This is a genomic window from Vallitalea okinawensis, assembly GCF_002964605.1.
Taxonomy (GTDB): domain Bacteria; phylum Bacillota; class Clostridia; order Lachnospirales; family PQDH01; genus Vallitalea_A; species Vallitalea_A okinawensis.
On the sequence record NZ_PQDH01000001.1, the window covers coordinates 980,416 to 1,038,086 of the forward strand.

A 57,671-nucleotide genomic window follows, 5' to 3' on the forward strand; every position below is an offset into this window, starting at 1 on the left:
TTATATGATGTTCATCATCATAAGGGATAGAAAGAATCCACTGAAAGAAGAAATATATTCCTTTACAAAATATTATAAGAAAAGCATGTCAGTCAATAACCTATAAGTATAATTCTACATATATATGTGTATAGTAATTGTACAATAATTTCCTAACTTCGTGAAATTAAGCCACATCTCATTACCATATTAATGTTTAAAACTGCCGTTGCTTAGAGTACTGTTTTAAGTATTTGGTAGCGGCAGTTTCTATTTATCCTTTTATAATATCAACTACTACTATATTTGCATTATAATTTTCATATTTAAGAACCTGGTCGCATATTTCATGAGTCGATCATGACTCAAAACTTTAACTTCCATTTATAACAAGCATCACCACTAACTCTATAAGCCTCTTTTATTTCCTCATATTCGTTTGCAAATTGTTTTAAGCGATAGTGATCATTTCCTTTTATATACAATGTTACAAATGCTATAATAAGTCCTTGTTTATTGGCATCTACTTTGATTGTATATGATTTAATAAGTTTTCTTTTAATAATCTTAGTATTTTAAAATCGATTTCATGTGATAATAACTATCTAGTTTACTTGATAACAAAATAATGTTGCTGAATCAAATTAATCTATCGTATAATGGTTCCAGGTGGTGTGTATAATGAAAGTGAAATTGATTTGTAATGAAAAATCAAGAGCTGTGTTGACAGAAACGTTGAAACAACATCAAATAACTATAGATGAACAGGCGAATCTTATTCTAAGTGAGAGGGATATGTATCATAGAGAATACTTTTCTGGTAAAGTTCATGACAGTATTTCGGTAATAAAAAGATCTGAGATAGTCTTTTTCGAAGCGATTGGTAATGATGTTTTTTGTATAACTAGAGAGGGTCGTTACAAAGTGGAAAAGAAACTTTATGAGTTAGAGAGTATGTTATTTCAACATTCCTTTATTCGTGTCAACAAGTCTTATATCATCAATATTTTAAAGATTGAAGAAATCATACCATGGATTGGGTCAAAGTATATTTTAAAGATGATTAATGGTGACGAAATTGATGTAACTAGAACATATTATCGTGGCTTTAAAGCCATGCTAGGCTTATAGGAGGACAATATGAGAAAAGAAATGTTATTCAAGTACCTATTGGTTGGTATTTTTATATACTTAATTAATCTTTTTTATTTAATGCCTCATCGACTCCCTAGATTTTTATCAATCATCATTTTTGTTATTCTTCTAGGTACAGTAATTGAAAGATTATACTATTACATGTTAACGAGAAAAAAGATTAGACTATTTGGACGTTTGTTGATTACAATTCCAGTTAGTGTACTATTTATGTTATTGCTTAGATACATTACTGGACAGTTTAATGGCTATCATTTATACGTAGTTGCGTTAACGATTATTAGTGGAATAATCTTGGATCAAGTTAATTATCAAGTCTATAAACATAATCATGATCAAGTAAACAAACAGTTGGATATTATAAAGATGAACACAACTCATCTAGAGTAAATGCATCTCAAATGGTGTATATGGCAACTTATAAAGATTTAAGTACAAAACCTCCTAACTCAACTAGAATTGAGTTAGGAGGTTTTGTATGAAAGAATTATTAAATGTAATGGAGGTTAGATATGTTATTAAGTGATGTTGCAAATTTATTATTTGCAAGTTTATTAATTACAGGATTGTATTTGGTAATAAAATTCATTAACATGCCAAATCAGATTGCTCAAAAGAGAAACCATTCAAGAAGTGGATTAATTAAGGTTCTTAGTTGGTGTGGATTAATTTCTTTTGGATTATTGTGGGTAGTTGCTTTAATGGTTGTCTTGATGCCATATGACGATTCATTAAAGAGAATAGTAAAAAATTTAAAAAAACATCCAGTGAGTATGATTTTTCATACTGTTGTAATCGGGATATTTGTATTTTCAACATTCGGTGTTATGCAATTTGTTATTCCTCCGCAGCAAACGGTAGATGCAACATTATTGGAGGAAGCTTCATATCAAGAGGCTAAATTACTGGGTAGAATTGAAAATGATACTATAGTTGAAGCAAGTGGTATTAGCCGTTCACATCGCAGAGATGATTTATTCTGGGTTCATAATGACAGTAATAATGAAGAATTACTATATGCAGTTGGACTTGATGGTGAAGATATGGGTTCATTTAGAATTGATGGCGTAACCATGAATGACTGGGAAGCAATGGCATCATATGAGATTGATGATATACCATACATTGTTATTGCAGATGTTGGTGACAATGAGGGGGGGAGACAATACTATAATTTGTATGGAGTTGTTGAACCAGAAGTTGTGCCAGGGCAAGGTGAGACAAACATTGATCTTGCTTGGCATATGAGGTTTCAATATGAAGATGGTCCTAGAAATTGTGAGTCGATGGCGATTGATGAAACAAGTAATGAAATTCTTTTCATAAGTAAATATGATGTACCACATCGACTATATAGTATTCCATTACCAGAAGTATCTAGTGAGGTAACTGATGATCTTGTTGAAGCAAAATTTGTAACAGAAATTACGACAGTCCCTCAACCAGATATATTTGAGACGATTACTCATTATCCAAAAGGTGTAAACAATGGTAAAACAACATCCTTTGATATATCCGCAGATGGTAAAAAAGCAATTGTCCTAACTTACACAAATGCTTATATCTATGAGCGAGACGTAAATGAAGATTGGTCAAATGCATTTAGTAGATTACCAAAGAAAGTTGCTATTCCTGTACGAAGTGAAGCAGCTGGATTTTTAAATGATAATCAAACATTTTTCATAATTCCAGAACATGGTGATGTACCGTTATATCGATTTGATGCTATGAATTAAGCCAATATTGACCGAAAATCAAAGGATCTTGAAGACGCTGGTATTCAAGATTCTTTGATTATTCTTTAATGTAAGACTTTATTAAATTTCGTCAGATTTAAAATTATAGGGTGAAATATAGATATTCTTCTTTTTATCCATTGAAGCAAAGAATATCTCGCCATAGTCATTATAGCCTTCCTTCTTCACTAATTTAAGCATTTCATCTTTGTTTATGCCAATAACTTTTAAATTTTTATTTTCTAATTTACCGTCTAGAATAACGGTATAGGTTAGTTCCTCTTGTTCAATTTGACAGTCTGTATCTTTTTTCACTAGAGGTTGAGCAAAACTTTTTTTTAATATAGACAGTTCCCCATCGGGTTCTAAGATAGCGTATCTCACTTCATTAATATCAAAAACATTATTTTGTCTTAATAGAGTAAGGACTTCATCAATGGAGTACTTAATGCTCTTTATATTCTCATAAACCATCTTACCGTCTTGAACAACAATAATTGGTTGAAATGATGTTAATTTTCTAAAAGTCTTTGATTTCAAATAAAAAACGTTCATAATTCTTTGGAATAAAAAAGTCATAACAATAGCAAAAATAATATGGAAATGAGGAAGGTCGGGTTCAGCAATATCAGCCCCAGTAATTGATCCTATTACTATAATTGTCAATAAATCAAAAACAGGTAGTTCACCAATAGTACGCCTCCCTGAAATAATAAGTGCAGAAATTAATAATACAAGCATTATTGTTACTACTCTAAATCCAATTGTAATGTATATATCCATATTAACTGCTCCTCTTTTGTAGCATGATTATTTATAAATCTTATTTTCTACTAATCTAAATGAAAATACTCCTCCAAAGGATAGTTTTATTAAATTACTCTACGCCCTATTTGAGGTAGGATGTTTTAATTGACACACTCATACCTTTTTCATATAATCATAATAATAAGGAGTGTTAAAAATGAATAATAAGATTAAAGCTTTTAAAAGAAATAAAACTCTACGCAAAGTCTGTAGATACTACAATGGCGATAGTTGTGTAGGGGTATATAGTAGTAATATCGCCTTTTAATTAGATAACATATAAACAGACTTTGTTTCCTTAATAATCCAATACAATTTTAAGGAGCGGAGTTTTAAATGAATTATATCAATGCAAAAAAGATCTTACCCGATCATTTAATCAAAGAAATTCAAGGATATATTCAAGGAGGCTATGTCTATATACCTTCTCAAGCCGAAAAGCGAAAGGGTTGGGGAGAAAAGTCAGGTAGCCGAGAATATCTCAATAATCGAAATGAAGCTATTCGTAATAAGTATAGCAATGGAAATACAATAGCGAACCTGTCTAAAGAGTATTTTCTATCAGTGGATAGTATTAAAAAAATAATATATACCAAAAGTGAATAAGTTTATAGGGCAACTACCTCCTAGATATTAAATCCTCTCTAGGGGAATTGCCCTTGTTTATATCTTTCAGAAAATAAACTTCTTAATAGATCATTTTTATTTTGTCATTAACTTTTCCTATTTTAGGAATTGATCCACTTTTATGGTCTTCAAAGAACTCTGCTATTTATCACCTTTATTCTAGTAGATAATATTTCTGAAGAAGAAGTTTTTGATCATTCAATATCAAAAATTGCATTTATTTTAAAACCTTATGAGATCAACTGAATACTAGCTAAAGATCTTTAATCTAAAGCATAGGTGCTCCTCTTGAAAATGATAATCTTCTAGAGGGAGTGCCTTTTTTATTTATAAAGAACTATACCGTAGCATTCTTTACCTTTAAATTATGGATATAGATTATTAGAATTATATTTATAGATTACTTACTTTAATTGATGGAGGTTAAAATGAATCAACTCAATGAAAAATTAAGATTTTTAGAATCAAAAAACGTTTTTTTAATTCCAATAGAAGAACAGCATTTAGACCTATATTATGAATTATTAGGTCAGGCTAGCTTTGACAATTGTAAATATACTGGTAGTAAAATACCTATTACCAAAGTTGGGGTAACTAATTATATCAGCGATATTTGCAGTGATCATTCAAGAGTTGACTTCTTTATCGTGAATAAGGAAAATGATGAGATTGTTGGTGAGGTTGTTATTAATAATATAGACTCGAAAAACAGATGTGCCAGCACAAGAATCGCAATCTTTCAAGAAAAAAACTATAATAAAAAATTTGGTACAGAAGCCCTGTTATTAGCACTTGATTTCGGGTTTGGTATGTACAATCTACATAGGATTGAATTACAGGTTTATTCTTTTAACGAAAGAGCTATTCATGTCTATGAAAGCATAGGTTTTAAAAAAGAGGGGGTTCTAAGAGACTATCTCTATTTTGATCATCAATATCATGATGCTATTGTTATGAGCATTATAGAAAATGAATTTAAAAAAAGGGAGTATTAATTACTCCCAACTTTCCAATAATCTCTTTCCTTCTTCTAATCCAATACGATAACCTTGCTCTAGTAACTTCCTATCTTTAGTAAATCGTGATACTGCAAAATCAGAGCTTGGATAGATATCGTATACCTTAACATTCTCTGGTGGTGAAGCAATAAACTCAATTGCTTTCTGGTAGCGCTCTTTTCTTTGGTCTATAGCTAGCTTAACGTTAGGCATTTTTCTAAAGACCCATTTAGTGACCTTACTCGCTGGTTTCATCTTATAATGAGGTGGTTTGGAGCGTATGACAATTATCTTTGTTGCACCTCTTTTATGAGCTTCTATCACTGGGATAGGTTCAGCTAATCCACCATCAATATATCTCACACCATTAAAGCAAAGATCATTTCTGTAGACTATAGGCATAGCACTTGAAGCTTTTAAATATCCTTCAAGATTGTCTTTATCAGGTATAACGTATTTAATTGTACCAGTATCACAATCAGTGATCCCAATCAAATATTCTGGATCATCCTTAAAGATCCGATTTAAATCTAATCGACATTCTTCAATTGTACGTTCCCAAAGCCAATCTAAGTCAAGAAAATGTCCGCCTTTTAGAAATTTACTTATACTCATACAATTTTTGTTGGCAGTATAATTCATGAAGATATTGTAATTTCTCCCATGCATATTTGCTAAGTAAGATGAAAGATTTAATGCACCTGCTGAAACACCTATATACATATCAAAGGGATCAAAATTATTTTCTAGAAAACTGTCTAAAACCCCTGCTGCAAATATACCTCGCATGGCACCGCCTTCTACAATGAGTGCTGTTTTTTCTCCTTGCATAATTAACCTCTCTCCATCTCTGATTTAAAAATAATAATGCATCTACTTAACTATTATGAGCTGACACTTGTCTAAATATTTCCAAAAAAATAATAACATATATTTCTATTCTCATCAATCTTTATAAGTAATTAGGAAAAATCATTGACAAATATGACACGTGTCATTATAATGATAATATAAAATGACACGTGTCATAAAGAGGTGAAGACATCAATGAGAGATAGTAAACTTGAAATTCGACATATGGAAAGAATTAAACAATATCCTGATCAAATTGTTAATGAACATGAATACGCAGTAGAACAAGGTTTTTCATATTTCAATTCTGAATCTTATAGAAATAATTGCCAAGGTACCCCCGCTCAAGGACCAAGGGGTAACATAAAGAAAGATGGAATCGTATCTGGATTAAAAACATTAAAAGAAATGGCTCCCAACATAATTGGTATCATGTCAGGAATGAAGAAAAACTTTAGTGATGCTGAGAACTATGTGAAAGAACTTGAGTCATTAGGTTCTGTTTCACCTACAGGTCAAGATCATATGAAGAATTTTCCTAATAACGCCATCTGGAATAAAATTAAAGATTATGCGTGGGAGAATCATCAAGTTGTTATTGGTTTTACAGAAGTACCTTCTGAATATATCTTTAAAGGTAAAGCCCTATTATTTAGATATGCTCTTGTTTGTATTCAAGAGATGAATGAAGACTTAATAAATAAAGCACCTAAAATTGAAGCTAATTATGAGGTCATGCGTGTTTATAATACTCTAGGAAAAGCAACTAATGATCTAGCGAATTGGTTAAAAAAAGAGTTTAACATCAAATGCATTGCCAGTCATCCAATGGGAGGTATTGTAGATACAACACCTCTTGCAGAAAAAGCCGGATTGGGTAGAATAGGTCATAGTGGTCTATTGATAACACCACAATTTGGAACTAGGCTGAGGATTTCAACTGTCTTTATCGATACCCCACTCTTTCCTTTTACCGATAATCATCATCATGATTGGGTACAAAATTTTTGTGATCAATGTCATCAGTGTGAAAGGAAGTGTCCTGCTGGTGCTATTTATAGTGATAAGAAGACATATATAAAGCACGCTAGTGATGTACCTGATCGTATTGCCTGTATTGATCGTGAAAAATGCTATCCATATTTCTGTAAAACTGGTGGATGTGGGGTTTGCATAAAAGTTTGTCCTTTCTCCAACAGCAAAATAGGTTATAATAAGTTAAAGGAGAAGTTTACTAAAGCTAAAACTTCTAAATAAGGTTTAAGGAGATAAGTATGCCAAGCGAAACTTTTTTTAAACTCGATAGCGCCAAACAAAAGCGGGTCTACGAGGCAGGTATTGAAGAATTTTGCCGTGTTCCATTTGAAGAGGTATCTATAAGAAATATTGTTAATTCTGCCTCAATTGCCAGGGGGAGCTTTTATCAATATTTTGAGGATAAAGAAGATTTATTCTTATATATTGTAAGCAATATAAGAAGAGCTGAAATGAAGCGTATACAATCAGCACCTATGAATATTTTTGAATTCATTAGTACTATTGCAAAAAAACAATTAGATGTAATTGACGTTCATCCTGATGATTTATCAGATAAAGCAAAAATTCTCCATAATACTGCTAAAAGCCCAATTGCATTAATGCTTCTTGATAAGCAAGTAGAAAATGATTTAAAAACTAATCCTCTAGTTAAAGAGTTATTAGAAAAATCTAATCTAGCAAATATTTCAGAAGAACAAAGGAATGCTTTTATGGATCTAATGTCGCATACAATGAAAACAGCCATTATTGAAGTGTTGAATCAATCTAAAACAGTAGATGAATCATTAAATAACTTTAATATAAAGTTAGAGATTATAAAGAGTGGTATCTTTAATCAATGATATTTAAAAGAGCTATTAGTTTAACTCTTTAGACTAATAGCTCTTTTAATTGAGCCTTTCTATAATCCTCGTATGGCTATTACATTTTTATTCATACTATGGCGAATTAGATGACGATACATGAATTTCTTTATAAAGCTCATATTTTGCTGATGTTCTGTAAAAAATGTATCTGGGTCATCAAAAATACCAAAGTCCCTATTAATACCTTCTTTTTGAATATAGGTATCATTTTCATCCCAAAATATCTGTGGATTGGTGAAATTATCTGTAGCAACCCCAAAACCGCAAAAACCACCAGAGCAATTCTTAAATTTTCTTTGAAGTGACGATAAATATGGAATATCCAAGATAAAGCCTTCTATATTAAACCACTGATCATTAAAATAAACTTCAACCCAACTATGGATGATTTCCTTTGGTGCAATAGCATACCATATACCAGTAATAGCCCCTTTTTGGAGTTCCTTATTGATAGTAAAACCATGTAAACGACAAGGAATTCCTACAGCCCTTAACAACGCCATAAAGAGTATCCCCTTTGTATTGCATTGACCATATCCATCCCTTAATACTTGTGAAGAAGGAATATTATCGTCCTCATTATAACCGAACTTGATAGAATCTCTAACGTAAACGTAAATATTTTTAATCTTCATTTTGTTAGTCTGGTGACGCCATCCCCGTTCTTCAATAAGTTCTAAAATAGTACTGCTATTATAATCTAATAACTCAGTTTCTTTTAAATATCGATTCATGAAATAACCCTCCTCTAACTTAGGCTAATCTCATGTTATCATTAATCCTCTATAAAAACTTGAACGGAACTGCTACTCTTAAATAAATCAGATAAGGTCAATCCAAACATCTCCTTGCAAGTTCTACTTATATGTGATGAGTCAGAAAAACCAGCTTCGTGGGCTGAAAATGTAAAATCATTATTGCTTGCTATGATTTTGATGCCATCCATCATCTTCTTCCAGAGTAGATAACGCTTTATGGTTATTCCAATCTGTTCTTTAAACAAATGTTGTAAACGACTTTCTGACAAAGAAGCATAATTGGCTAGTTCTTTTATAGTTAAATCACTGTGTCGATTTTTTTCAATGTACTCTATAATTGACATGATTCGTTCATCCATCTCACTTACCGGTACTGATGCATGGTTTATATATTTAAATATTAAATCGAGGACGTCCTTTATATGAATAGTTACTAAGGAAACATACTGTTTTAATTCTCTATAGAATACCTCAGGGAATATTGAATCATAATCTAAAATGTTATCTTTACTCGATATAACATCCTTGATCATTTCACCATAACGTGATTCTGGCTCCACTAATAATAAAACTTGTTGATCTTCATTACCTATTAATCGATGTTCAATATCAGAATTAATCATGATTGCTCTCGATCGTATCAGTTCATTTTCTATGTGCAATTCAAAGCTTCTATTTATACCAAAAGCGACTTGTATAGCATGATGCTGATGAGGTGTTGTATCAAAAATACTCCCTATAAAAAGAGCTGCACCATTAGTCATGATTAGTTTTGAACCAGAAGATACTTTCTTTGCCGCCATGCCTTCACTCCTCGCTAATACCTATTTTTCTTTTATTATAGCATAGAAGTTGAGTACTCATTTACATGATAATCCGTATAAGATATAATATAATTATAAAGAATATTTAGAATATACGTTCAAAAGCATAAGAGAAATTGAAAGGGGAAATCCTATGAAAATTGCTACCTATCTACGCATGAAAGGTCGTTGTAATGAAGCACTTGATCTGTATAAGGATATTTTTAATGGTGAAGAACTTTTTAGGTATGTCCACGATGAAAATACCACAGAGAATGAAAGTATGATCGGAAAGATCTTTCACGCTGAAATGAAAATCCAAGACTTTTACATCTATATGTCTGACACGCAAGAAGACTTGGATTATAATAAACAAGCTTATAATATAACTGTGGAAGTGGATACACTGGAAGAAGCCCACAGAATCTTTGATCGCTTGAAAGAAGGTGGTCGTGTTCATACGCCCATAACAAAGATGGCTTATGGACCTTATATAGGTAATTTATTTGATAAGTTCGGGATTAATTGGGATATTGTTTATTGTTAAGCAAGCATGTTGATTACAAGATATATGGAAGTAATACTGAATTAACACTCAGTGTTACTTCCATTTTCATTCATAATAAAACAGTTATTCATTCGTTTAGCTCTTGTTCTTTTTTCTCTATGCCAGCTAGAAAATGCTCATAAACACTATGCTCTTTAGAACTTTCGATAAAGACTGCTTTAACGCACTTTTCATAAAACTTAGCTGGTCCAATTCCTCCGATAATGGCGTATATATAGCCTTCAGCTTTCATTGCATTTAATGAGCGCAATAATAAAGCTTTGCCTATACCTTTACCTTGACATTCTTCTATCACCCTAGTTGGTCCAAAAAAATCTGGAGCAGTTGCATTATAACAAGCATAGCCGAGGATTTTACTTCCTTTCGCTGCTATAAAACAGGATATCGGTCGGTTTGAGAAACATACATCGCATTCTCCAGCAGCATTAGGACTAGAATTCTCTCTTACCCAATCTATGATTCGATGTTTATCAGGTGCTAAAGCTCTAAAGATCTCTATCCCCTCTTTTTTTAGCCTGTCAACTTCTTCTTGGTAATCTTCTATCTGTAATAAATTAACTAACATATCTGCCATGATCTCATCTCCTTTCACTATTCGATTTCTAAATTCTCTATTGCCATTAATGCTGCACCTGCAACGCTATCATGCTCTGCTTCTTTTAACTTCATATGAGGCATTTTTATTCTTAAATTCTCTTTCAGTTGTTCTTGTATGCAGTGATAGTGTTTTAAAATGCCACCTAAAAAAGCTAGCTCTCCTGTCTCCATTTGGAGTTCTCTAGCAACAGTTACCACAAGCTTTGTTAATTCTCGTGCCGCTTTATTGCATATAGCCACTGCTTGTGGATCATTCATTTCAATAGCAGGTATTAATAGTGGTGCAAGACCAGCAATGTCTTTTTTGCTTTTTGCCTCTTTATAAGTGAAATGGATAATATCTTCTATCGTTTCCCCATGAATAGCATGGAGAACTGCATTCAAAAGTATAGATTCCTGACTTCTTTTATCGTAACTTCTAACTGCAGCTGTCAATATATCACGACCAATTGCATACCCGCTACCCTCATCATCAATGAGATGACCCCATCCTCCAGAACGAAAAGTCTTACCCTTATGATTTTTGCCAAAACATATGGATCCTGTACCGCTTATGAGTACCATTCCTTCTGGTCTTCCCATAGCTCCATACAATGCTGCCTCTTGATCGCCGACGATCAGTAACTTACTTTTAAAGCCAGTATTTCGTACCTCATTTTCTATAACTGATATTGCCTCTTTGTTACTAACACCAGCCGTTGATATGCATAGACTCCTAAAAGAATCTAATGACCCCGCTATACGCTCCATATCATGGATCAATGTTTGCACTGTATTTCTTATGTCTTCTTTCTTTTGACTGTTATAATTTAAAGGTCCTGCTAACCCATTATGAATGATGTTACCTTGTAGATCTCTTATCTGGATGGCAGTTTTAGTTCCACCACCATCCCATCCCGCTACATATTGTTTCATACACTTACCTCACATTTAGTCTTTTCTATTGAATCAACTTAATATTAAAGCTGCACCGGTAAAACACCCTGTGGAATTAAAGTTTTTCCCAATATTTCTGTTATGACCCTAAGACTATCAACAGTATATTCATAAATTGCAATGCCATAGACACTTTCAGGTAATTCACTTAAATCATAAGGATTTCTTAAAGCCAGGACAATAACATTTTTATTCTTCTCGGCTGCTTTTCTGACAAGTTCTAACTGCCCTTTATATAGATGCCCATTATATGTACCAATCATAATGGAACTATGATGATCAGCTCCCTTTAAGACCTCATCAATTTCTTCCTGTGTTGGTTCTGGTGATGTAATGATTCCTTTGCCTCCAAACTTCTTTGCCATGTATTCTGCAAAGTTAAAGCTGTCTCCATTGTTATTGGATACATTGGTAGCTCTGAATGGTATACTTCCTAGAAACAGTGGATTGCTGCCTAGTTCTGGTAATGTTTTAGATGGCATCTTAACAGGTGTGATGGATTGTTGAAGTAATTGATAAGCAAGTTCTTTACCTTTATCCACATCAAATCCAATTTCTGTGTCAAAGTGATCTGCGTAATACTCCTTCCAAGCAAAAATCTTCCCTATGGATGCATCCATTTCTTCCATGGAAAGTTCTCCGCATTCTAGTGCATTTACAAGCACATCAGAAGCTTCTCGTGCCAACTCTGCTGTATGTGAAATAAAAACCAAATCAACACCTGCCATGATAGCACGTTTCACCCCTTCTACTGTTCCATAGTATTTTTTGATTGCCTGCATTTCCATACAATCACTGACCACTAAGCCTTTATAGCCCATTTTTTCTTTTAATAAGCCTGTTATGATTTCACGGGACATGGTTGCTGGTATCTGCTCTTTCTCTATCTCTGGAAATAATATATGAGCTGACATAATAGCTGGAATGTTAGCTTCGATGACTTTTTGAAAAGGTACTAATTCACATTTCTCTAACTCTTCTAGGGTCTTATTAATCTGAGGTAGCCCAAGGTGTGAATCTACATTGGTATCCCCATGGCCTGGGAAATGTTTAGCAGACGCCAATACACCACCCTCCAATAAACCTCTAGTCGTAGCTACTGTGTATTCTGCTACATTTTCTGGACAATCACCATAACTCCTAACGCCTATAACTGGATTATCCCTATTGGAATTAATATCAACTACTGGTGCTAAATTAAAATTGACTCCTAATGATTTTAATTGACCGCCAGTAATTTTGCCAGCTTCATAAGCATTTTTGGGATTTCCAATGGCTGCTATAGCCATTGCCCCCGGCATATTAACAGCATCCTCTGCCAACCTAGTCACCATACCCCCTTCTTGATCAATTGTTATAAAAGCTCCTCTCCCAGTATGTTTTTTAACTAACCTTTGAAGGTTTTCACATAGTTCTTTCAGTTGGTTGTTACTTTCAATGTTATTTTTGAAGAGTATAATATTAGCAATTTTATACTTACTAATTAATTCCTCTGTTACATGATCAATAGTGGTCCCCGATATCCCAACTACAAGACGTTGCCCTACCTTCTCCCTTAATGTTAAGTTCATACCTTCCATCTCTCCTATTCATATAAATGGTATTTTTCTTTACGCTTTCTAAATGCTATTAAATCCTTATCATTTTTTTCAAGAATATCTTCACTGGTCCAATCATTTTTCTCAAAATAATCATTTCCAGACAAAAGGCTAATAAAGGGCTTACTGTTTTCCTTAAAAGGTGGTAATAATGCAAAAGAATCCGGATACATCTTCTTTAAACTCTCGATTATCACAAGACCTGTTTTATAACCTTCAAACTCTTTATAATCAGTCATATGTATGTGAACACCTTGGCAAAAAACACCTTTATGTTTGGAGCTAGTTGGCGTAAAATAAACTGGTGTAAATCCCACTCCATTTAAATTCTTTTCTCTCAGATGTTTAACCAACTTTTCAGCATTGATGTAGGGTGCTCCAAGTATTTCAAAGGGACATGATGTACCTCTTCCTTCTGAAACATTGGTTCCCTCCAACAAACAAGTACCTACATACAAGAGAGCTGTTTCAAAGCGAGGTATGCCAAGACTAGGCATTACCCATGTTTGATCTGTCTCGTGAAAAAGCATTTCTCTTCTCCACTCCCTACATGGAATCACAGTTAGATGACAGCCTATGTTTTGTTCTTCATTGACCATGTTGGCTAGTTCTCCAACTGTCAAACCATACCTTGTGGCTAATGGATAAGTCCCTACAAAACTTTTGAACTGGTTTTTAAGAACATTCCCCTCTAACTTAACACCACCTAAAGGATTTGGTCTATCTAGGATAATGACCTCTTTTCCATGGGTAGCACAATCCTCTAAAGCATATATTAATGTGGAGATGAAGGTATAATACCTTACCCCTAAATCTTGTATGTCATAGACAACAGCATCTACCTCATTCAACATTCCTTCTGTTAGTCTTTTAGAATCTTTTCGATACAAGCTATATACTGTTACTCCTGTCGCATCATCTATGTATGTATCAACAAACTGTCCCGCCCCTCTATCACCCCGAACACCATGTTCAGGAGCAAATAGAGCATTTAATCGATAGTTCTCATGTAAAATCTCTATGGTTGATAGGAGTTCATTATTTACACCAGAAATTGAAGTAATTAGCCCTAGTCTTTTATTTTTAAAAAGATGATCATACTCTCTTATACGGTCAATTCCTTTTAATATCATAATATATTGACATCTCCTCATTTTTATTGTTAAATAGTAACATATGATTCATTAATTTTCGTAATAATATTTCAGAAGGGGTTTTACAAATATGAAAAATCTTCATTCACTCCTGGGCAAGAAAACACGGATTGCTATTGGTTTAATGAGCGGAACCTGTACCGATGGTATTGATGCTGCACTTGTTCAATTAGATGGTTTTGCAACAGATACCAAGGTTAAATTATTAGAATTCATCACCATACCATATGCTAATGATCTAAAAGTAGAATTATTAAATATTGCTTCTGGCTCTTTTGGTGGAAGTTATGCAATCTCAAAGACTAATTTTTTATTAGGACAACTATCAGCAGAAGCTTGTTTAGCTGTCTGCGAGAAGGCCCATATTCCTCCATCAGCTATTGACTTTATCGGTAGTCATGGACATACTATTTACCATCAACCCAATTCAGAAGAATATTTTTCTCATTCTGTTACTTCTACTTTACAGATCGGTGAATCCGCAGTTATTAGCGAAGTCATTGGCTGCCCTGTTGTAGCAGATTTTCGTGTTCGTGATATGGCTGCCGGTGGTTATGGTGCTCCTCTTGTTCCCTATACAGAATATCTCCTTTACAGTGTACCAGGAAAAAACATTGCTTTACAAAATATCGGTGGGATAGGTAACATCACCTATTTACCTCATGATTGTGATATGAGCAATATTCTTGCCTTTGACACTGGACCAGGTAATATGATCATCGATTCCCTTATAGCTCTACATACATCTAATGAAAAAAACTATGATGAAGGTGGTCAAATAGCAGCAAGTGGCCATGTCCATCCTGAGCTGTTAAACTGGCTCCTTGATGACCCATACATCCATAGCAAGCCTCCTAAGACAACAGGGAGAGAATATTATGGTGCACAATTTGTTGCCCAACTTCATAGAAAAGCACAGGATTATCATCTTTCATTTTCTGATTTAGTCGCCACTACAACCATGTTCACCGCCAAAGCTATTGAAATCAATGTAACAAAATATCTTCCATCACTACCTGAAAATTTAATCGTTGGAGGTGGTGGTAGCCATAATAAGACTCTTCTGAGGTATATAAAATCATGTCTACCTAATTGTCATGTGATTACTAATGAGGATATTGGTCTTGACAGTAATGCCAAGGAAGCTATTGCTTTTGCAGTGCTGGCCAACGAAACAATACAAGGTATAAATAATAATGTCCCAACTGCTACTGGTGCTAGACACGGGGTGGTTATGGGCAAGATCTCTTTTTAATACGAATGAAAGTAGGTAATAATAATGACTAATATTGAAGTAAAAACCCGTAGCATCATGGATTCTTTAAATAATTCTGAAAGAAAGGTTGCCACATACTTTTTAAATAATATAGAAAGTATCTTCTCAAGTCCTATCGCACAATTGGCCAAAGAGTCTGGTGTCAGTCAGGTAACCTGGATTCGTTTTTGCAAAGCCATTGGATTTGATGGCTTAAAGGATTTAAAACGGAACTTATTTCAAGAACTCAATAATACCAGTGAAGAAACTGCAGCCCCTCATGATTTTTCCGATATCAAGCAGTACAGTACAATTGAACAGATGTGCAATACCATAAAAAGCACCACTATTCAAGCTGTTGAAGATACGATGACATTAATAGATACAGAATCCCTCTCTAAAATAGTGGAGCTCATATCTAATGCCAAATGTGTTAAGTTATTTGGAGCAGGTGCTTCAGCTCTGGTTGCCAATGATTTCTATAATAAACTTTTACGTATTAATAAGAATGCATGTTTTAGTTATGATACCCATACCCAATTAACTTATGGAGCTAATACTGGTCCAGATGAGATCTCTCTTATATTCTCATACTCTGGAAACACGAAGGAAATGCTCGAAATATTATCAATGGCCAAAAAATCTAAATGTCCTACAGTAGCTATTACAAAGTATACCAAAAGCCCTTTAATTGCTGATTCAGACTATGCTATATACCTTTCAGCTCCAGAAATCGACCACCGAAGCGGAGCTATGAGCAGTCGAGTTGCACAATTAACTGTGGTAGATTTACTTTTTACATGCTTAGCCAATAAAAACTATAATGATGTAGAAAAATACCTTGAAGAAAGTTATGAAGTATGCCGTAAGCATAAGATGTAATTTTTAATGATTAAAAGCCTTTAGCATATTTAAAGGCTTTTAATATCAATCAGTTTATCTCATCTTCAATAATACCTGAAATGTGTCCCTCTGCCCTTTTCAAAGCGTCTTCTGCTTGTTCTGCTGTCATATGACACATGATCATGACAATAGCTGTTTTGGCTGAATAGCCACATTCTTTTAATACTTCTCTTGCCTCCAAATCATCAGCACCAGTTGTACTTCTTACAATGGAAACAGTGCGCTCGATTAGCTTTTCATTACTTGCTTTTACGTCTACCATTAAATTGCCATATACCTTCCCTAGCTTAATCATAACAGATGTACTTAACATATTTAAAACCATCTTTTGTGCTGTTCCACTTTTTAACCGTGTAGATCCCGTTATAACCTCAGCTCCGGGTAATGGGGTAATTGAAACATCTGTAATAATTCCTAATTTTGCTTCCTTAGAGCATGTCAAACCAATGGTTTTTGCTCCAATTCTGTTGGCATAGGTAACTGCTCCAATGACATAGGGTGTTCTACCACTTGCTGCGATTCCTACTAACACATCTTTATCACTAAAGCTAATGGCCTGTAAATCCTTTATACCTAGTTCATAATCGTCCTCAGCGCCTTCTACCGCCTGCATAATAGCACCTGGACCCCCAGCTATCAATGCTTGAACTAATTCTGGCTCTGTTCCAAAAGTAGGTGGACATTCTGCAGCGTCTAAAATCCCCAATCGTCCAGAAGTTCCGCAACCACAATAGATTAATCTGCCACCATTCACTATTTTCTCATAGATAACATCTACTGCTTCCACTATATGGTCTAATTCCTTTTGAACAGCAAAAGCTACTTTCATATCTTCCTCATTCATCAACTGTAAGATTTCTTTCGTTGTCAGGCGATCTATATTTTTAGTCCGTTCATTTTTTTGTTCAGTTTCTATTGTATTTAGCTTAACCATTGTCTTCACCTCATCTTGTTAACCTTTCACTGAGCCTACAGTAAGACCCTTAACAAAATATTTTTGTAAGAAAGGATATAAAATTATAATTGGTAATGTGGATGTTATAATAACTGCTGATTTTATTGAGATTGCAATAGTGGCTTTATCTGCCGAACCTGCTGCATCTCCAATCATTGAGGTTCCATTAACAATATTTCTTAAAAAGAGCATCACAGGAAACTGACTTGTATTCAGATAAATCAATCCATTAAACCAGTCATTCCAGAAAAATACAGCTGTATATAACCCTATGGTTGCTAAAGCAGGTTTTGAAAGTGGAACAACTATTTTTCCTAATATTTTAAAGTATCCTAATCCATCAATAAGGGCAGCTTCTTCAATCTCTGTAGGAATCGATTTGAAAAAATTAATGAGTATAATAAGATTAAACTGATTTATTGCAAATGGAAGTAACATAGCAAATCGTGTTCCAGTAAGGCCTAAATTTGAAATCAATAAATAGTTAGGTATTAATCCACCTGAAAAAAACATTGAAAATACTACCATTTTCATAGCAACTTTTTGTCCAGCCAACACTGTCTTAGAAAGAGGATATGCAAACAAAGATGTCATTATTAAAGAGATTAATGTTCCTCCAACAGTATAAAAAATAGTATTTCCGTAAGCCTTAAAAAAGTTCGGATATGTAAAAATCTGCTTATAGGCTTCAAAATTAAGTCCTATAGGAAAAAATGAAACTTTATTATTTATAATTGCATTGGGATCTGAAAGAGAAACTGCCAACATATAAATAAACGGCATTAAGCACAATAGCAGTACAAGTATCATGACGACATAAATAATGGAGTCAAATATAATATTACCTTTAGTATGATATCTTTTCATAAAGCACCTCCTAGTAAATGCCGTCACCAGTAAGTTTCTTACTGATGGCATTTGATGATGAAACCAATATTATACCAATTATACCGCTAAACAATCCTATGGCAGTTGCATATGAATAATTTTGATTAGCAAGTCCGGTGCGATAAACCAAAGTATCAATAATATCACTAACCTGTGAATTTGATGGTGTGTACATTAGTAGTACCTTTTCAAACCCTAGACTTAGCATTCTTCCAACATTTAATATCAACAAGACCATAATCGTTGGCATAATGGATGGTATGGTTACATAGAAAATTTGCTGTATCCGATTAGCTCCATCAATGCGAGCTGCTTCAAATAGGTCTGCACTAATACCTGTAATAGCCGCAAGGTAGATGATTGCTGTCCAACCTGTAAATTGCCAAGTATCCGTTAATATATAGAGCCATCTAAAATACTGAGGTTCATTCATAAAATAGATCGGTTCTATGCCAAAGGTATTCTGCAAAAACATATTCAACAGTCCTGAACTTGGTGATAGCATTTCACTTAAAATCGCAATAACGACTACTGTTGATATAAATCTAGGCATATATGAAACAGTTTGAACCACTTTTTTGAAACGTACATGGTGCACTTCATTTAATAAAATGGCAAAAATAATTGGGATAGGAAAATTAATTATCAAGTTTCCTAATGAAATCGTTAGTGTATTACGAAAAGCTCTCCAAAAGGCAGGATCTTGCATAAACATTTTAAAGTACTTTAAACCAACCCAGCTAACACCGTAGGCTCCCATTCCTGGTCTATAACGACGGAATGCCAAAATATTACCAAACATCGGAATATACTTAAATACTATGAAGTATATAATCGGCAATACCATCATTGCATATAACTGCCAATAACGCTTAAAATGCTTCTGTCTGTTATTTTCTCTTTTTGTCCTATTCTCAGTTAAAGCCATGACCTTCCCCCTTGTCTTTAAAAAGACTACCCATTAATGCCTTTAGGGGTAGTCTTTATTATGTCTCTTACAATAATTTAGTTACCTAAATTATCATTGTAAATCTTACAAAACTCATCTATTCTCAACGTTTTCATTTCTTCTACATAGGCATCCCAATCCGTTTCAACACTTTTTTTGCCAGTAATAAAAGCGTCTGCCCAAACTTCAAAAGTATCGAAAAGTGGCGTTTGCAATACACCTGCATCTTCAGCAGTCAAATCGTCAAACATTGGTGTAGGAGGAATTGTTTGGATAACATCGCCCATTGCTGCAACTTCACCATTTATACGAGCATAATTCTCGTCATATTTAGTCATTTCACGTTCATTAATCCATACCATCTGAGTAACATCAGATCCACAACCATAATTGATTTGTAGGCTTTTGTAGACTCCTTCAGCTGAATTGACAAGCTCATCAGCGTATTTAATCTTGCCATCTTCCATTGTATATGTAACACCCTCAACACCTAGGCACCATAATTTAGCACCTTCTTCTGAAAAGAACACTTGGTCAATTGTTTTAACAACACGTTCAAAATCATCGCGTTTCGCAGTAGCTGCTGGGAACATAATTCCAGAGCCAGTTTTGCTCTTTGGTTGATGGTGTGCCCCTGCCGTTCCTTCTAATGAAGGATACATCTGTAGCTTAAACCCATCTATAGTTGACGCACCAGTCAAACCACCAATTTGATCATAATAAGCATATGTTGCCATTGCTTTTCCTGTCGCCATCTTTTGTGACCATAAATCTCCATCAATAGGTTCAGCCATTTCTGGGTCCAGTAATCCTTCTGCGTATAGTTTTGCAAGATAGCTTATGTACTCTTTATATCCCTCACTAATTGCTCCAGGGAAGTATTCTTGTTTCTCATAATCCCAGCTAAGTGTATTGGTTCCTGATGCACCATTTTTACCAACACTGATGCCATATGAAGGCATTGTCATACGATATAGTACACGTGGACCAGCTAAAATGGTAAGTGGATAAGAGTCTGGATTCTTTGCTTTATATGCTTTTAAGATCACGTATAAGTCATCAAATGTCTTTGGAGCCTCTAATCCTTCCGCTTCTAAGAAATCCTCTCTTAAAATAAGACCGCCATCATAAAAAGGAATATCAAAAAGACTTGGCATATAATATCGTTTTCCATCTGCTAATTCCAATTTATCAACAACATCCTGTAGCCCAAATTCCTCAACACGTGCGTTAAAGTTAGGTGTATATTCTGCATAATCGCTAATTGGAACTAAAGCTCCATTTAAAGCAAGAGAAGCATTTTCCCCTTTTGTTGTCTGATATAGAACAACATCAGGTGCATTATTTCCAGTATTTAAAGCTAGAGATACTTTAGTAGCATAATCAGCAATTGGTATAACCTCAAATTCAAAATCTACGTTAAACATTTTTTCGGCTTCTGTAACCGTTAACCAATCATCTTTAAAAGGCAATGTTGCATTATCAGAATAATATATTCTTATTTTTACTGGGTCTTGATTCTCTGTCTCTGTTGTTTCACTAGATTTTGAAGACTCACTAACTGTTGCTTTATTAACTTCTGGAGTTTCTTCTTGACCGCATGCTGATAGTAAACTCATAACCATAGTCATCATCAAAACAAGTGATAGTAGTTTTTTCATAAAATACCTCCCACATATTATTTCAACCTTATTTAGATTTTGAAATAAGATACATAACCCCTTTTGTAAGTTTATTTCATATTATTATAAATTTAATGTATCTTTTTTTCATAATTGTATAGTAGCATTTCCAAAGAGTTTCGTCAATATGTTTTGATATTTTTGTCAAATTCTTTTTTCCCTTTAAAATGAATATGCATTCTTCACAATTTATATTAAAAAATCAACTCAACTCATTATATATAAATAGAACCCACAATCACCATAGAATGAGTGTGGGTTCTATCCTTTAGTTTTCCATGAATACAGCAGTTTCTTTAACCTCTAAACCACATTTTTCATATAGTTCTTGAGCTATAAAAGTATTTTATCCTAGATTAAATATCCTTTTTAGTGTATTTATATATACACAGAACTGCGCCACAGAAGAATGTAAGAATACATATCACCCTGCTACTGTATGGAAAGGTTACTGTATTACCTAATACATTATTTAAAGTTAAAGGGATTAATGAATAAAATGTGGGAATATAGAATTGGATAGATAAATCCAATGCTAGAATAGGTAGGTTACTTATTGTTATCAGTCCGCCATATACCAGAGGCATTATCATGCTTTTACTCCATAAACAAATCATGATAGGTATGGGTAATGTGATAAAATGAAACAACATAGAATAGACATATACACTCATATTAATAATTATACTATCTATTGGGGGAACTTGATTAACAACCAGTAACCCACATAATATTGTTGTAAGACTTTGAATAGTATATACTGCTATCATTATAATACTTATAACAATAACTTTTATTATTAATATGTTTATTGGGATTATAGGATAGGTGTATAGTACAGCTTCTTGACGCAACAAATATTCTCGTCCAAAGACCCAAGCTATAATTAATGACACTAAAAAAATATTAATAAAAATAATAGTTATCATATGACTAACTTTCATAAATTGATTCCATGTTACAGATTTACCAGATATCATAAATGCTAAAGCTAATATCAATGGTCCAGAACATGAGCTAACAGCGATAATAAGATATAAATATGTCCTTTTTAATTTTTGAAATTCACACAATAGTAAGTTACACATCCTTATTTCCTCCAGTAATCTCTAGAAAATAATCTTCAAGCCTATAACTACTTTCATATATTTCAATAACATCAATATTGTGTATTATCAGCATCCTTACAATTTCAGATGCTCGGTCTAATCCTTCATAGATTATTAATTTATTTTTTTCCACCACTTGATAAGAATATATACCTATTTTATTTTCTAGTATATAACATGCTCTAGTATCATTACTCACCTTGATATTTAAACATTTTCTACTTTTACGTCGTAAGTCTTCATATTGTATTTCCTCAAGTAAGACCCCCTTATGAAGGACTCCTATTGTAGTAACTATACTTTCCAATCTGTTTAAAGTATGACTTGTTAATAAGATTGTAATGTTTTTTCGACTACACAAATCTACCAATAATTGTTGAATTAATTGAATACCATTAGGATCTAATCCATTAATAGGTTCATCTAAGACTATTAATTCTGGCTTATGCAGAATGGCTCTAGCTATGCCCAAGCGTTGTTTTAAACCTCTTGAATATTTTTTTATTGGTGCATCCCAATACTGTTTTTCAAGTCCCACCTTATCAAGGGCTTCTGCAATATATTCCTTATTTGTTATACCTATCATTTTCCTGTGGATGTTCAGATTCTCTATAGCTGTTAGATTAGTATAAAATGTAGGTAAGTGTATCATAGAACCCATTCTTCTATACACTTTCTTCTTTAGATGTTGATGTCCAAATACTTCTATTTCACCTTCAGTTGGTTTAACTAATCCCGCCAACATTTTTAAAACCGTTGTTTTTCCAGCTCCATTTTGTCCAATAAGACCATAAATCGCTCCCTTTTTTATATGCATATCTATGCCCTTAACAACTGCTTTTTTCTTATATACTTTTGTCAATTTGCAGGTTTTTATTTCATAATCTTCTTCCAATTGATCACCTCGTTACAATTGTAAGGACTATGCTTCTATCCTTATAACATAGTCCTTAACACCTTAGTACCTCTCATACAATTTTTAGCTTAGGTAAACGAATGATAAAAGCAGTTTTTTTATAGGGTTCACTTTGAACCTGAATGTCTCCACCTAATTTTTCAACCAATTCTTTAACAATGGTTAGTCCTATACCATTACCTTGAAAATTTTTATTTCTGGACCTTTCTGAGGTATATAAGCGATTAAAAATATAGTGAATATCTTCTGAACCAATACCTTTTCCCCTATCCCAAATTTCTATGGTAATCCTACTTTCATTGTCATAAAGATTAAACCCTATAACTTCTCCCTCTCCACCATATTTGATACAATTTGAAATAATATTCTGTAAAATTCTATTGAGTGCCTTTTCATCGCCTTTCATATAGATATTTTTATCAGGAATGTTAATAACCGGTTTTATATGTTGTTGTTCAAATTCTTTTACATGAAGTAATATATTTTGTCTCAATATTTCAGCTATATCCACCCTATTATATTCAACTATAACGTCACCAGAATCCAATTTTGATAATAGAAAAAATTCTTCTATCAGCGCTCTTAGTGTTTGACACTTATTTTCAATAATATATAAATTTTCTCTTTTTTCTTCCTCATGAATATTTTCATCTTTTCTTATCATTTCAATATATCCTAACATAGATGTTAGAGGCGTACGAAAATCATGGGAAATATTAGCTATCATTCGTTTTCTGTCTTCTTCGTAGTTCTTATTCATACTGACTATTGTCTGAAATTCATCTAATAATTGATTAATATCTGAAACAAAATCTGTTATTGCTTTATTATAGCTATAGACAGTCAATCGCTTATTAAAGTTGCCATGTATAACTTCTTTCAAGTCTTTTGATATCTTATTTAATGATATACTTTGATGTAAATAAAAACTACCTATGATTATGATTATTACAATTAGTATATAAATCACTTTAATTCACCTAATCGATAGCCAATTCCCCACATTGTTTCGATATACTTGGGATTACTTGGATCATCCTCTATTTTATTTCGAAGACGTCTAATATGAACCATAACCGTATTATCATCTCCCATATACTCTTCTCCCCATACAGCGTTAAATATCTGTGCTTTCGTAAAAACCTTGCTAGAATTCTCTAAAAAAAGCTTTAATAATTGATATTCTTTTGCTCTTAACTTAATGAGTTCATCATTTTTTTCAACCGTATACGTGTCAATATATAGAGTGATATCACCATATTGTATTTGGTTATTCACTCTTTGTTGCTCATTAAAGTAGAGGTAACGTCTTAAATGAGCTTTCACTCTCGCCTGTAATTCTCCCAAAGAAAAGGGTTTAATTAGGTAATCATCAGCACCTAATCCTAATCCAATTATTTTATCACTTTCTTCAACTTTAGCTGACACGATTAAAATTGGAATATTACCTTCTTGACGTATTCTTCTCATAACTTCTATCCCATCTATAATAGGTAACATAATATCCAGAATAATTAATGAATAGTCATGTTTCTTCCATATATCATATCCTTCTTGTCCATTAAAAGCACTATATACATCATAGCCTTCTTTAATCAGCGCACAAGATATCATCTTATTGATGGTTTCATCATCTTCAATAACTAATATTTTTACTTTTCCCATGTTTATCACTCTTTTTTATTTAGATAGTTGCAAATTATATCTGTATCTACTATTATTTTACTACACTTCATTGAAGTATCCAATCCCTTAATCCATATAAATTGTATCTAAGACGATTTTATAATTTAAAACCATTCATTATATACATAAACACAAGATGAATGCCTATAGTAATAACAATCACTGAATAAAAAATCTTTGATCTTAACAAAAATTTATTCCTAGTCCATTCTCTTATGATAAAAATAATAACCATTGTTGTAAATAGTACTAATAGATAACATACCGTCTTAATTAATGGAATGATGAAATTAAAAACAATGAAGGTATCTGCCATCATAGATTTTATTGCCATAACACCATTTAAACCATAATACATCATGATAAATATACATGATAGACTTAATAAACTTTTAAGGATTAAAGTTTCCTTATCATGAATTTTTCTCTTTCTTATGATTGAAATCACCGTCATAAGAAAAGTAATTAATATTAAAGGCAAAGTAATTATTACCATTTTAAATAGTTTTACATTAGTATCGGATGCTTTCTCATAGTCAAAACCTAATATTGAAATGAACATTTTACCATGATTTTCATAAAACTTACAATAAGTATTGTATTTCTCACTATAGAAAAGACCTTCTCCTACATATTTATAGTGACATGTCATATTACTTGTTTCGAAAACCAGATTATCATTATTATCACATTGAATGTTACAAGTCAATAGAACTGATTTTAATTTTGTTAAATCGTTACGTCCATATCCTTCAAATATATAATTACCCTTTACTTTGTTAACATCTATATCTAAGGGGATATATTTTTTTACTATCTCGTTTTTAGGTTTACTCGTAAAAAAATCATAGAATTTATCCACAAACTCATTGCATACTTTACTACTTTTTTTTGAATCTGTATTAATTGCAATAAACATCCCAATATTATCTTCTGGGAGCATGGTTAGTTTGGATGAAAAAGGTGGTAAGTATCCTCCATGTTCGATGGTTCTATGACCATTCCTTATTGTTTCAAAAAAACCTAGACCAAAGCCTGTCAACCGTTCATCCTTAGGATATTCATGTTGATGCATCTTACTAGCAATACTTCTATTTAATAAACTATTTCCTTTGTATTCACCTTTATTAAGATGCATAATAATAAATTGTGCTACATCCGATGCTGACGCACATATGGATCCACTAGGATGATTGCTCATTACTGTATAATTATCTTCTAAATACTTGTTTTCTTTATATTTATAAGGCTTTGACATATTGTCGATAATGTCCATATTTAATCTGTAAGATGAATGATTCATATCAAGAGGCTCTAATATATTTTTAGTAATATAGTCTTCAATAGACATTCCAGACACTACTTCAACCAAATACCCTGCTAGAGACATACCATAAGTGCTATATTGGCAATAAGTTCCTGGCTCTCTAATAACCTCAGGCATACCTTTATTCAATATTTCTTCTAAGGGTTCTAATTCGTCAAAAAATTCACCCCCTTTTGTTTTCAGATATAGCGGCACCCAATAGTCAAATCCTGCTGTATGAGTTAAAAGATACCTCAATGTAACAGGCTTGGAATAAGGATTTTTTATTTTAAATGCTGTTAAATATTGATTAACATCTTCATCAAGGGATAATTTTCCCTGTTGGACCATCTGCATAGCAGCTGTAGCTGTAAATAACTTTGAGACAGAAGCTATTTGAAATGCTGTTGAATCTGAAGTTACAGGTAATTTCCCCTTTACATCCATATAACCATAACCCTTCTCAAAAAACACATTACCATCTTTTACAACTGAAATGGCTACTCCCGCAACCTTATACTCTTCCAAAACCAGTTTCATATAATCATCTGTCATTTTTTCAAAAGCTTCAACAGATTGATCCAAAGTTTGTGCATATACAATATTATTACACGTGATCAAAATAAAGGTCGTAATCATTAATGCGCCTATCATTTTCCTTACAAATTTCATAAATTCACTCCTATTTACATTTTGCCCTCTTCCCAACGTTTTTCTTCTAATTGTAAAAAGAACTATACTTAATCATAAAGCATAGTCCTTAATTCTCTATAACACATTCCTTACACATTTCTTAACTTTATATATACCCTTTATAACCTCACATGCGATTCGTGTACCTAGAGCCAGAGTTTTTCCCGTCAACTTCCTTCAGATTGCACCTCACGATGGACACCCTTGTTTAAGCTAAGTGCACATAATTAGAACCCACAATCACCATAAAAGTGTTCGTGGGTTATTTCCTATTCCATGAATACAGCAGTTTCTTTAACTTCTAAGCCACATTTCTCATATAGTTTTTGAGCTATAGGATTGTTGGTATAAAGTCTGACTTTTACTGCTCCTGTTCTATTTTTTAATTCAAAAGCTTTTTGCATGTGTGCATAAGCAATGCCCCCGTTGATTTTTTTATTAGTTATAATTATTTTTTATAAAATGCACTTATAGTCTAATTGATTAGAAATATAGGAAAACTGCAGCTAGTTTCTCATATTACTCTTATTAATTAGATAACTGATAAAAGACTGAGATGCAATGGAGACTGGGATATTCTTGTGAGTAACAATACCAATTGACCTGCTGACCGGAGCTGGATTCACAGGTATTTCTTTTAAAATCCCTTCTTCCAAGTCATCTTTCACAAATTCTCTGATTACAGCTGATATGCCAAGCCCTATTTTTGCAAATTCTATTAAAAACTCCATATTACCTATCTCTATTTCAGCCTCTATTTCAATCTTATTATCCAAGAAGTATTTATCTAAATATTGTCTTGTTATATTATCCGGCTCTAAAAGCATAATAGGATATCTTGATAAATTATATATTGATACCACTTGATCCAACTCATTATAATATACTTTTTTAGTAACAAAAATATCATGTATTTTCATTAATTCTGTATATTCATATCCACTATGCATGAAAGGAAAACTTACAATCCCAAAATCTATCTCACCATTATCAAGCATTTCCAATGTATCATTAGTGGTTTTATTGATTACCAATATTTTAATATCAGGAAACTCCTCATGAAAAGATCGTAAATGAGGAATAAGAAAATACTTGCAAAGTGCATTGCTCACACCAATTCTTATGAGTCCTTTTTCATTATTAATTAGTTTATGAATGATATTTTCACCCTTTAATAATTCGCTCATAGCATTTTCAACATGATTGAAAAGAATTTCACCTTCTTTTGTAAGAACTACACCTCTTGAACTTCTAATAAAAAGCTTACACCCCATTTTTTCTTCTAATTTCTTTATAGATTTACTCAAAGCTGGCTGACTAATAAACAAAGCCTCCGCAGCTCTAGATATGTTCTTATGTGTTGCTACTATATAAAATATTCTATATAACTCCATTTCCATACTCATACTATAACTCCCTGTTATGACATCTATAACTAATATGTATTTCAATTATATCAACAAAAGTAATATAATAGCAATAAGTTTAAATAATTTATGTTGGAGGCAAAGAGATGAAACAAATTGAAAAAAATAGATTCTTTTCTATGGCGGATACTTTTGATAAGATGGCCCCTAAGCTTGTACCTCAATATGACTTTTTACAAGACGAGTTGTTCAATATTATTGATTATGAAGAAGATGAGTGTATTAATGTAGTCGACCTTGGAGCTGGTAGTGGTATTCTCATTGAAAAAATTCTGAAACGTTACCCCAATTCTAAATGTTACTGGGTTGACTACTCTCAGCAGTTTCTCGGTGTTGCAAAGAAAAAATTAAGCCAATATGGTAATCGAGTTGAGTTTATCATATCCTCTTTTGAGGATGATTGGGAGAATAAAATCAAAGATCATGTTCATCTAGTGGTCTCTATGTCCGCTATTCATCATCTTACAAATAGAGAAAAAGTTGATTTATATAAAAGGGCATTTACTATACTTCAACCTAATGGTTGGTTTGTTAACATTGATGAAATGAAAACCTTATATGGTGAAGCCTATAGGAATAGCATGGTATTTTGGTCGGACTATGTGGATCAAAGTAAAAGCAGTATTCCTCCAGCACAATTGAAATACTACGACAACTGGACAATTCACTTTAACAATTGGAAACAAAGAAATATTGAGAATATGAATACACCTAAACAAAAAGGGGATGATTTACACGAGAGTTTCGTAGATCAATTAACCTGGTTGAGAGAATCCGGATTTAAATCAGTTGATGTTTTTGTTAAATATCATTTGTGGTGTATTATTGGAGGACAAAAATAAAAATCGAACCCACAATCACAGATAACGTGAGGGTGGATTCGATCCTTTATTTTTCTAGTACATAAGTGGCTAACACACTACAAAACTGGAATAGAAAAGTAGGGCTTCCTACTCCATAAACACAGCAGTTTCTTTGACTTCTAAACCGCATTTCTCATACAGCATCCTAGCAGCAGGATTATTGGTATACAACCTCACTTTTACTGCTCCAGTTTCAGTTTGGAGTTCAAAAGCTTTTTGCATTAACCTATAGGCAACCCCCATTTGCCTAAATTCTGGTGTAGTCCATAGCTCATCAACGTAAATAACTCCTTTTTTCCATTTACCGATCTTTGGCATGTAGATTAATGAAATCCATCCAATGAATCGCCCTTGATATTCTGCAGCATAGACATAGAAATCTGGATGACATAGTTCATCTAATACCTCCGTAAAATCAGCATTTTCACTTATCTGTCGCCCTTCTGCTGATCTTTCAACTCCATTAATTCTCCAAGATATCATGTCATCAAACTTATGATAATTGTCTTTATTAATTCGTTCTATGGTAACAGATATTTTATTACTCATATCATTTGATTCCCCCGTTGATTATTTTTATTTAACTCACTAACACCAAATAACTTTTACAATTGGATTCTTCCTTCCTATAAATCATCTTTGAACAACTATATCATTCTTAGTTATCTAATTCAATATTTCCCACATATGCAATTTAGTTATAATTATTTTTTATTATTTCTAGCTTCGGATATGACCTCTGGGAATCATACAGTTGATGCTGTTCTAGATGAAACAAGAGAATATTTTGTTAATCTTCAAAATTTATGTTAGATGAATTTGACTATGCTGTAAATAACTATTTTACTAAGCAATAGTATCATATACTTCATACAATAACCGCTGTAATTTGGCCCCATTACAGAATAAAACAGGACAAATCAATTTAAATTTGTCCTGTTCTATTTCATGTATATATTCGCTTCATACTTCCACCTTTAATGTTATGTCTAAAGATAATTAACAAAGCAATGACAATCGATATGCCATCTGACAGAGGCACTGCATACCAAATGCCATCAATACCCCAATATTTAGAAAATAAAATAACAGTAGGTATTAGAATAACTATTTGCTTCGACAAAGAAATCAGTGTTGCTTGCATAGGTTGCTCAATAGATTGTAAGTAAGCAATTGAAATATTAATTATACCTGTAAATGGAATCAGAAGTGAATAAATTTTGAGCCCAATCATACCTTGAATAATGTAATTGGTATTATTATCAATAAATAAGCTAATTAAATTAGAAGCTTGAAAACGTATCACAATAAATATTAGAGAACCCGTTAAAAATGTCATTATAATGGATTGTAAAACAGTAGCTCTTATGCGCTCTTGATTACCTGCACCAAAATTATACCCGATAATTGGTTGTATACCATTTTGAATACCGAATACCGGTATATTAAAGAACGACATCAAACTACCAATTGCACCGATGGATGCAACAGCACCTACACCACCGTACACCCCTAAATATCTATTTAATACTATTAATGACACACCACTACCCACTGTAACAAAATAAGATGGTAAGCCTATTGTAAGTAGTCTTTTAACGATGTCTAATTCCGGTATCAAATACTTTTTTTTCATTATAACATGATGACTTGTACTTAAATAATAACTCGCCAAAATTAAAAATCCTATCCCCTGTGCAATAATCGTTGCTATCGCAGCACCTCGGACACCCATATCTAAATTTACAATAAATATATAATCTAATGCGATATTTGTAATTGCTGACACCACCATCGCTATCATTGATAATGTAGCCTTACCTTCTGCTCTTACAGTACAACTTAGTGTAAAAGACAATATCCAAAAGATAACTCCTATAAAAATATAGGACATGTAATCATAACCAAAGGTTAATACTTCACCAGATGCACCTAGAAGACCTAAAATAGGTTTTAAACTGATATAGCCAAAGACAGACATTACACCACCAAATATAATAGTTGTCACAATTGTTGTTGTAAAAACCTTTTGACTTGCTTCTACATCATCTTTACCAAGATTTATAGATATTAAGTTAGCGCCTCCTCGGCCAATTAGTGCTGATCCTGCAAAAATAACTAGCATAATAGGATAAACTATTGTCAGACCAGCTAATGCATCTGTGCCTACAAACTGACCGATAAATATTCTATCTATGATATTATAAAAAGTATTAACCAATATGGCTATCATCGATGGTATAGAAAAACGCAGAATCAATTTTGCTATACGTTCTGTCTCTAATTTACTATTCATATCTGATCCTTTCCTATTACTTTGGCTATACTCAAAGAGTTACCAGTTGTGGTATAGTAAGATATTTTCATAATTTTGTCCTTCCTTTCAAACTAAACTTACTCACTTGTGTTATTATCACTATTATATTATAATTACCGTATATAGAGATGTAAACACATAAAGAAGAAATTACTCAATCCACGAAAGGTGTGTAAGTATGTTGAAAAACCAAGTCCACCCAGCTGCAATTCGCTCTAGAAATCTTATAACAGACAGTTTACTAGTTTTAATGAAAAATAGTTCATATGAAGAAATAACAGTAAAAGAGATCACAGATCAAGCTGTCCTTACGAGACGAACTTTTTATGCTCATTTTAAGACAAAAGAAGAAGTTATTGATTATAAAATTAATGGTTTAAATGGAGAATTGACCTCAATAATATCTAATCACTCCAATAAAGACCATCATGAAATTGCGCTCTTATATTTTGGTTTTTGGGTAGATCATATTGACTTACTCATGCAACTGTACGAACACAATTTGATGCAGCTATTATTTAACAATTTTGAAAAAAATATAAGAGATATTCGTTCTTATTTCGGTTGTACACTTTCCGAACAAGATGAACAGTATGCTGATTATTCTTCAGCATTTTTTACAAGCGTTTTATCAAGTATTCTCAACAGATGGATCGAGACAGGTGCAAAAGAATCTGCAAAAGAGCTTGTTAAGTTACTAGAGCAAATCACTTACAAGTTTTCATCAAGTTTTAGAGATAGCTAAAGAGGTAGCTTGTGCTACCTCTTAAAATCGATATTTTATACCTAAAATTTTCTCAGAGAAATCCCAAAGTTTTTCAGCTAAACTTTCATCATTTCCTAATCCCTTTATAGATTGAATACTCGCTGCCCCCCATATAAAGTACTTAGGTCCAAATAAAGATTTTGGTTTGACATCTTGTTCCGTTGCTGCTCTAAGAAGTGGTAATACACCTACTTCTACAGGTGATGCAATCATTTTAGAAAAACCACCACCAATACCAACGGATTGCTGTCTTTCAGTTGCAGTTAAACCAGGGTGAGCAGATACTGATACTGCATTTATCCCTGCTTTATCAAATCTTTTTTGAAGCTCTTTCATAAAAAGAACATTAGCTAGTTTACTATCACCATATGATTTACCGCGATTGTACTCTCTTTTATGCCAATCAAAATCATCAAAATCTATAACGCCATATCTATATGCACCACTACTAACAGTTACTATTCTAGCGGCATTGGTCATTTTTATAACAGGTAAAAGAAAACCTGTTAATGCAAAGTGACCTAAATGATTCGTAGCCATATGCATCTCTCTGCCAGTTTTATTATGTCGTAATTTCTCAAGATTAACTACACCTGCATTGTTTAATAATATATCTAGTCTATTATATTGCTCTATGAATTTTTTTGAGAACAATTCAATTTTTTTCATATCTAAAAGATCTAATTCAATCACTTCAACTTTAGCATTTGGAGTTTCTTTTTTTATTCGAGAAATAGCTTCAAGACCTAGTCTTTTACTTCTACAAGCTATTACAACTGTAGCTTCTTTCCCCGCCAAAGCTTTAGCACACTCAAAACCAAGCCCTTTATTTCCACCTGTAACAATAGCAACTTTACCACTTAAATCTGGTATATTATTTATTGTCCACTTGCTCATATAACCTCCACCTCCAAAACATTCACACATGTGCAACTATGACACTAAGTATAGAACTCTATGTGATAAAAGTCAATGAGGTTAATTGAAGTTACTCAAATTCTATATTTTTGTGAAACTATGGTATTAACTTTATTATCAACTCATTTACTGTAATATTTGGATGAATATATCTGCCCCAATTTCTTGATGATCCATACTGAATTGCTTGTTTAGGGCATATTTGTAAACAAGCAGTACATCTCGTACAATTATGGTTCCAATTAGGCTTTGCATGAATCAGATTAATGTTATGTGCAGGACAAACTCGCTTACATAAACCACATCCTATACAACTCTCCTCAACTTCAAACTTTTTATCCGAATGCTTTGGAATAACGATGTGACTTAGTGGAGGAGCAATCAGACTTGCAAAACTACTGTTGACTGGTTTCTTCAATTTATTATTGACTTCGGAAGCTATCATATTGATCTTATGAGCTGAAGTATCGATTGAAATTACCAATTTATCACTAGAAATAGGTGGGTACGATGTTTGATTATTTGATGGCATTGTTATAGTGTATCCTGCATCTACCTTTAATTTTTTTCTTGAAAGAATTCTCCTACCTTGGTCATTGGCACCTGCTGCCAAACCGCCACATGTAGCAATCAAGAAAACATATTTGCTTTCAGGTAACTTAACTCTTGATAAAAAATTACTCACAAGATTTGGTATTGCTCCAAAGTAAACAGGATATACAATACCTATTCTATCAACCTTTTCTGACCTATAATCTAATACTGTTTCACTTGTTATACGAACTAGCTTTGTATCACCAATTCTTTCTCCAATTTGCTTTGATACGTTCAAAGAATTACCTGTTCCAGTAAAATAAAATATTATATTCTGCATATAAACACCGCCATTCATAAATATACTGAGTATGACCCTGTTCTCATTCCCAGAAAGAAATATGACTCTAATCTATTGAAAACATTAATAATATCCAACTTCTAAAATTATATATAATTACTCATTTATTACACTTTTAAATTTATTATAGTGACACATCATCACAAGCCTTTCAATTGTAAAAACTACAAGTAATTTGATATAATGTTACTCACTTTTGTTGCACTTTTAATTGTAGATACGTAAACCTGATTAGTCAATAAATGCATAAGAAGTTACTCGCTATAGCTTATAACGAGTAACTATATCGCTTTATATTTACATATCTGTTGCATACTTAGTATAATAACGTGTATGAGGCATACAACTTTTATAAATAATACGAAGGAGTAGATGATGGAAAAATTATGGAGATTTACAGATATCCTTTCTCTAAAAGGAAAAACTATTCTTGTCACAGGCGGCAATAGTGGACTAGGTTATGAGTCAGTTAAAATGCTTGCTTCGAAACATGCAACTGTCATTTTAGCGAGTCGTTCTTTAGAAAGAGGCGTAAAAGCAAAGGCAAATATTCTAAACGATATCCCGAATGCATCTATAGAAGTTATGAGGTTAGATTTAGGAAGTCTACAATCAATTAAGCAGTTTGCTGAAGCATTTAAGTTAAAGTATAAGCAACTGAACATTTTGCTAAACAATGCTGGCATTATGAATGCCCCTTACGGTAAAACTTCTGATGGATTTGAACAACAAATAGGCATCAATCATCTTGGACATTATGCCTTAACAGGACATTTATTCGAGGTCTTAAAGCAAACACCACAGTCGCGTATCGTTAATATCAGTAGTTTAATGCATAAAAAAGGTATAATTGATTTTGATAGTTTTTTATATGAGAATGGCAAGAGCTATAATCCTCAAGAAGCATATGCCCAGTCAAAACTGGCTAATCTTCTCTTTACTTACTCTCTAAAGAAAAAGGTCAAAGAAGCTCAGTTAAATATTAAAGTTTTAGCTGCACATCCAGGCGGTGCGAAAACAAGCTTAGGAAGGTATTCTAAAGATACTACATCTCGTAAGCTAATAAAAAAAATCATCTATCCCCTTCTAATGCAAAGTGCTACTGATGGTGCTATGCCAGGATTACGAGCTGCACTTGACTCTGATGCAAAAAGTGGCATGTATTTGGGACCATCTGGTTTGTTTGAATCTTCAGGACAACCATATATTTCAAAGGCAGCCCAATCGGCATATGATGATGAAACTGCAGAAAAATTATGGACTATTTCAGAAGAGTTAACTGGTATAACATATATTTTTGAGTAGAAGATATAAAAAGAATTCATAAAGACATATTCTTTTAGTTAGCATTTTCATCACCCACATATATTTTGCATAGAAGTAAGCATAGAAAAAGGCCATCGACATTGTCGACAGCCTGATGCACTCATATCTAATGAGTGCATTTATGAGACTTTATCGAAGCCTCTATATTATTGTAGCAAATCCGTTGCAATCTGCTCAAAATCAATTTTGTTGCTCTCTTTTACCTTTTGGACCCAAGTCGGATTGATCTTGTGATAGCCACTAAACGCTCCACATAAGGCACCGACGATTGACCCATTGGTATCAGCGTCATCACCTATATTAATAGCTGCGATGATTCCTTTTTCAAAATCACCTTTAGCAGCATAAAATATTCCTAATGATAGTGGTATAGATTCGTAACTTTTCATCCCCGCACCTATATACTTATATAAGATATATGAAATCTCTTCTAAGGATTTTTCTTGATGCTTATCGACCAACTGCTTAGCTAATTTAATTCTTGATGATACCGATGGTGCAGGTATATCATAGCCAACTTCTTCGCCTTCTTTTGCTCCTAGATAAGCAGCATCCATTACTTGAGAAGGAGTGCTTTTGCCTTCTACTGATAAAGATATTGCCGCTGCAATAGCACATGCAGAAGCGACGCCAGGCTTACTCCCATGGGAGGGTTTTGCTGATAATATTGCATCTTGTATGGTTTTTTCAACATTACCATGATTGTAGATGCCAATAGGGGCTACTCGCATTGCTCCTCCATTTGTATCGCCAAGTTTACCTTTTTCATAATAGTCTCTGCCTTCAATAATTGCTTCTAAGAAATTTCTTGTACTAGGACCTATGACAGTGGATTCCAGCATCTTGTTATCAATAGCCCATTCCCTCATTTTATTTATAAATAATTCCTCATCAAATCCATCACCATCAATTAATACCGATGATATGATAAGGGTTTCTTCTGTATCATCTGTTATTTCACCCTCGTCCAAGTTGCCATGAGCTACTTGCTCTTCTTTTGGTTTAAGAAATCCCGTAATCTTACCATATACTCTTTTCACCTGATCAGGTGACATAAATGAAGCCGGCATTCCCATAGCATCTCCTATGGCTGCTCCAATTAAACACCCGTATGCCCTATCTATCATATTTAACTCTCCTCTCGAGTACTCATTATTTGTAATAAATCATCCATACCAAATGTTCCATGAGGCTCTAAGAATGTAGTTGCTATGGCACCACATGCACTAGCAATCTTCATAGATTCCTCTATACTCTTTCTATTTATAAGGCTATAAATGAATCCTCCCGCAAAGCTATCCCCAGCTCCAGTCGTATCAATTGCTGAAACACTATAAGGTTCTAATTGATAGTGATTATCCTGGGTATAAACATTGAGTAGTTGCCTACCGTTTTTTATGATAATAAGCTCACTATCGTTTTCTAGACACCACTTATGAAACTCTTTCTTTATATTTAACTTATTTATTATTTTATCCACTTCAGTTTTATTTGGAATCATAATGTGTGCTAACTTCAAAACTGACTTTAAGAAATCAATGTCCATGGTATCAACAAGTGATCCAGGATCAAATACAATTTTTGTTCCATTTCTCTTTAGCTGACGTAACAAAGCTAGTTTTTCATCTTTGTATTGACTATTTAGTAAATAATAACCTGTAACGTAGGCATAAGACATATTACCCAGTAAATCTTCAGTTAGTATTTGATCCGTTAGAGTTTCTTCGCATCCTTTAAAAGTTAAAAATGTCCTTTCACCTGTTTCATCAAGTAAGGTTAAACAATATCCCGTACTACCATCTTCAGGTTTTATAAATGCTGTGTTAAGTCCCTGTTCTATAAGATAATCCATAATGATCTTACCTCGATGACCATTACCGACTCCTGAAACAATATAGGGATCACACCCTAAATTCCTCAAGGTAATTGCCACATTAATGGAGCAGCCACCTACTTTATCAAAAGAGTTTTTAATGCAAGTATCTTGGCCTCTTTCTGGGTATTGCTCTGTCACAATATAGCTATCAATTATAATGCCACCTAGTAAAAGGACTTTATTGTTAATAAGCATCTTCAGCCCTCCTATTTAGTTTAGATTTCTATTTCTCTTATTCATTTTAGAATAGGAGTAAAGCGAAATAGCTATTATAGTAATCAAATAAGGTAATAATTGAATCAATTGTGGAGGAACATCTAATAGCTGAAGTCTTATAGCTAAAGAGTCAGCCATACCAAATAGGACTGAAGATATTAATACGCCTATAGGAGTACCTCTACCCATGGATTCTGCTGCCATACCAATAAAACCTCGACCTGCGATCATATCTCTCGAGAAGAAGGAAACATAACCTAGTGACATAAATGCCCCACCTAAACCTGCCATGGTACCAGCAACGGTCAGTGCAATGTATTTGTATTTCATAACATTGATACCAACAGAGCGTGCTGATTCTTCATTCTCTCCTACTGTTCTAATTCGTAAACCAGTAGGGGTTTTGTATATGAATATGGCTAAAATACCAACTAAAATCATTGCTAAATAGGTTAAAATATTATGTCCTGATAAGATTTCACCCAAAATGGGGATATCCTTAATCAGTACCAATTCAATATTGGGAACTACCTCATTGTTTAAGCTTTGAGTAGATCCTTTATTACCAGTTAATAAATAGATGACGAAAATGGTTATACCTGTGGCAAAGGTGTTTAATGCAATACCTGCTAAGATAGGTTCACTTTCTAATGTAAGTGTAATATATCCAAAGACCATTGACATCAAAATGCCAATTATTACAGCGAATAAAACGCCTCCTAAAGCAGAATGGGTAAAATAGCTTCCTAATACACCAGCTAAGGCTGAAATAAGCATAATCCCCTCAGTAGCAATAGCATCAATACCACCTTTTCCAAAAACCATACATGCAAGTGCAGCAAATAAAACAGGAGTCATCACTCTTATAGTAGTAAAAACAAAATCCGTTGAAACAATTACATCCACTATTCCATTCATTCAGTCATCACCTTCTTTTCCTCAAAGCTTTTTACTTCTTCTACGATAACCTTCTTTCTGTAATTAGCTAATATCACTTTTGCAGTAATAAGTACTATTACAATACCTTGAATGATCGTTATAATTTCATAAGGAATATCTGTATTTCTTGACATGATATCTGCTCCAGTTCGTAGATAGGCTAAAAAAAGTGCAGCTAAAGGTACATACTTTGCTTTATACCTTGCAACGATGGCTATTAATACTCCATCCCATCCAAATCTAGGCAAGGCTGTATACTGAAATCTCTTATACATTCCGAAAAGTTCTACACTTCCACCTAACCCTGCAAACATCCCTCCAACAAATTGTGACGCCATAATAATCAAACCTGTTTTTAGCCCTGAATATTTTGCCATTTGACCATTCTTACCCACTAAAGTAACTTTATAACCAAAGGATGTTTTATTTAAGATTAGCCAAAGTATAAAAGTACTTGCCATCGCTATAAAAATTCCAATATTGATTCTTGTACCTTCGATAATTCTAGGTAAAAACATACTTTCATCAAACATATAAGAATAAGTTGAATTCATATTAGGATCATAAAAATATTCTGTTATGATGAAAAGTCCGAAAAATAACATCACATAATTGAGCATAAGAGAGGTTACCAATTCATTGGCATTGCATTTAACTTTTAAGAATCCTGGTATAAGGCAAGTTAATCCACCAGCAAGCATGGCACAAAACATAGCAACGATTAAATTCAAAACGGGAGGCAAATCAAACATCAATGCAGAAGCTGTTGCAGCAACACTACCAATAAAGAAGGCGCCCTCCATAGATAAATTAAATAGACCTGCTCTGTATAGCATAACAACTGCTAATCCAGTAAATGTTATAGGAATTGAAGCTTCAACAATATTTCCCATTCGCCTTACAGAAGTAAAAGGACCGATAATAAAATCCTTAATAGCTGTAACAGGTTCTTCACTTACTAAAAATATAATGACAAAAACAATAATCATAGAAGCAAATATGGCTACAAAAACACGCAATAATTCTAGTAAGGTCATTTTATTTATCTTCATCTATTTCTTCACCTCCATTAGTTTGTTTTTTTAGACCAAGCATATATAACCCCAGATTATATTCATCCAGTTCGCTAGCATCTTCAAAGTAACCTGCCACCTTACCTTCATGCATAACCAGAATACTATCACTTAACTCTAGTACTTCGTTTAAGTCGGCTGATATTAAAATAATACCTCGCTCTTTATCCCTCAAATCAATGAGCTTTTTCCATATAAATTCATTTGCTCCAACATCAATACCTCTTGTAGGCTGATTGGCAATCAATAGCTGTGGATCAGCTGACATCTCACGAGCTACTACAACCTTTTGCATATTTCCACCTGATAGCATACTAACCTCTTGGTTCATATTTCTGCAAAGGATTGCAAAATCTTTTATTAAGTGATTAGCTAATTCTCTGATTTTCTTCATACTTAATAAGCCTTTTTCTTTTAAGTGAGCTTTATCTATTCGATCAGAGATAAGATTTTCCCAAATACTAACCTTAGTAGCCACCCCTGTGGTCATTCTATCTTCAGGAATAAAAGAAATTCCTGATTCTCTAATTTCTTTGATGCTATTATCGAGAAGGTTTTTATTATTAAATAATATCTTACCTTTTACATTCTGATTTAAACCAAATATACAATCTGCAAGTTCTTTTTGCCCATTTCCTTCAACACCAGCAATTCCAAGTATTTGTCCTTTTTTGACCTTGAAAGATACATCATTAACCACTTTCTTTTTCTCACTGTTAATATAAGTGATATTTTGAACATCTAATAAGGCTTCTCCAAAATTAGGTTCAGATTTATTAACCTTTAATACAACTTCTCTACCTACCATAAATTTTGAAATTTCTTCTTCAGTTGAATCAGCTACATCCATTGTACCTACGGAACGTCCACCTCTAAGTACTGTAATACGGTCACAAATTCTTCTTACCTCTTTTATCTTATGAGATATGAAAATGACAGTATGGCCAGCTTCTTTTAATAAAAGTAATTGCTCAAAAAGTTCTTCTGTTTCCTGTGGTGTTAACACTGCTGTAGGTTCATCTAATATTAAAAGCTTAGCACCCCTTGCAAGTACTTTAATAATTTCAACTTTTTGTTTAAGTCCTACAGATAAATTTGATATTTTAGCAGCTGGGTCTACTTTTAAATTGTACTTTTCAGCTACATCTTTAACCATTTCATAAGCTTTCTTATTATCTATAATAAATCCCTTTTTAGGTTCCATCCCCATAACAACATTTTCATAAACTTTCAAAGAATCAACAAGCATAAAATGTTGATGTACCATTCCTATTCCAAGGTCAATAGCTTGTTGAGAATTAAGCTTAGTAATCTCTTGCCCTCTAAAGTAAATAGAGCCGCTATCCATACCTTGAGCTCCAAACAGGATTTTCATAAGAGTACTTTTACCTGCCCCATTTTCACCCATTAGGGCGTGGATTTCACCTTTTCGAACTGAAAAATTGACATCTTTATTGGCCATTACTCCATTGGAATATATTTTAGTAATATTTCGCATACTCAACAGTTCTTTTTCCATTCTATTTCACCCCACTATACCAACCATGTTATTAAATTGAATACTGGATACTTATTAGTATCCAGTATGTCATTTTATTTTTTTCTGATTTAACCCTTAGTAGACTTAATAAGTTTATGGTTTAACAGCATTAACAATCACGTCCACTTCTTCTGCAGGTAATCCTAAAGCAGAAGTGATATCTACACCACCAGCTTCAACTCTTTCTTTTTCTTCTGCAACTTTTGTAGCTATCTCTGCAGGGACATTTTTTTCATAATATTCATTTATTGCGATACCTGCACCGCCTTCTGCAACACCTAAACTTTCAAACTCACCCCATGGTAGTTCACCTTTTTGGTCAAGTTCCATAGCTCTAACTAATGAATTCCCAACCTCTTTAAGCACTGATGTAAGGATAACATTAGCTTTATCCTCATCTACTCCTTTAAATAACATGGCTTGATCAGAATCAACACCAACGATATACTTACCCATTTCCACAGCTGCTTCTACACATCCAAGTCCAGCTTGCTCTGCGGCAGGGAATGTTATATCTACACCCTGAGCAAATTGTGCTAATGCAGTCTCTTTACCTTTTGCAGTATCATCCCATGAACCGATATAAGAAACCATCACTTTAATATCAGGTACTACGGATTGAGCTCCTTCTATATATCCTACTAAAAAGTCACTAATAATTGGATGCTCACTACCTCCAATAAAGCCGATTATTTTTTCTTCATTAGCATATTCCATATCAGATGTTGTTACTAAAGCTGCTAAAACACCAGCCAAATAAGATCCCTCATTTTGTTTATAACTTATAGAGTAAACATTTTCGTTTAAACCTTTTTCAATTTCTGTATCAAAAAGAATGTACTTTTGATCTGGAAATTCTGTAGCTACTGATTGAACAACTTCTTTAGCATTTGAACCATTTGTGATAATGATATCGTATTTACCTTCTTCGGATAAATCCATAAATGTTGGTTCCCATTTAGTCTGATCTCTACCAATTTCTATGATCTTTGTTTCAAAACCTAATTTTTCTTCAATCATTTTAATACCATTAGCAGCAGAATCATTAAATGATTTATCACCTAATTGACCCGTTACTACAAAGACTACGCTTGGTGTATTATTTTCTGATTGTACATTACTGCCTTCTGTCTCATTTGCATTCTGATTACTATTATCTTTACTACTAGAACATCCCACCATAAACACACTAATAATTAGCATTAATACAATTATTTTTTTCATAATCTCTTCTCCTTTTCCTTCAATACTTAATACTCTCCCATGTAATACTTCTTATGTGTACTATTATTCATATTTACTGAGTTTCTTATTAAAGTAATTGATTTTTACCACTTCTCCTCAGTATGATAATACATATTTAAATCCCAACACTAGGATTTCTAACACCTCCCTTGTGTACTTGTCTATACAAGTTGTAAGTCTAAAAAAATTTACACCTCCTAGATTGGTTGAGATCTCTTACTTTGGCTTAATCAATTCTTGTTAACATCTTAAATTCAACATTTGGACTATAAATGATATTGACTCTTTCAATTTCAATACCTTCATCACTAAATACTGTTCCTTTTACTTGAAGTAAGGGCGTGTCCTCTTTATAGCTAAAGATTTCTTTAGTCTTAGGCGTACTTAACATAGGATATACTCCCAGTTCAACTCGAGCTGGATTAATATGATAATCAGTCTTTATCGTGTTATATATTGAGGCTTTTGAAAAATCATTGTTATCAATATTAGGAAACAGATCTAATGGCAAAAAAGATGTATCAATAGTCAAGTATTCAACTTCATCTTCTTTAACCCCTCTAGCTCTAACTATTTTATAAAATGGTCTACCATCCATAGTTAGAAATTCTTCATCAAGAATCTTTGATATTGGAGACTTATTTTTTTTCTTTAAAAAATCAGTAAATCCTCCAAAATTCCATATACTATAATTAACTTTTCTAAGACTTACAAAAGTCCCTTTACCATGTTCCCTTCTTAGAAGACCTTCATCGACTAAATTTGAAATAGCCTTTCTAACAGTAGTTCTGGTTATATCATACTTTTTACTAAGTTGGGTTTCTGAAGGTATAAGTTCATCCTGTTGATATTCACCTTTTAGAATATCCTCTTTAATGATTCGTTGTAATTGTATATAAAGAGGAACGACATCATTTTTATTTAACATACAATTTTCCCACCTTGTCTGGTTGTGTATACATGTTAATAAGATATAATAAACAATTTTCTTAAATCTATAGTAACAATTATTATGCTATTTGTCAACTTTTTAATTTGACATTCGTATTGTTAACTTGTGACAATAACAATTATTATGACTTTTGATACTGCAGAAAACAATGTTGCTTTTGCATAAATCCAAAGCTCATTAATCAATTGACCGCTATAAAAAACGAGCATAATCTACTCATATTTTTCAAAAAATCCTTTTATAATGTATTACAAATAAGCCTAAGAATCATGCTCTACACAATGGTTATAAAATATAATTATAATCAAATTTTATTTATTACTATGAATAATTTTATGAGAAAATAAATCATCAGGAGGGATTTAGATGATTTTAAAAACTAAGGAGTTCTTAACTCTTACGGTAGAAGATATAAAAGGAATTCATAGGGACATAACTCTATTATTAGAGAAAAAATATAGTATTGTCATTACACATATAAAAGAAATTGAAGATGGACAAAATCTTAATTTTTTCATGGAAGGTTATTATAAAGATAATAAAAATAATATCAAGTTATTTCTCAAAATAATCTCAAAGGATGGTTATCCGGATATAGCTACCCTCTACAAGTGCTACGGACTCCTCAACTCTATCGGCTTAAACTATTATAATATCATTCATCATGATACAAGTAATGGAATCACACCCTATGGTTTCATTGCACAAGAGTGGATCGAAGGCAAAGTTCGAACTTCCAATAATGATATCGAGCCGACATTTAATCAAGATATGGATATCCCGTGGCTTAGAGATTATGCTAATGTTTTAAAACAAATTCATTCCATTAAATTCGATTACTTTGGTGATCTTAATGGCAATGTTAAATTTGACAGTATTCATGAATATTATGACAACATAGAAGAAGTTGTACGTTGGTCTTTTGGCAATGTTAAAGATGATGGTATCCATCTTAAAGAGCTGGTGGAACATGAAATTTTTGATGAGGATTTCTTAACCTATGTTTTAACAAGTATTCGTAAGCTGAGTCAAAAAATAACTCCAAAGCAAAGTGTTCTAATCTATGGCGATATGTTTCAATCCAATATTGTCTATTATGGTGATGAGCCAAGAATAATTGATTGGGATGAATGTAGAGCAAATTGGTGGGTATACGAAATAGCGCGAACAACTTATTATGCTGATAGTCCTACTCTTGCAACGAAGTTTATAGAATACTATCAACCTGAGGAATCAATGGAAGAAATCGATATTGGTATTAGGATTGAGCATGTGAAACAACATCTTAGAAGATTGTGTATTATGTGTATGAATAGGGAGAAGGATCATGAGCTTATGGTAAAAGTCGAAAGTATGAAGTTTAATATAATTGATCGATTGGAAAATAAATACTTGTCTAGGTAGACCAGAGAAACTATATGGTACGTAATATCAGACTTTATTATGTACCATATAAGGTAACCTAACCTCAAATATAGTTCTACTCTCTCTGCTTTCAACTTCAATGGAGCCATTATGCTTTTCTACTATATTCTTTGCTATTGTTAGCCCTAGTCCAGAGCCGCTTTTTTGAGTTATACTTTGGTCGCTACGATAAAAATTATCAAAGATATAAGGAATATCCTCTTGTTTAATAGGGTCTCCAAAATTGATAACTCTGATAATCGCTTCTCCATCTTGCTTATGTAGTTCAATATCTAAGTACTTTCCTTCTTTACCATATTTGATAGCATTAATGATAAGATTATTAAGCAATCTAGCTATGAGTATGGGATCAACCATTATATCAACTTTTTCATCGGTGAATTTCAGTCGATACGCCATTTGTGATTCTTCTAAGGTAGGTATGAAACCAATGACCACTTGTTCTATAAGTTCTCCTAGATTAACCTTGTTTTTCTTTATTTTCATTTCACTATTATTTAACTTAGCATACTCAAAAAGGTCATCTACAAGCATTTGAAGGTCTTTGCACTTATTATAAACAATTTGGGTATATTGCTTTAGACACGCCTCATCTTTATATTGATGGTTGATGATTAACTCCATATAACCTCTGACAGATGTCAATGGCGTTCTTATATCGTGGGATACATTGGTGATTAACTGATTCTTTGCTCTTTCCCAATTTCTTTCCTCTTCTATCAGCCTCTTAAGCTGTTCTGACATACTATTGACAGTCTTAGCTAATTCTCCTAAATCATCATTTCTTCGAACCGGAATATTAATTTCTAGATTACCTGATGCTATCTTGTGCAGGTTATGATTAATTTCATCAAGATACTTGATAGAATTACGCGTCAATATCATAAAAAAAGTAATCATCAGTGTAATAAATAAAAGGACGCTGATTATGAAAACAGTAACCATATGTCGGCTTATGAAAACAGCAATCTCATGGTTATAGGATGCAATCAAAGTTACTATTAATAGAATAAACATTACCATTGCTGCCATCATAGAACTTGCTAAAAAAGCAAATAGGAGTTTATATCGAATCGTTGAAAATTTAGTTTTCAATCTTGTAGCCTACCCCCCATACAGTTTCAATTAGTTGTGGGACCTTAGGGTTATCCTCAACTTTCTCTCGTAACCGCCACATATGGACCATAACAGTGTTGTTGGATTCATAATATTTTTCTTCCCAAACCTTTTCAAATATTTCCTCAGCACTAAATACTTTTCCCGGATGAGTTGCTAGCAATAAAAGTATCTTGTATTCTGTGGGGGTTAGATTGACATCTTTATTATAAACCGTAACAACATGATTATTTTTATTAATTGTTAGCTCTTTGATCCTAATAAGATTTTCATCAGTAGCTTCATGGGCTGAATGATTAAGAAACATAAATCGACGTAACTGAGATTTAACTCTAGCTACCAGTTCAAGAGGATTAAATGGTTTGGTCATGTAATCATCTGCTCCAAAGCCCAAACCAATAATCTTGTCCATATCTTGAGATTTAGCACTCAACATGATAATAGGAATACTCCAACGTTCCCTAATTCTTTTACAAACTTCTAAACCATCTATTCCAGGCATCATAATATCTAAAATCACTAACTGAATATTCTCTTTCTCTAGTAGTACTAAGCCTTCTTCTCCATTGAAAGCCTTCAACACTTGATAGCCTTCATTAGATAAAAAGATACCTACTAATTCAGCTATTTCTACTTCATCATCGATCACTAAAATGTTATAATTACTCATGTATGCCTCTCCTACTAATAAGAATTAACAAGAAAAGTGACTATCGTCACGTTTCAAGTATGTGCAGGAAAGTACGATTCCTTGCGAGCAAAATGCGGACTTTCCTACACTGAAAGTTAACATCATTATATCACATAAGGTAAAATATACCTATGCCTTTTACTCTTTAACTTTCATGGGTAACTCTACATAGGAGGCATGCGTCTTATCTCTCATAACTTCAATGACTGGCACTTCATCTGCAGGTATTCTCTGAAAAACTGAGTTGTCCTGTCCTGCTATGGCTATTCTGATTCGATGACCTTTCTTAATTAAAATCGATGTAGCATACATGCCAATACTTAGTTCAGTTATTTCATCTACTCTAAGAAGCTCTCCATCTTTTTCTAAGAAAGAATGCTTGGGATCTAGTGCAACATATTCTAAACTCTCTGTAGTTACCTTTCTGTGGATTACCCTTATTTGGCCTTCGGTTATATAAGTTACCTTACCGTCAGGAGCCACATCTTCAAGATAAACCATAAAAGCCCCATCAGGACAAGTTGAAGAAATGTTTAAGTTGACGATAGGTACTCCTGTTATTTCTACATCTTCCTCAAGAACCTCACTTGTGTAAGTTAAGAGTTTTTTATCCTGGTCATTTCTATCTGGATAGATGATTTCTCCCCCGCCAAGGTTGGTGAGCCATCTATTTTTATCTCCAGTTGAAGCTGTAAAATCTACTGCATAGGTATCCTTCCCTATTGTATCAGTAGGTTTATTTATCATAAGGCTACCATCAGCATGAAAATAGAGTTTACTATATGTGACCCCTTCTACTGGCCAGCTTTCTGTTGTATTCCATTGTTCCTCCCCTAGTGTATAGTAAGTGATTCTTTTATCATCCACCTTTATGCTATCTATATTTTCTTTTAAGTACTTATCAAAAAAAGTTATGACTTCTTTTGTTTGCTCTCTCATAAGCTCTTCTTGAGTAATAGTGCTATCTATATAGGGGTCACAGAGATATTTTCCCCCATGACTCCATGGACCTATGATTAAAGTTTGATTATTATCATAAGTAAGGTATCTTTCTAAAGCTCCATTCACTGTTCCAGCATCCTGCCAGCCAACTCTTATGTAAAAAGGCACTCCAGATGCTTGAATTAGATCTTTGTAGTTATAAGGTGCAAGTGAGTTTATCTTATAATCTCCTATTAAGTTTTCATCAAAATAAGTTGCTTCCTTTAATCGAGTATACATATTCGTATTCTTATGTTCTTCTATAGCTTCTTCCAACATCTCTCCTGATCCATCCTGATCAACTGGTTGGATCCCATTAATAAACAAGGAGTTCATATCATTAGCATCAGTCTTAGCATTCATTATACACCATTCTTTAAGGAAAGTTTCATTTAATATGCCACCGGGCATAGCTAGATGAACTATTGGATTGAAATCCCCATACAGTGTAGCTACAGCTTTCAAAGCTGGGTGATTGGATACAGCTGCTAACTCAGCAGTATTCGCTGAATAGGATATGCCGTAGGTACCAACTCTTTCATTGGACCATGGTTGTTGTACTACCCAATCAATAACTTCACCATAGTCATGGACTTCTTCTTCCGACCACTCGACTATCCTCTTCCCATATGAAGCACCACTTCCTCTTGCATCAAAGCTAACATAGGCATAGTTTGAAAGATGCAATTCATTAACAAAGATTGAGCTATCATCAATAATGCCAAGATTAATTAACGCATTCCCTAAGAAACTAGGTTCATAACTAGATCCATAGCGGGTACATTCAATAATAGCAGGAATTTTTTCATCTCTTTGTAAAGAAGGTGGTAATGTTATTCTCACAGCAATTTTAGTTCCATCATTCATTGTTACGTACGTTGAACTCATTTGCGTATACCCTGCCAGTGTTGTCATGTTAGAAGGTGACATAAGGCCTGCAATCAGAAAAGTTACAACTAAAGCTGTTGAGATTAGACATATGCTCACCTTCAATATTTGCATTAATATCCTAGATCTTTTTACTTTCATAGATCATCACTCCTCCTAAAGTCTTTATTGATTACTTTGAATTTATCATAGAATACTGAACTGTACTTAACTTATTACTTAAGGATATCTTACGATTTTCTTACAATGTAATTTATTATCTTAAATATCATCTTAGTATGCTATAATAGTACTATTCGAAAAAATGAGGATAACACATTTGTAAGGAAATGAAGGAGGATTTGTGGATGCAAACAAATGATCATATGGTGTTACTCAAAGATATTCCTAGGTATAAACAATGGGTAAAAATTGAATTAGTGAACAAGGGTTGGTCTGATGATCAAAAGTATAAGATTACTGATTCACGAGATAAGCTGTTATTACTACGTTTATCAGATATTAATGAATATCAGCGTAAACAAGAAGAGTATGACATGATGACTAAGGCATCAAGGTTAGGTATCCCCATGTCCATGCCTCTTGATTTTGGTATTTGCGGAGAAGGTACTAAGGTTTACACACTTTTGACTTGGATTGAAGGTGTTGATGCTGAAGATCAATTACCGACGATGTCTGTGGAAGAACAATATCAAATGGGAGTCAAAGCTGGAGAGATACTGAGAAAGATTCACTCCCTTAAGCCAGAAAAAGATGTTGAACCGTGGACTGATACATACAATCCAAAGATCGATCGTGTAATTAAAAGATACATCGGTTGCTCTGTTAAAGTAGACCATGATGATATGGTATTGGCTTATCTAGCAGAAAATCGTCATCTACTAGAAGATCGCCCTATAACCTTCCAGCATGGTGATTATCACATTGGAAATATGTTAATTACACCCAATGATGAGTTAAGCATTATAGACTTTAATCGATGCAGCTATGGTGATCCTTGGGAAGAGTACGACCGCTATTCTTTTACATGGGATACCAGCCCAGCATTTGCCAATGGACAATTGCATAGTTACTTTAATGATCAGGTCCCTGATGAATTTTTTCGTCTCTTAGCTTTATATAATGCTAGGAACATTATTGCATCTATTCCCTGGGCTATTCCTTTTGGTGAAGAAGATGTTAATCATATGATTAAATTAGCTCAAAAGATAATCCATAGCTATCAAGGCTTTGAAACATATATACCTAATTGGTACCAAGAACCTGAAAAGAGGAAATGAAGTCCATCAACTTCATTTCCTCTTCTTTTTATACTTTCCTATTAAATATCATACATATCGTATACTATGCAATCTTATTAAGATCAATTAATTGGTTGCATGGGAACGTATGAATTTTTCCATTTACTTTAACGATACATTCTTTTTTAGCAGAGATGACTTTTAAATAAGTAATTTTATGACTCTTCCATTTAAAGTCAAGAGTGTAATTCCCTCGTGCTTTGATTCCTAACAGTTCACCCTTATCCCATGAATTAGGTAAAGCAGGGAGTAGTTCAATATAATCCTTATGACTTTGAATCAACATCTCACCAATGGCAGCTGTTATACCGCAATTACCATCGATCTGAAATGGAGGATGTGCGCATAATAAACTATCATAGACGCCACCATTATAATAATTGACTTCATTACTAGTTATAGGGTTTAAATACCGTTTCAATAGGTTGAAGGCTTTATCACCGTCCTTTAACCTTGCCCAGTATAATACCTTCCACGCTATGCTCCATCCCGTGCCATCATCACCTCTTTGATTTAATGTGACTTTGCATGCTTCTGCTAACTCTGGTGTGGCTTCAACAGTTATCTCATCACTTGGGTATAAAGCAAACAAGTGTGAAACATGTCTATGTACAGGATCCATATCTTCGTAATCTTTGATCCACTCCATCAATTGACCATGCTTACCAATCTGATAAGGTCGTAACTTACTTAACGTATCATTTATTTTGAATTGCAATGCTGGGTCCTGTCCAAGTATTTTTAGCCCCTCTAGGACACTCTTGAACAATTTCCTGATAATCCCTATATCCATTGTTGTACTAATACTTGCAGCTACATTCTTTCCATCTTTCCAAACATAATGATTTTCGGGAGATGTAGATGGAATGGTTTCTAGCTGACCTTTATCATTTTCTGTAAGCCAATCTAAATAGAATATAACAGAATCCTTCATTATTGGCATAGCCTTTTCTCTAAGAAATACTAGATCTTCTGTATATAAGTAATGTTCCCACAAATGAATACTCAACCAACCTGAACTCATAGGCCAGAAAGCTGCTTGTACAAGTTTCGTAGGTTTATATAGTCCTACTGGTGACGTATGTCCCCATAAATCAATATTGTGGTGTGAAACCCATCCCTCACAATCATAATGTTCCTTTGCAGTAATTCGTCCTGCTTTATGTATGATCTCTAATAAGTCAAATAAGGGCTCATGACATTCACTGAGGTTACACATTTCTACAGGCCAATAGTTCATTTGTGTATTGATGTTTACAGTATAGTTAGATTGCCAAATGGGTCTAATGTCTTTGTTCCAAATTCCCTGTAAATTCATAGCTGTACTATTTTCTCTTGAACCACTAATAATAAGGTATCGCCCTAGATTAAATGCTAATGGAATTAAACTCAGCTCATGGCTAGTTTCCTTGAACTGCTGAAGCAATGCATCTGTAGGGCAACTCTTCTCTTCTTCATTGTCTCCTATACTAAAAGATACTCTGTCATAGAGCCTTCTATAATCTTCAATATGGTTGTCTCGTATCGTCTTATAGGGCAGGAGTAACTTTTCTCTTAAGCGTTCATGGCATGTTGTTAGATAGTTATAATCGTCTCCCTTTTTAAAGTTGGTATCGCCTGTTAAATAAACTGTTGCATAGCTAGCTGTGCTAATAGACAGAGTATTATCTCTATGAACAATCACTCCATCTGTATCCACAACTAATGCTAATGCAAATCTTATTCCCGGGCGATCGTCATAGTAATGGGCTACCTCTTTGTTATTTGAAAATCGCTGTTCCACATAGGATGGCGCTAAACCATCAAGGGTTATCCTATTTCCCTGAGTAGTTATTTGATGTTTTAATTGTGAGGTTAAATGAAGGTCAAAATTTAACTCACTGTCCTCAAGTCGTACACCTATAAGTCCATCTGGGTATGAACAAAATATCTCTCTATGATGGTGTTGACCTCTCTCAATTTTTATTAAGGACTGATGTAGATCCAACTGCCTACAATATGTCTCCTCTTTTTGATTCTCCTTATAAAAATCAATCCATAAATCACCAGCTGGCATATAAGTCTCAGAAAAATCCCCTAATAGTTGTTTGCCAATGAAATTATCAGCCTCTTCTAATTTATCTGCTTTTATCAGTTGTCTTGCCGTTTCTACATGGTGAGCATTACCATAAAGATTCTTGTCTTTCCCATAACCCGACCATAATGTATCTAGATTTAAATAGATATGTTCCTGCTCACATCCTCCCATAACCATTCCACCTAGCCATCCGTTACCAATGGCCATTCCTTTTTCCCAAGAGTCTGCCGGCTTTTCATACCAAAGTAAATTAACATTATTTCTCATCTCTTTCCTCCTCTAATCCTCCTAAAACTATCGTCTAATTTCCAATTTTGTTGAATTGGTCATATAATGCTTGTGCCTCCTCCATGATTTTATCTGCCCCTGCTGCCTTATACTCTTCTACAAAAGCATCGTATTCATCCAGTGGTCTTAAACCCACAATGAATTCAATGTAGTTTTCTGCTAATAATTGATCAAGCTTCTCTTTATATTCATTGTAGATTGGCTTGGATATCGTAATTAATTCATCATATCTTCCTGCCGAACGTGTTGATAATTCTTTATTCATTTCTCTAAACTCTGGAGCAACTATAAATGGTTCTTGAAAATCATAATCATTCCACCAAGTGCCAATGGTAGCTAAGCCGCCTGTACCAAACTCATATCTTGCTTCTTTTGTATCATATGGGGGTAACCACTCATAAAACACCTCTCCATGAACATCAGTAACCTTCTTATAGGTAACGCCTTCAATACCCCTTTGAATATTTAAGTGTGTTTCTAAATCAAAGGCACCATCATTAAAGATTTGCAGGTACTTTTTCAATTGGTTATCACTGACATGATTAAAAAAGATAAGCCCAACATTTAAATATGGAGATGGTTCTATATATCCCGAATAACCATCAGGTCCAACTGGCGCTTCTAGGATTTCAAACTCCACCTTTCCATTAAAGTACTCATAGTATTTTCCCCCGTGGAATACACCTTCAGGTACGAATTGATACCATGACCATACCCCACCAGCTGCTTTGCCTGTATAGATGGCTTCATCGAAATTTACAGGTTTATTGACCATGAAATCCGGATCTATTAACCCCATTTCATACCAACGATTTAAAGTTGTCAATGCCTCCTTAGCTCCTACTTCTAATTCACCTCGTATAACCCTTCCTGAATTAACAGTAAAGATACCTGGATATACATTATAAGCCCCAAAGACAAACCCAAAGGATTCCATAAGACGATCAACATGGACTCCAGATGCTGTTATAGCATACGTATCGTCTTGATTATTGCCGTCTGGGTCATCCTTTGACAACTTAATGAACAACTCTTCAAGCTCTACCAAATCTCGTGGTGCTGTTGTAACCCCAACATTTTCAGCCCAATCCTTTCGATAGGCTAATACACGAGCTGAAGATGCAGGTGTCCATGGTTTTGGCATCGCAAAAATCTTTCCTTCACTATCTCGCACATTTTGAAAGGGACATTCACCTAGATGTTGAGTAATCCAAGCCATATAATCAGCAGCATAGATATTGATATCATCTTCTGGTATTTCTCTTATAATACCTTGATTAAAATACTTCTCATAATCTTGAGGTGTTACATCAGAGAAGTGATCCGGTGGGTTACCACTTGATAAATCTAGTCGAACTTTTACACCCCAATCTGCATCGCTTACTGGGCGCGGTAAGTACTCAATTGTCACTTGATACTTAGCCTCTAAGTAATTTGTCATATGGTTTTCCTCATCCATATACTTTAAGTCATTAACGGTCCAAATTTGAATATCCATTCTCTCTTCTTCTAATGGCGTATCGCTATGCTTTTTCTTATCTTCAATCAAAGTCACCTGATCTGTCTCAGGTACCGATTGCATCTCTTTATCTTCCTTTTTGGAACAAGCCATTAGTAGATAGAGTGCAATGATAAGGATGATTGTCAATCTGACTATCCTCTTCATTTATTATGCCTCCCATTTTATGCCTAGTCTTGATACCACTACCGATATAGTTTGACTATATCAACACAACTCTTCAAGGATTGACTGGTATATATATTTGAGAAGTATAAACCCTATCATCGGCTCTACTAATAGTTTAACAGGCAATGATAGTAATTCCTTTTTCATTATTTACAGATTCCTTATACTTCTCTTTGTTATTCATTGTCTTCTGTTAATTTATACAGAGGAAGAGTAATAATAACCCGAACCCCATTTCCATCATCCTTTTCTCTATTATGGAGCTCTACGCCATATTTCTCCCCAAACTGAAGTTGAATTCGTTCCTGCACATTATTGATACCATAATGCTCATTTTTTTCATTTACAAGATTCACTAATTGATTGGACTGTATGCCAACCCCATTATCTTCTATTATAAATATTAAGTTATTCTTTGTAGAATAAGCCTTACACCTGATTAAACCCTCTTCTAAATCTTCTAATTGACGTACCCCATGTTCAATGGCATTCTCTACAAAAGGTTGAAGTACTAAATTGAGCATATGGTATTGGTACACCGAATCATCAATATCATATACAACACTAAAAGCATAGCTGTGCATAATCAACTGTAACTCAATATATGCCTTCATGTTTTCAACTTCATCGTATACAGATATAATGCTGTTCCCCTTATTTAGAGCGGTTTCATAGAATTTAGATAAGAGGGTTACACTTTTACTGATTTCATCTTGGTGGTTTAGGATAGCTTTCCAGTTAATCATGGATAAAGTATTATATAAGAAGTGTGGATTAATTTGAGCTTGAAGTGCTTTTAGCTGAGCCTCTTTCTTAATGATGTTTGCTTTATATACTTGTTCAAAAAGGTCATTAATCTTGGTTATCATGTGATTAAATTCGTAAGTCATATACCCTATTTCATCATGACTGCATGATTCAATCTGTACCTTGAAATCTCCTTCTCCAACATTTTTCATCACTCTTACTAGATCTTTAATGGGTCCAAACAAAGTATTGGTTAAGTACATCGCAAGTATAAATAATAGTCCAAGGCACGCCATAATAATAGTTAACATGATTTTGATAATACTCATTAACTGTATAGAATCAATATTTTTTTCTACAATGGCGTATATATACCAATCAACTAACTCAACCCGCTCTTTTAATACTTGATAACCTTTGTTATCAATACCAGCTAAGAATGCCTCAGTAAGTTGGTTATGTTCACTTTGATAGGTTATGTTAGTCATATTATCCATAATGATAATTGCCTCATTACGGATTCCATTAATATTGGTTAATAAACTTTGCTTGTCTATTGTTAGTACTAGATAATTCTCATCATCATAATTCATATAATTAAAAAATTGCTGAACAAAATACACATAGGTTCCATCAACAAACCAGCCTTCAGTACTACCCTCAGGTAACCATTCCAGCTCATGCATCTTTTCCAAATGGTTGATATAGTCATCATATTGTGGAACTGTGCTACTTGTATAAATTTTGATTGCTTTTAATCCAGGCTTAAGTAGATAAGTTCTTTTGAAAAATGGATCTAAATAGTTGACCAGATCTCTTCTTAGATTAATAGCATCTCTATAGTCATTCTCTAATATACGGAGTATATTTTCATCGTACCTGATTAAGTCACCTAATTCTATGTATTCTTGTATTTTGAAGGTGATCTGATATTCGATATCTGCTAAATGACTTCTATGCTCTCGCGTCATTTGCTCATAGAGAGCATTCCTAGATGCTATAAATGAATACCCCCCCAAAATAATTAAGGGAAGGCATATCAATAATAGATAACTCAAAATTAATTTTGTCTTAAAGGAATAGAAAGGTTGTTTTTTCATGTCTTTCGCCACTCTTTCCTCGCACATCCTGGCGTCATGCCATAGTACTTTTTAAATAAAGATGTAAAATAGGGTACATTTTCGTAACCAACTTGACGACTCACTTGTGTAATCTTCAATGGCGTATGTTGCAATAAGTATTTAGCTTTTTCTAATCGCCTATTGATAAGATATTCTGTAATCGTTTGTTCCATCTCCAGTTTAAATAAATAACTCAGATAATTAGGAGATAGATAAACATGATCTGCTAATGTTTGTAAACTTATATCTCTATTATAATTTTCGTTGATAAATTGAACTGCTTCTTTGACTGCTTCTTTCTTTTCCGATAATATAAGCTGTTGAGCTTTTGCAGCTTCTTCAAAAATAAGTAGCACTTCTTGATGTAGTTCTTGAAGCTGATAGTGTTTCATTATTCGATTGATAATCACACTTGCGTTCTGTGATATTTGATAGTTATTGATAAAGCTATTGATCACGTTACAAATTAAGTATTTCACAAAAAAGGCAGAATAATTATTATCACTTTTGAGGTAACTAAAAAAATCATCTATCTGTTCTTTTACTATCTTCAAGTTCTTAAGTTGTATATTTTCACATAAAACATCAATTCTCTTCTTTATTTCACTACTTCCCTCCATATAAGGTTCTATATATTCGTTGTTTATCAAGTATTGATTACACCCTTTATAGAGTTGATTCTCCAATAAATCCCCGAGAAATTGGAATTGATGATTGAGTTCTTCTATATTAAAGAAACGGCTACTCACACTAAAAATGAAATGTCCTTCTCTAGATATTTTATCAAACAACTTGTGGCATTCTTCATTGATTTTTTTCTGTGAATTATTTTTAGGGATTAATATGAGACTCTCTTGTTCATTGAGATTCACATAGAAATATTCACTGCTTAAACATTGATTCATGATCAATGCCATCTTCTCTACACGCATATCAAAAAAGTGTTCAGAATTGTACATGACAATAAGGGAATATTCAGAGTCATCACTATATCCTATACTCTTTAATGCTTGATAAAGAGATGATGAATTTTTACCATATACAGCTTGAAAGATATAGGCACACACCTCTTGATGATATTGATCTTGATAACCGTTAATCTCTTGAAGAACTTTACTCATTACATGTCTGAATTCTTCTATATTAATTGGCTTAACCAGATAATCTTCTATGTTTAACTTCATAGCCTGCTTGGCATAAGTAAAATCACGATACGCACTGCTTATAATGATGGTAGCATTGCTCTTTCTCTCTCTAATTTTTGATACTAACTCCAACCCATCCATTTCCGGCATACGAATATCTGTTATGATAAGATCAAAAGTCTCTTCATCCAGAATATTCAACGCATCTACACCATTGTTTGCTCTAAAAATATTAAAGGGATACTGATATTTTTTTATTAGAAATACTAGTCCATCTAACTCGATTTCTGCATCATCTACTAAAAGCAAATTATACCTTTTCAATGAAATCACCACTTCCACAGTAAATTCGACAGTTATTGATATCTCATTTATATCATTTCCCCATCCAAAAAGCAATATAAGTTTATCATGATTTCTTATACTGATTTATGTTTTTATTATAGCTTCCGTAAAGAATAGAAATGACCAATAAAGATATCGTTATCTTTAATGGTCATTTTTAAAATCATCATATATCGAGTTTATCGGTATTCTTTGTTAACAATCATTCCGCTAACTTGATCTAGGTTACCTTCTATGTATAGTTACTCTAGGTATATTTTTGTATTACACGGGATTTCTTTATACTCTCCATTGATTTTAACTCTACAAGTTTCAGTTTCACCATGTGCAAGAACTGATATGACTTTTTGGTTTTTCCACTGAAAATCCAATATATAATTACCACGGCCTACAATACCTGTGATCTGCCCTTCTATCCAGTTTGATGGTAGTGCTGGTAACAATTCGAGGTAGCCTGCATGACTCTGTAATAACATTTCTGCTATGGCAGCAGTGATACCACAATTGCCATCAATCTGAAATGGTGGATGGGCACAAAGTAAGCTGTAATAAATCCCTCCATGAAAATAATTAACATCCATATCCGATATGGGTTGTAAATAACGATCTATTAGCTTACATGCATGATTGCCATCCTTCAGTCTGGCCCAGTAAAGAACCTTCCATGCGATACTCCATCCTGTTCCATCATC

Annotated in this window: 54 protein-coding genes (2 of these 54 only partly in view); 16 read left to right on the top strand and 38 right to left on the bottom strand. The window is 33.5% G+C overall.

Annotated elements, in window-relative coordinates; genetic code table 11:
* The 4 genes from C1Y58_RS04530 to C1Y58_RS04545 all read left to right on the top strand — a co-directional run.
* Nucleotides 1–106: the final stretch of a DUF5692 family protein gene (locus C1Y58_RS04530; RefSeq protein ID WP_105614787.1), read on the top strand. Its footprint begins 821 nt before the window's first position; the window shows 106 of its 927 coding nt (coding positions 822–927); the start codon falls outside the window, past its left edge; the stop codon is at nt 104–106.
* A gap of 554 nt (nt 107–660) precedes the next feature.
* Nucleotides 661–1,110 (top strand): LytTR family DNA-binding domain-containing protein, encoded by a 450-nt coding sequence (locus tag C1Y58_RS04535; RefSeq protein WP_105614788.1) that lies wholly within the window; start codon nt 661–663, stop codon nt 1,108–1,110.
* 9 nt (nt 1,111–1,119) lie between these two features.
* Complete coding sequence (locus C1Y58_RS04540) at nt 1,120–1,524, top strand: hypothetical protein (protein WP_105614789.1); 405 nt, start codon at nt 1,120–1,122, stop codon at nt 1,522–1,524.
* Between the two features lie 122 nt (nt 1,525–1,646).
* The gene (locus C1Y58_RS04545; protein ID WP_105614790.1) at nt 1,647–2,870 is read left to right on the top strand and encodes a DUF3302 domain-containing protein; all 1,224 of its coding nucleotides are present in this window, start codon (nt 1,647–1,649) and stop codon (nt 2,868–2,870) included.
* An 81-nt stretch (nt 2,871–2,951) separates the two neighbouring features.
* Here C1Y58_RS04545 and C1Y58_RS04550 read toward each other — a convergent pair whose 3' ends face one another.
* On the bottom strand, nt 2,952–3,653 hold the full coding sequence (locus tag C1Y58_RS04550) for a DUF421 domain-containing protein (protein WP_105614791.1): 702 nt from the start codon (nt 3,651–3,653) through the stop codon (nt 2,952–2,954).
* Between the two features lie 360 nt (nt 3,654–4,013).
* Between C1Y58_RS04550 and C1Y58_RS04555 the strand changes: the two genes are divergently transcribed.
* Together C1Y58_RS04555 and C1Y58_RS04560 are read left to right on the top strand one after the other, a co-directional pair.
* Nucleotides 4,014–4,283, top strand: coding sequence for a CD3324 family protein (locus tag C1Y58_RS04555; RefSeq protein WP_105614792.1), 270 nt, complete (start codon nt 4,014–4,016; stop codon nt 4,281–4,283).
* Between the two features lie 449 nt (nt 4,284–4,732).
* The gene (locus C1Y58_RS04560; RefSeq protein WP_157949950.1) at nt 4,733–5,299 is read left to right on the top strand and encodes a GNAT family N-acetyltransferase; all 567 of its coding nucleotides are present in this window, start codon (nt 4,733–4,735) and stop codon (nt 5,297–5,299) included.
* Here C1Y58_RS04560 and C1Y58_RS04565 read toward each other — a convergent pair whose 3' ends face one another.
* Nucleotides 5,300–6,133: a patatin-like phospholipase family protein gene (locus C1Y58_RS04565; RefSeq protein ID WP_105614794.1), complete on the bottom strand. Its 834-nt coding sequence runs from the start codon at nt 6,131–6,133 to the stop codon at nt 5,300–5,302.
* A 216-nt stretch (nt 6,134–6,349) separates the two neighbouring features.
* Between C1Y58_RS04565 and C1Y58_RS04570 the strand changes: the two genes are divergently transcribed.
* Nucleotides 6,350–7,411, top strand: a complete 1,062-nt coding sequence (locus C1Y58_RS04570) for a 4Fe-4S dicluster domain-containing protein (protein ID WP_105614795.1) — start codon at nt 6,350–6,352, stop codon at nt 7,409–7,411.
* A gap of 17 nt (nt 7,412–7,428) precedes the next feature.
* The gene (locus tag C1Y58_RS04575) at nt 7,429–8,034 is read left to right on the top strand and encodes a TetR/AcrR family transcriptional regulator (protein WP_105614796.1); all 606 of its coding nucleotides are present in this window, start codon (nt 7,429–7,431) and stop codon (nt 8,032–8,034) included.
* 59 nt (nt 8,035–8,093) lie between these two features.
* Here the strand turns inward: C1Y58_RS04575 and C1Y58_RS04580 are convergent, their stop codons facing one another.
* Both C1Y58_RS04580 and C1Y58_RS04585 read right to left on the bottom strand, forming a co-directional pair.
* A complete protein-coding gene (locus tag C1Y58_RS04580; RefSeq protein ID WP_105614797.1) occupies nt 8,094–8,792 on the bottom strand; it encodes a transglutaminase-like domain-containing protein in 699 nt (232 codons plus the stop codon).
* A gap of 41 nt (nt 8,793–8,833) precedes the next feature.
* A complete protein-coding gene (locus tag C1Y58_RS04585; RefSeq protein ID WP_105614798.1) occupies nt 8,834–9,619 on the bottom strand; it encodes an AraC family transcriptional regulator in 786 nt (261 codons plus the stop codon).
* 154 nt (nt 9,620–9,773) lie between these two features.
* On the opposite strand from C1Y58_RS04585, the gene C1Y58_RS04590 reads away from it, so the two are divergent.
* The gene (locus C1Y58_RS04590) at nt 9,774–10,166 is read left to right on the top strand and encodes a VOC family protein (RefSeq protein ID WP_105614799.1); all 393 of its coding nucleotides are present in this window, start codon (nt 9,774–9,776) and stop codon (nt 10,164–10,166) included.
* An 88-nt stretch (nt 10,167–10,254) separates the two neighbouring features.
* Here C1Y58_RS04590 and C1Y58_RS04595 read toward each other — a convergent pair whose 3' ends face one another.
* From C1Y58_RS04595 to C1Y58_RS04610, 4 genes are read right to left on the bottom strand one after another with little or no spacing between them, the layout of a single operon-like run.
* On the bottom strand, nt 10,255–10,761 hold the full coding sequence (locus C1Y58_RS04595) for a GNAT family N-acetyltransferase (RefSeq protein ID WP_105614800.1): 507 nt from the start codon (nt 10,759–10,761) through the stop codon (nt 10,255–10,257).
* 17 nt (nt 10,762–10,778) lie between these two features.
* Nucleotides 10,779–11,699, bottom strand: coding sequence for an N-acetylglucosamine kinase (locus tag C1Y58_RS04600; protein ID WP_105614801.1), 921 nt, complete (start codon nt 11,697–11,699; stop codon nt 10,779–10,781).
* Nucleotides 11,700–11,743: 44 nt separating this feature from the next.
* A complete protein-coding gene (nagZ, locus tag C1Y58_RS04605) occupies nt 11,744–13,291 on the bottom strand; it encodes a beta-N-acetylhexosaminidase (RefSeq protein ID WP_242985324.1) in 1,548 nt (515 codons plus the stop codon).
* A 14-nt stretch (nt 13,292–13,305) separates the two neighbouring features.
* Nucleotides 13,306–14,451: an exo-beta-N-acetylmuramidase NamZ family protein gene (locus C1Y58_RS04610; RefSeq protein WP_105614803.1), complete on the bottom strand. Its 1,146-nt coding sequence runs from the start codon at nt 14,449–14,451 to the stop codon at nt 13,306–13,308.
* A 91-nt stretch (nt 14,452–14,542) separates the two neighbouring features.
* Here C1Y58_RS04610 and C1Y58_RS04615 point away from each other — a divergent pair, with 91 nt between their 5' ends.
* Nucleotides 14,543–15,727, top strand: a complete 1,185-nt coding sequence (locus C1Y58_RS04615) for an anhydro-N-acetylmuramic acid kinase (protein WP_105614804.1) — start codon at nt 14,543–14,545, stop codon at nt 15,725–15,727.
* A gap of 24 nt (nt 15,728–15,751) precedes the next feature.
* Nucleotides 15,752–16,609 (top strand): MurR/RpiR family transcriptional regulator, encoded by an 858-nt coding sequence (locus tag C1Y58_RS04620; protein ID WP_105614805.1) that lies wholly within the window; start codon nt 15,752–15,754, stop codon nt 16,607–16,609.
* Nucleotides 16,610–16,658: 49 nt separating this feature from the next.
* Here the strand turns inward: C1Y58_RS04620 and murQ are convergent, their stop codons facing one another.
* The 11 genes from murQ to C1Y58_RS04670 form a co-directional block, all read right to left on the bottom strand.
* Complete coding sequence (gene murQ, locus C1Y58_RS04625; protein WP_105614806.1) at nt 16,659–17,564, bottom strand: N-acetylmuramic acid 6-phosphate etherase; 906 nt, start codon at nt 17,562–17,564, stop codon at nt 16,659–16,661.
* 18 nt (nt 17,565–17,582) lie between these two features.
* Nucleotides 17,583–18,452 (bottom strand): carbohydrate ABC transporter permease, encoded by an 870-nt coding sequence (locus C1Y58_RS04630; RefSeq protein ID WP_105614807.1) that lies wholly within the window; start codon nt 18,450–18,452, stop codon nt 17,583–17,585.
* Between the two features lie 10 nt (nt 18,453–18,462).
* The gene (locus C1Y58_RS04635) at nt 18,463–19,401 is read right to left on the bottom strand and encodes an ABC transporter permease (protein ID WP_105614808.1); all 939 of its coding nucleotides are present in this window, start codon (nt 19,399–19,401) and stop codon (nt 18,463–18,465) included.
* A 77-nt stretch (nt 19,402–19,478) separates the two neighbouring features.
* Nucleotides 19,479–21,083, bottom strand: coding sequence for an extracellular solute-binding protein (locus tag C1Y58_RS04640; RefSeq protein ID WP_170311517.1), 1,605 nt, complete (start codon nt 21,081–21,083; stop codon nt 19,479–19,481).
* Between the two features lie 377 nt (nt 21,084–21,460).
* Nucleotides 21,461–22,192 (bottom strand): ABC transporter permease, encoded by a 732-nt coding sequence (locus C1Y58_RS27230; RefSeq protein ID WP_105614809.1) that lies wholly within the window; start codon nt 22,190–22,192, stop codon nt 21,461–21,463.
* Nucleotides 22,185–23,108 (bottom strand): ATP-binding cassette domain-containing protein, encoded by a 924-nt coding sequence (locus C1Y58_RS04650; protein ID WP_242985325.1) that lies wholly within the window; start codon nt 23,106–23,108, stop codon nt 22,185–22,187. Before C1Y58_RS04650 ends, C1Y58_RS27230 begins: the two co-directional genes overlap by 8 nt.
* A gap of 73 nt (nt 23,109–23,181) precedes the next feature.
* Nucleotides 23,182–24,099, bottom strand: coding sequence for a sensor histidine kinase (locus C1Y58_RS04655; protein WP_105614810.1), 918 nt, complete (start codon nt 24,097–24,099; stop codon nt 23,182–23,184).
* The gene (locus C1Y58_RS04660) at nt 24,096–24,794 is read right to left on the bottom strand and encodes a response regulator transcription factor (RefSeq protein ID WP_105614811.1); all 699 of its coding nucleotides are present in this window, start codon (nt 24,792–24,794) and stop codon (nt 24,096–24,098) included. The genes C1Y58_RS04655 and C1Y58_RS04660 overlap by 4 nt, the downstream gene beginning before the upstream one ends.
* 118 nt (nt 24,795–24,912) lie before the next feature.
* A complete protein-coding gene (locus tag C1Y58_RS04665; RefSeq protein ID WP_105614812.1) occupies nt 24,913–26,793 on the bottom strand; it encodes a serine hydrolase domain-containing protein in 1,881 nt (626 codons plus the stop codon).
* Nucleotides 26,794–27,083: 290 nt separating this feature from the next.
* Complete coding sequence (locus C1Y58_RS26985; RefSeq protein ID WP_278286067.1) at nt 27,084–27,218, bottom strand: hypothetical protein; 135 nt, start codon at nt 27,216–27,218, stop codon at nt 27,084–27,086.
* 102 nt (nt 27,219–27,320) lie between these two features.
* Nucleotides 27,321–28,220 (bottom strand): LysR family transcriptional regulator, encoded by a 900-nt coding sequence (locus C1Y58_RS04670; RefSeq protein WP_105614813.1) that lies wholly within the window; start codon nt 28,218–28,220, stop codon nt 27,321–27,323.
* Nucleotides 28,221–28,327: 107 nt separating this feature from the next.
* On the opposite strand from C1Y58_RS04670, the gene C1Y58_RS04675 reads away from it, so the two are divergent.
* Nucleotides 28,328–29,083 carry a class I SAM-dependent methyltransferase gene (locus C1Y58_RS04675; protein ID WP_105614814.1) on the top strand — a complete coding sequence of 252 codons (756 nt, stop codon included), beginning with the start codon at nt 28,328–28,330 and terminating at the stop codon, nt 29,081–29,083.
* Nucleotides 29,084–29,191: 108 nt separating this feature from the next.
* Here C1Y58_RS04675 and C1Y58_RS04680 read toward each other — a convergent pair whose 3' ends face one another.
* Nucleotides 29,192–29,653: a GNAT family N-acetyltransferase gene (locus C1Y58_RS04680; protein ID WP_105614815.1), complete on the bottom strand. Its 462-nt coding sequence runs from the start codon at nt 29,651–29,653 to the stop codon at nt 29,192–29,194.
* A gap of 397 nt (nt 29,654–30,050) precedes the next feature.
* A complete protein-coding gene (locus C1Y58_RS04685) occupies nt 30,051–31,400 on the bottom strand; it encodes an MATE family efflux transporter (RefSeq protein WP_105614816.1) in 1,350 nt (449 codons plus the stop codon).
* Nucleotides 31,401–31,599: 199 nt separating this feature from the next.
* Between C1Y58_RS04685 and C1Y58_RS04690 the strand changes: the two genes are divergently transcribed.
* Nucleotides 31,600–32,166, top strand: coding sequence for a TetR/AcrR family transcriptional regulator (locus C1Y58_RS04690; RefSeq protein ID WP_105614817.1), 567 nt, complete (start codon nt 31,600–31,602; stop codon nt 32,164–32,166).
* Between the two features lie 21 nt (nt 32,167–32,187).
* On the opposite strand, the gene C1Y58_RS04695 is transcribed toward C1Y58_RS04690, so the two are convergent.
* Nucleotides 32,188–33,084: an oxidoreductase gene (locus tag C1Y58_RS04695; RefSeq protein WP_105614818.1), complete on the bottom strand. Its 897-nt coding sequence runs from the start codon at nt 33,082–33,084 to the stop codon at nt 32,188–32,190.
* A gap of 118 nt (nt 33,085–33,202) precedes the next feature.
* Nucleotides 33,203–33,979, bottom strand: a complete 777-nt coding sequence (locus tag C1Y58_RS04700) for an EFR1 family ferrodoxin (RefSeq protein ID WP_157949951.1) — start codon at nt 33,977–33,979, stop codon at nt 33,203–33,205.
* A gap of 396 nt (nt 33,980–34,375) precedes the next feature.
* On the opposite strand from C1Y58_RS04700, the gene C1Y58_RS04705 reads away from it, so the two are divergent.
* The gene (locus C1Y58_RS04705; RefSeq protein ID WP_207655703.1) at nt 34,376–35,305 is read left to right on the top strand and encodes an oxidoreductase; all 930 of its coding nucleotides are present in this window, start codon (nt 34,376–34,378) and stop codon (nt 35,303–35,305) included.
* 167 nt (nt 35,306–35,472) lie between these two features.
* Here C1Y58_RS04705 and C1Y58_RS04710 read toward each other — a convergent pair whose 3' ends face one another.
* The 7 genes from C1Y58_RS04710 to C1Y58_RS04740 form a co-directional block, all read right to left on the bottom strand.
* Nucleotides 35,473–36,453, bottom strand: coding sequence for an ADP-ribosylglycohydrolase family protein (locus C1Y58_RS04710; protein ID WP_105614821.1), 981 nt, complete (start codon nt 36,451–36,453; stop codon nt 35,473–35,475).
* 2 nt (nt 36,454–36,455) lie between these two features.
* Complete coding sequence (locus C1Y58_RS04715) at nt 36,456–37,397, bottom strand: carbohydrate kinase family protein (RefSeq protein WP_105614822.1); 942 nt, start codon at nt 37,395–37,397, stop codon at nt 36,456–36,458.
* Nucleotides 37,398–37,412: 15 nt separating this feature from the next.
* A complete protein-coding gene (locus C1Y58_RS04720; RefSeq protein WP_170311518.1) occupies nt 37,413–38,336 on the bottom strand; it encodes an ABC transporter permease in 924 nt (307 codons plus the stop codon).
* Nucleotides 38,333–39,409, bottom strand: a complete 1,077-nt coding sequence (locus tag C1Y58_RS04725; RefSeq protein ID WP_105614823.1) for an ABC transporter permease — start codon at nt 39,407–39,409, stop codon at nt 38,333–38,335. Before C1Y58_RS04725 ends, C1Y58_RS04720 begins: the two co-directional genes overlap by 4 nt.
* Nucleotides 39,396–40,949 carry an ABC transporter ATP-binding protein gene (locus C1Y58_RS04730; RefSeq protein ID WP_105614824.1) on the bottom strand — a complete coding sequence of 518 codons (1,554 nt, stop codon included), beginning with the start codon at nt 40,947–40,949 and terminating at the stop codon, nt 39,396–39,398. The genes C1Y58_RS04725 and C1Y58_RS04730 overlap by 14 nt, the downstream gene beginning before the upstream one ends.
* A gap of 114 nt (nt 40,950–41,063) precedes the next feature.
* Entirely contained in the window at nt 41,064–42,194 is a 1,131-nt protein-coding gene (locus tag C1Y58_RS04735) for a BMP family ABC transporter substrate-binding protein (protein WP_105614825.1), read from the bottom strand.
* Between the two features lie 247 nt (nt 42,195–42,441).
* Nucleotides 42,442–43,143 carry a GntR family transcriptional regulator gene (locus C1Y58_RS04740; RefSeq protein ID WP_105614826.1) on the bottom strand — a complete coding sequence of 234 codons (702 nt, stop codon included), beginning with the start codon at nt 43,141–43,143 and terminating at the stop codon, nt 42,442–42,444.
* 390 nt (nt 43,144–43,533) lie between these two features.
* Between C1Y58_RS04740 and C1Y58_RS04745 the strand changes: the two genes are divergently transcribed.
* The gene (locus C1Y58_RS04745) at nt 43,534–44,571 is read left to right on the top strand and encodes a phosphotransferase (RefSeq protein WP_105614827.1); all 1,038 of its coding nucleotides are present in this window, start codon (nt 43,534–43,536) and stop codon (nt 44,569–44,571) included.
* Nucleotides 44,572–44,598: 27 nt separating this feature from the next.
* On the opposite strand, the gene C1Y58_RS04750 is transcribed toward C1Y58_RS04745, so the two are convergent.
* The 3 genes from C1Y58_RS04750 to C1Y58_RS04760 form a co-directional block, all read right to left on the bottom strand.
* Entirely contained in the window at nt 44,599–45,687 is a 1,089-nt protein-coding gene (locus tag C1Y58_RS04750) for a sensor histidine kinase (RefSeq protein WP_105614828.1), read from the bottom strand.
* Complete coding sequence (locus C1Y58_RS04755; RefSeq protein WP_105614829.1) at nt 45,677–46,378, bottom strand: response regulator transcription factor; 702 nt, start codon at nt 46,376–46,378, stop codon at nt 45,677–45,679. The genes C1Y58_RS04750 and C1Y58_RS04755 overlap by 11 nt, the downstream gene beginning before the upstream one ends.
* 159 nt (nt 46,379–46,537) lie before the next feature.
* On the bottom strand, nt 46,538–48,409 hold the full coding sequence (locus C1Y58_RS04760; protein ID WP_105614830.1) for a CocE/NonD family hydrolase: 1,872 nt from the start codon (nt 48,407–48,409) through the stop codon (nt 46,538–46,540).
* 206 nt (nt 48,410–48,615) lie between these two features.
* Here C1Y58_RS04760 and C1Y58_RS04765 point away from each other — a divergent pair, with 206 nt between their 5' ends.
* Entirely contained in the window at nt 48,616–49,548 is a 933-nt protein-coding gene (locus C1Y58_RS04765) for an aminoglycoside phosphotransferase family protein (RefSeq protein ID WP_207655704.1), read from the top strand.
* A 64-nt stretch (nt 49,549–49,612) separates the two neighbouring features.
* Here the strand turns inward: C1Y58_RS04765 and C1Y58_RS04770 are convergent, their stop codons facing one another.
* From C1Y58_RS04770 to C1Y58_RS04790, 5 genes are all read right to left on the bottom strand, one after another.
* A complete protein-coding gene (locus C1Y58_RS04770; RefSeq protein WP_105614831.1) occupies nt 49,613–51,913 on the bottom strand; it encodes a glycoside hydrolase family 95 protein in 2,301 nt (766 codons plus the stop codon).
* Nucleotides 51,914–51,947: 34 nt separating this feature from the next.
* Complete coding sequence (locus C1Y58_RS04775; protein WP_105614832.1) at nt 51,948–53,600, bottom strand: type 2 periplasmic-binding domain-containing protein; 1,653 nt, start codon at nt 53,598–53,600, stop codon at nt 51,948–51,950.
* Between the two features lie 197 nt (nt 53,601–53,797).
* Entirely contained in the window at nt 53,798–55,468 is a 1,671-nt protein-coding gene (locus tag C1Y58_RS04780) for a sensor histidine kinase (protein WP_170311519.1), read from the bottom strand.
* A complete protein-coding gene (locus tag C1Y58_RS04785; RefSeq protein WP_157949952.1) occupies nt 55,465–56,958 on the bottom strand; it encodes a response regulator transcription factor in 1,494 nt (497 codons plus the stop codon). Before C1Y58_RS04785 ends, C1Y58_RS04780 begins: the two co-directional genes overlap by 4 nt.
* Before the next feature lie 263 nt (nt 56,959–57,221).
* Nucleotides 57,222–57,671, bottom strand: partial view of a glycoside hydrolase family 95 protein gene (locus C1Y58_RS04790; protein WP_105614835.1) — the final stretch only. It continues 1,845 nt past the right edge of the window; 450 of the gene's 2,295 nt are visible here — the last part of the coding sequence; its start codon lies off the right edge, out of view; its stop codon occupies nt 57,222–57,224.

Coding starts and splice junctions, on each gene's coding strand:
- C1Y58_RS04535 (WP_105614788.1), top strand. CDS start 661: ATGAAAGTGAAATTGATTTGTAATGAAAAATCAAGAGCTGTGTTGACA.
- C1Y58_RS04540 (WP_105614789.1), top strand. CDS start 1,120: ATGAGAAAAGAAATGTTATTCAAGTACCTATTGGTTGGTATTTTTATA.
- C1Y58_RS04545 (WP_105614790.1), top strand. CDS start 1,647: ATGTTATTAAGTGATGTTGCAAATTTATTATTTGCAAGTTTATTAATT.
- C1Y58_RS04550 (WP_105614791.1), bottom strand. CDS start 3,653: ATGGATATATACATTACAATTGGATTTAGAGTAGTAACAATAATGCTT.
- C1Y58_RS04555 (WP_105614792.1), top strand. CDS start 4,014: ATGAATTATATCAATGCAAAAAAGATCTTACCCGATCATTTAATCAAA.
- C1Y58_RS04560 (WP_157949950.1), top strand. CDS start 4,733: ATGAATCAACTCAATGAAAAATTAAGATTTTTAGAATCAAAAAACGTT.
- C1Y58_RS04565 (WP_105614794.1), bottom strand. CDS start 6,133: ATGCAAGGAGAAAAAACAGCACTCATTGTAGAAGGCGGTGCCATGCGA.
- C1Y58_RS04570 (WP_105614795.1), top strand. CDS start 6,350: ATGAGAGATAGTAAACTTGAAATTCGACATATGGAAAGAATTAAACAA.
- C1Y58_RS04575 (WP_105614796.1), top strand. CDS start 7,429: ATGCCAAGCGAAACTTTTTTTAAACTCGATAGCGCCAAACAAAAGCGG.
- C1Y58_RS04580 (WP_105614797.1), bottom strand. CDS start 8,792: ATGAATCGATATTTAAAAGAAACTGAGTTATTAGATTATAATAGCAGT.
- C1Y58_RS04585 (WP_105614798.1), bottom strand. CDS start 9,619: ATGGCGGCAAAGAAAGTATCTTCTGGTTCAAAACTAATCATGACTAAT.
- C1Y58_RS04590 (WP_105614799.1), top strand. CDS start 9,774: ATGAAAATTGCTACCTATCTACGCATGAAAGGTCGTTGTAATGAAGCA.
- C1Y58_RS04595 (WP_105614800.1), bottom strand. CDS start 10,761: ATGGCAGATATGTTAGTTAATTTATTACAGATAGAAGATTACCAAGAA.
- C1Y58_RS04600 (WP_105614801.1), bottom strand. CDS start 11,699: ATGAAACAATATGTAGCGGGATGGGATGGTGGTGGAACTAAAACTGCC.
- nagZ (WP_242985324.1), bottom strand. CDS start 13,291: ATGAACTTAACATTAAGGGAGAAGGTAGGGCAACGTCTTGTAGTTGGG.
- C1Y58_RS04610 (WP_105614803.1), bottom strand. CDS start 14,451: ATGATATTAAAAGGAATTGACCGTATAAGAGAGTATGATCATCTTTTT.
- C1Y58_RS04615 (WP_105614804.1), top strand. CDS start 14,543: ATGAAAAATCTTCATTCACTCCTGGGCAAGAAAACACGGATTGCTATT.
- C1Y58_RS04620 (WP_105614805.1), top strand. CDS start 15,752: ATGACTAATATTGAAGTAAAAACCCGTAGCATCATGGATTCTTTAAAT.
- murQ (WP_105614806.1), bottom strand. CDS start 17,564: ATGGTTAAGCTAAATACAATAGAAACTGAACAAAAAAATGAACGGACT.
- C1Y58_RS04630 (WP_105614807.1), bottom strand. CDS start 18,452: ATGAAAAGATATCATACTAAAGGTAATATTATATTTGACTCCATTATT.
- C1Y58_RS04635 (WP_105614808.1), bottom strand. CDS start 19,401: ATGGCTTTAACTGAGAATAGGACAAAAAGAGAAAATAACAGACAGAAG.
- C1Y58_RS04640 (WP_170311517.1), bottom strand. CDS start 21,083: ATGAAAAAACTACTATCACTTGTTTTGATGATGACTATGGTTATGAGT.
- C1Y58_RS27230 (WP_105614809.1), bottom strand. CDS start 22,192: ATGTGTAACTTACTATTGTGTGAATTTCAAAAATTAAAAAGGACATAT.
- C1Y58_RS04660 (WP_105614811.1), bottom strand. CDS start 24,794: ATGGGAAAAGTAAAAATATTAGTTATTGAAGATGATGAAACCATCAAT.
- C1Y58_RS04665 (WP_105614812.1), bottom strand. CDS start 26,793: ATGAAATTTGTAAGGAAAATGATAGGCGCATTAATGATTACGACCTTT.
- C1Y58_RS26985 (WP_278286067.1), bottom strand. CDS start 27,218: ATGCAAAAAGCTTTTGAATTAAAAAATAGAACAGGAGCAGTAAAAGTC.
- C1Y58_RS04670 (WP_105614813.1), bottom strand. CDS start 28,220: ATGAGTATGGAAATGGAGTTATATAGAATATTTTATATAGTAGCAACA.
- C1Y58_RS04675 (WP_105614814.1), top strand. CDS start 28,328: ATGAAACAAATTGAAAAAAATAGATTCTTTTCTATGGCGGATACTTTT.
- C1Y58_RS04680 (WP_105614815.1), bottom strand. CDS start 29,653: ATGAGTAATAAAATATCTGTTACCATAGAACGAATTAATAAAGACAAT.
- C1Y58_RS04685 (WP_105614816.1), bottom strand. CDS start 31,400: ATGAATAGTAAATTAGAGACAGAACGTATAGCAAAATTGATTCTGCGT.
- C1Y58_RS04690 (WP_105614817.1), top strand. CDS start 31,600: ATGTTGAAAAACCAAGTCCACCCAGCTGCAATTCGCTCTAGAAATCTT.
- C1Y58_RS04695 (WP_105614818.1), bottom strand. CDS start 33,084: ATGAGCAAGTGGACAATAAATAATATACCAGATTTAAGTGGTAAAGTT.
- C1Y58_RS04700 (WP_157949951.1), bottom strand. CDS start 33,979: ATGCAGAATATAATATTTTATTTTACTGGAACAGGTAATTCTTTGAAC.
- C1Y58_RS04705 (WP_207655703.1), top strand. CDS start 34,376: ATGGAAAAATTATGGAGATTTACAGATATCCTTTCTCTAAAAGGAAAA.
- C1Y58_RS04710 (WP_105614821.1), bottom strand. CDS start 36,453: ATGATAGATAGGGCATACGGGTGTTTAATTGGAGCAGCCATAGGAGAT.
- C1Y58_RS04715 (WP_105614822.1), bottom strand. CDS start 37,397: ATGCTTATTAACAATAAAGTCCTTTTACTAGGTGGCATTATAATTGAT.
- C1Y58_RS04720 (WP_170311518.1), bottom strand. CDS start 38,336: ATGAATGGAATAGTGGATGTAATTGTTTCAACGGATTTTGTTTTTACT.
- C1Y58_RS04725 (WP_105614823.1), bottom strand. CDS start 39,409: ATGAAGATAAATAAAATGACCTTACTAGAATTATTGCGTGTTTTTGTA.
- C1Y58_RS04730 (WP_105614824.1), bottom strand. CDS start 40,949: ATGGAAAAAGAACTGTTGAGTATGCGAAATATTACTAAAATATATTCC.
- C1Y58_RS04735 (WP_105614825.1), bottom strand. CDS start 42,194: ATGAAAAAAATAATTGTATTAATGCTAATTATTAGTGTGTTTATGGTG.
- C1Y58_RS04740 (WP_105614826.1), bottom strand. CDS start 43,143: ATGTTAAATAAAAATGATGTCGTTCCTCTTTATATACAATTACAACGA.
- C1Y58_RS04745 (WP_105614827.1), top strand. CDS start 43,534: ATGATTTTAAAAACTAAGGAGTTCTTAACTCTTACGGTAGAAGATATA.
- C1Y58_RS04755 (WP_105614829.1), bottom strand. CDS start 46,378: ATGAGTAATTATAACATTTTAGTGATCGATGATGAAGTAGAAATAGCT.
- C1Y58_RS04760 (WP_105614830.1), bottom strand. CDS start 48,409: ATGAAAGTAAAAAGATCTAGGATATTAATGCAAATATTGAAGGTGAGC.
- C1Y58_RS04765 (WP_207655704.1), top strand. CDS start 48,616: ATGCAAACAAATGATCATATGGTGTTACTCAAAGATATTCCTAGGTAT.
- C1Y58_RS04770 (WP_105614831.1), bottom strand. CDS start 51,913: ATGAGAAATAATGTTAATTTACTTTGGTATGAAAAGCCGGCAGACTCT.
- C1Y58_RS04775 (WP_105614832.1), bottom strand. CDS start 53,600: ATGAAGAGGATAGTCAGATTGACAATCATCCTTATCATTGCACTCTAT.
- C1Y58_RS04780 (WP_170311519.1), bottom strand. CDS start 55,468: ATGAAAAAACAACCTTTCTATTCCTTTAAGACAAAATTAATTTTGAGT.